General features: G+C 62.6%; 52 protein-coding genes and 1 riboswitch (2 of these 53 cut by a window edge). Of the genes, 31 read left to right on the top strand and 21 right to left on the bottom strand.

Going from position 1 to position 56468, the window contains the following annotated elements; all coding sequences use genetic code 11:
* A protein-coding gene (gene glcE, locus ACFIQF_RS06390) for a glycolate oxidase subunit GlcE (RefSeq protein WP_393941182.1) crosses the window boundary here: on the top strand, positions 1-978 show its 3' portion. Its footprint begins 210 nt before the window's first position; only the last 978 of its 1188 coding nucleotides appear in the window; its start codon lies beyond the left edge, outside the window; its stop codon occupies positions 976-978.
* 17 nt (positions 979-995) lie between these two features.
* Positions 996-2264, top strand: coding sequence for a glycolate oxidase subunit GlcF (gene glcF / locus ACFIQF_RS06385; RefSeq protein ID WP_393941180.1), 1269 nt, complete (start codon positions 996-998; stop codon positions 2262-2264).
* Between the two features lie 39 nt (positions 2265-2303).
* Here the strand turns inward: glcF and ACFIQF_RS06380 are convergent, their stop codons facing one another.
* Positions 2304-4205, bottom strand: a complete 1902-nt coding sequence (locus ACFIQF_RS06380) for an ABC transporter permease (RefSeq protein WP_393941179.1) — start codon at positions 4203-4205, stop codon at positions 2304-2306.
* 141 nt (positions 4206-4346) lie between these two features.
* Positions 4347-5501 (bottom strand): ABC transporter substrate-binding protein, encoded by a 1155-nt coding sequence (locus ACFIQF_RS06375; RefSeq protein WP_393941205.1) that lies wholly within the window; start codon positions 5499-5501, stop codon positions 4347-4349.
* Between the two features lie 367 nt (positions 5502-5868).
* Here ACFIQF_RS06375 and ACFIQF_RS06370 point away from each other — a divergent pair, with 367 nt between their 5' ends.
* Positions 5869-6642 (top strand): ferredoxin--NADP reductase, encoded by a 774-nt coding sequence (locus tag ACFIQF_RS06370; RefSeq protein ID WP_393941177.1) that lies wholly within the window; start codon positions 5869-5871, stop codon positions 6640-6642.
* A gap of 103 nt (positions 6643-6745) precedes the next feature.
* Here ACFIQF_RS06370 and ACFIQF_RS06365 read toward each other — a convergent pair whose 3' ends face one another.
* Positions 6746-7273: a flavin reductase family protein gene (locus tag ACFIQF_RS06365; protein WP_393941175.1), complete on the bottom strand. Its 528-nt coding sequence runs from the start codon at positions 7271-7273 to the stop codon at positions 6746-6748.
* Positions 7274-7443: 170 nt separating this feature from the next.
* On the opposite strand from ACFIQF_RS06365, the gene ACFIQF_RS06360 reads away from it, so the two are divergent.
* Both ACFIQF_RS06360 and ACFIQF_RS06355 read left to right on the top strand, forming a co-directional pair.
* Entirely contained in the window at positions 7444-8253 is an 810-nt protein-coding gene (locus tag ACFIQF_RS06360; RefSeq protein ID WP_393941173.1) for an alpha/beta fold hydrolase, read from the top strand.
* 228 nt (positions 8254-8481) lie between these two features.
* Positions 8482-9579 carry a branched-chain amino acid aminotransferase gene (locus ACFIQF_RS06355; RefSeq protein ID WP_393941172.1) on the top strand — a complete coding sequence of 366 codons (1098 nt, stop codon included), beginning with the start codon at positions 8482-8484 and terminating at the stop codon, positions 9577-9579.
* 140 nt (positions 9580-9719) lie between these two features.
* Here the strand turns inward: ACFIQF_RS06355 and ACFIQF_RS06350 are convergent, their stop codons facing one another.
* A complete protein-coding gene (locus tag ACFIQF_RS06350; protein WP_393941169.1) occupies positions 9720-11063 on the bottom strand; it encodes a D-amino acid dehydrogenase in 1344 nt (447 codons plus the stop codon).
* Between the two features lie 100 nt (positions 11064-11163).
* Between ACFIQF_RS06350 and ACFIQF_RS06345 the strand changes: the two genes are divergently transcribed.
* Positions 11164-12111 carry a LysR family transcriptional regulator ArgP gene (locus ACFIQF_RS06345; RefSeq protein ID WP_393941167.1) on the top strand — a complete coding sequence of 316 codons (948 nt, stop codon included), beginning with the start codon at positions 11164-11166 and terminating at the stop codon, positions 12109-12111.
* Positions 12112-12442: 331 nt separating this feature from the next.
* Here the strand turns inward: ACFIQF_RS06345 and ACFIQF_RS06340 are convergent, their stop codons facing one another.
* The 3 genes from ACFIQF_RS06340 to ACFIQF_RS06330 all read right to left on the bottom strand — a co-directional run bounded on the left by ACFIQF_RS06340 (position 12443) and on the right by ACFIQF_RS06330 (position 14930).
* A complete protein-coding gene (locus ACFIQF_RS06340) occupies positions 12443-12865 on the bottom strand; it encodes a universal stress protein (RefSeq protein WP_393941165.1) in 423 nt (140 codons plus the stop codon).
* Between the two features lie 196 nt (positions 12866-13061).
* Positions 13062-13907, bottom strand: coding sequence for a metallophosphoesterase (locus ACFIQF_RS06335; RefSeq protein WP_393941163.1), 846 nt, complete (start codon positions 13905-13907; stop codon positions 13062-13064).
* Positions 13908-13952: 45 nt separating this feature from the next.
* Positions 13953-14930: a LysR family transcriptional regulator gene (locus ACFIQF_RS06330; protein WP_393941161.1), complete on the bottom strand. Its 978-nt coding sequence runs from the start codon at positions 14928-14930 to the stop codon at positions 13953-13955.
* A 135-nt stretch (positions 14931-15065) separates the two neighbouring features.
* Between ACFIQF_RS06330 and ACFIQF_RS06325 the strand changes: the two genes are divergently transcribed.
* The 5 genes from ACFIQF_RS06325 to argE all read left to right on the top strand — a co-directional run bounded on the left by ACFIQF_RS06325 (position 15066) and on the right by argE (position 19399).
* Positions 15066-15503: a hypothetical protein gene (locus ACFIQF_RS06325; RefSeq protein ID WP_393941159.1), complete on the top strand. Its 438-nt coding sequence runs from the start codon at positions 15066-15068 to the stop codon at positions 15501-15503.
* 309 nt (positions 15504-15812) lie between these two features.
* On the top strand, positions 15813-17093 hold the full coding sequence (locus tag ACFIQF_RS06320; RefSeq protein WP_393941157.1) for a flavin-containing monooxygenase: 1281 nt from the start codon (positions 15813-15815) through the stop codon (positions 17091-17093).
* Positions 17094-17111: 18 nt separating this feature from the next.
* A complete protein-coding gene (locus ACFIQF_RS06315; RefSeq protein ID WP_393941155.1) occupies positions 17112-17537 on the top strand; it encodes a RidA family protein in 426 nt (141 codons plus the stop codon).
* 4 nt (positions 17538-17541) lie between these two features.
* Entirely contained in the window at positions 17542-18219 is a 678-nt protein-coding gene (locus ACFIQF_RS06310; protein WP_393941153.1) for a DUF1028 domain-containing protein, read from the top strand.
* Positions 18212-19399 (top strand): acetylornithine deacetylase, encoded by a 1188-nt coding sequence (gene argE / locus ACFIQF_RS06305; RefSeq protein ID WP_393941151.1) that lies wholly within the window; start codon positions 18212-18214, stop codon positions 19397-19399. The genes ACFIQF_RS06310 and argE overlap by 8 nt, the downstream gene beginning before the upstream one ends.
* Here the strand turns inward: argE and ACFIQF_RS06300 are convergent.
* Positions 19396-20340, bottom strand: coding sequence for a LysR family transcriptional regulator (locus tag ACFIQF_RS06300; RefSeq protein WP_393941149.1), 945 nt, complete (start codon positions 20338-20340; stop codon positions 19396-19398). The genes argE and ACFIQF_RS06300 overlap by 4 nt on opposite strands.
* A gap of 370 nt (positions 20341-20710) precedes the next feature.
* Between ACFIQF_RS06300 and ACFIQF_RS06295 the strand changes: the two genes are divergently transcribed.
* Complete coding sequence (locus ACFIQF_RS06295) at positions 20711-22120, top strand: purine-cytosine permease family protein (RefSeq protein WP_393941147.1); 1410 nt, start codon at positions 20711-20713, stop codon at positions 22118-22120.
* Between the two features lie 106 nt (positions 22121-22226).
* Here ACFIQF_RS06295 and ACFIQF_RS06290 read toward each other — a convergent pair whose 3' ends face one another.
* The 4 genes from ACFIQF_RS06290 to ACFIQF_RS06270 form a co-directional block, all read right to left on the bottom strand.
* Positions 22227-24101, bottom strand: coding sequence for a phosphoenolpyruvate carboxykinase (GTP) (locus tag ACFIQF_RS06290; RefSeq protein ID WP_393941145.1), 1875 nt, complete (start codon positions 24099-24101; stop codon positions 22227-22229).
* Between the two features lie 355 nt (positions 24102-24456).
* The gene (locus ACFIQF_RS06280; protein WP_393941144.1) at positions 24457-24600 is read right to left on the bottom strand and encodes a hypothetical protein; all 144 of its coding nucleotides are present in this window, start codon (positions 24598-24600) and stop codon (positions 24457-24459) included.
* Positions 24601-24741: 141 nt separating this feature from the next.
* Entirely contained in the window at positions 24742-25941 is a 1200-nt protein-coding gene (locus tag ACFIQF_RS06275) for a threonine ammonia-lyase (RefSeq protein WP_393941203.1), read from the bottom strand.
* Positions 25942-26062: 121 nt separating this feature from the next.
* Entirely contained in the window at positions 26063-26716 is a 654-nt protein-coding gene (locus ACFIQF_RS06270; protein ID WP_393941142.1) for a TenA family protein, read from the bottom strand.
* Positions 26717-26873: 157 nt separating this feature from the next.
* Here ACFIQF_RS06270 and ACFIQF_RS06265 point away from each other — a divergent pair, with 157 nt between their 5' ends.
* Complete coding sequence (locus tag ACFIQF_RS06265) at positions 26874-27236, top strand: RidA family protein (protein WP_393941140.1); 363 nt, start codon at positions 26874-26876, stop codon at positions 27234-27236.
* A 53-nt stretch (positions 27237-27289) separates the two neighbouring features.
* Here the strand turns inward: ACFIQF_RS06265 and ACFIQF_RS06260 are convergent, their stop codons facing one another.
* Positions 27290-27676 carry a nuclear transport factor 2 family protein gene (locus tag ACFIQF_RS06260; protein WP_393941138.1) on the bottom strand — a complete coding sequence of 129 codons (387 nt, stop codon included), beginning with the start codon at positions 27674-27676 and terminating at the stop codon, positions 27290-27292.
* A gap of 248 nt (positions 27677-27924) precedes the next feature.
* On the opposite strand from ACFIQF_RS06260, the gene ACFIQF_RS06255 reads away from it, so the two are divergent.
* Genes ACFIQF_RS06255 through ACFIQF_RS06245 form a run of 3 tightly spaced genes read left to right on the top strand, consistent with a single transcriptional unit; the run spans position 27925 to position 30284 of the window.
* The gene (locus ACFIQF_RS06255; RefSeq protein WP_393941137.1) at positions 27925-28887 is read left to right on the top strand and encodes a tripartite tricarboxylate transporter substrate binding protein; all 963 of its coding nucleotides are present in this window, start codon (positions 27925-27927) and stop codon (positions 28885-28887) included.
* 7 nt (positions 28888-28894) lie between these two features.
* Positions 28895-29665, top strand: coding sequence for an SDR family NAD(P)-dependent oxidoreductase (locus ACFIQF_RS06250; RefSeq protein ID WP_393941135.1), 771 nt, complete (start codon positions 28895-28897; stop codon positions 29663-29665).
* A 7-nt stretch (positions 29666-29672) separates the two neighbouring features.
* Complete coding sequence (locus tag ACFIQF_RS06245) at positions 29673-30284, top strand: pseudouridine synthase (RefSeq protein WP_393941132.1); 612 nt, start codon at positions 29673-29675, stop codon at positions 30282-30284.
* Between the two features lie 15 nt (positions 30285-30299).
* On the opposite strand, the gene ACFIQF_RS06240 is transcribed toward ACFIQF_RS06245, so the two are convergent.
* Positions 30300-31424, bottom strand: a complete 1125-nt coding sequence (locus ACFIQF_RS06240) for a hypothetical protein (RefSeq protein ID WP_393941130.1) — start codon at positions 31422-31424, stop codon at positions 30300-30302.
* A 383-nt stretch (positions 31425-31807) separates the two neighbouring features.
* On the opposite strand from ACFIQF_RS06240, the gene ACFIQF_RS06235 reads away from it, so the two are divergent.
* Positions 31808-32473 carry an ankyrin repeat domain-containing protein gene (locus tag ACFIQF_RS06235; RefSeq protein WP_393941128.1) on the top strand — a complete coding sequence of 222 codons (666 nt, stop codon included), beginning with the start codon at positions 31808-31810 and terminating at the stop codon, positions 32471-32473.
* Between the two features lie 29 nt (positions 32474-32502).
* Here ACFIQF_RS06235 and ACFIQF_RS06230 read toward each other — a convergent pair whose 3' ends face one another.
* Positions 32503-33414, bottom strand: a complete 912-nt coding sequence (locus ACFIQF_RS06230; protein WP_393941126.1) for a LysR family transcriptional regulator — start codon at positions 33412-33414, stop codon at positions 32503-32505.
* 120 nt (positions 33415-33534) lie between these two features.
* On the opposite strand from ACFIQF_RS06230, the gene ACFIQF_RS06225 reads away from it, so the two are divergent.
* The 5 genes from ACFIQF_RS06225 (at position 33535) to ACFIQF_RS06205 (ending at position 37779) form a co-directional block, all read left to right on the top strand.
* Entirely contained in the window at positions 33535-34311 is a 777-nt protein-coding gene (locus ACFIQF_RS06225; RefSeq protein WP_393941125.1) for an SDR family oxidoreductase, read from the top strand.
* Positions 34312-34658: 347 nt separating this feature from the next.
* Complete coding sequence (locus ACFIQF_RS06220; RefSeq protein WP_393941123.1) at positions 34659-34931, top strand: hypothetical protein; 273 nt, start codon at positions 34659-34661, stop codon at positions 34929-34931.
* Between the two features lie 128 nt (positions 34932-35059).
* Positions 35060-35485, top strand: a complete 426-nt coding sequence (locus ACFIQF_RS06215; RefSeq protein ID WP_393941122.1) for a hypothetical protein — start codon at positions 35060-35062, stop codon at positions 35483-35485.
* 106 nt (positions 35486-35591) lie between these two features.
* The gene (locus ACFIQF_RS06210; protein ID WP_393941120.1) at positions 35592-36956 is read left to right on the top strand and encodes a glycerophosphodiester phosphodiesterase family protein; all 1365 of its coding nucleotides are present in this window, start codon (positions 35592-35594) and stop codon (positions 36954-36956) included.
* Positions 36957-37125: 169 nt separating this feature from the next.
* Positions 37126-37779 (top strand): hypothetical protein, encoded by a 654-nt coding sequence (locus ACFIQF_RS06205; RefSeq protein WP_393941119.1) that lies wholly within the window; start codon positions 37126-37128, stop codon positions 37777-37779.
* Here ACFIQF_RS06205 and metH read toward each other — a convergent pair whose 3' ends face one another.
* The 3 genes from metH to ACFIQF_RS06190 all read right to left on the bottom strand — a co-directional run bounded on the left by metH (position 37780) and on the right by ACFIQF_RS06190 (position 42598).
* Entirely contained in the window at positions 37780-40533 is a 2754-nt protein-coding gene (metH, locus tag ACFIQF_RS06200; RefSeq protein WP_393941117.1) for a methionine synthase, read from the bottom strand.
* A gap of 38 nt (positions 40534-40571) precedes the next feature.
* Positions 40572-40690: riboswitch (S-adenosyl-L-homocysteine riboswitch) on the bottom strand.
* A gap of 46 nt (positions 40691-40736) precedes the next feature.
* The gene (locus ACFIQF_RS06195; protein WP_393941202.1) at positions 40737-41405 is read right to left on the bottom strand and encodes a VIT1/CCC1 transporter family protein; all 669 of its coding nucleotides are present in this window, start codon (positions 41403-41405) and stop codon (positions 40737-40739) included.
* 194 nt (positions 41406-41599) lie between these two features.
* The gene (locus ACFIQF_RS06190) at positions 41600-42598 is read right to left on the bottom strand and encodes a Bug family tripartite tricarboxylate transporter substrate binding protein (RefSeq protein ID WP_393941116.1); all 999 of its coding nucleotides are present in this window, start codon (positions 42596-42598) and stop codon (positions 41600-41602) included.
* A 200-nt stretch (positions 42599-42798) separates the two neighbouring features.
* Here ACFIQF_RS06190 and cynR point away from each other — a divergent pair, with 200 nt between their 5' ends.
* On the top strand, positions 42799-43731 hold the full coding sequence (gene cynR, locus ACFIQF_RS06185; RefSeq protein WP_393941114.1) for a transcriptional regulator CynR: 933 nt from the start codon (positions 42799-42801) through the stop codon (positions 43729-43731).
* A gap of 15 nt (positions 43732-43746) precedes the next feature.
* Here cynR and ACFIQF_RS06180 read toward each other — a convergent pair whose 3' ends face one another.
* Positions 43747-44655: a LysR family transcriptional regulator gene (locus tag ACFIQF_RS06180; RefSeq protein ID WP_393941113.1), complete on the bottom strand. Its 909-nt coding sequence runs from the start codon at positions 44653-44655 to the stop codon at positions 43747-43749.
* A gap of 176 nt (positions 44656-44831) precedes the next feature.
* Between ACFIQF_RS06180 and ACFIQF_RS06175 the strand changes: the two genes are divergently transcribed.
* From ACFIQF_RS06175 to ACFIQF_RS06145, 7 genes are read left to right on the top strand one after another with little or no spacing between them, the layout of a single operon-like run.
* Positions 44832-45767 carry a Bug family tripartite tricarboxylate transporter substrate binding protein gene (locus tag ACFIQF_RS06175; RefSeq protein WP_393941111.1) on the top strand — a complete coding sequence of 312 codons (936 nt, stop codon included), beginning with the start codon at positions 44832-44834 and terminating at the stop codon, positions 45765-45767.
* 56 nt (positions 45768-45823) lie between these two features.
* Positions 45824-47815: a flavin-containing monooxygenase gene (locus ACFIQF_RS06170; protein WP_393941110.1), complete on the top strand. Its 1992-nt coding sequence runs from the start codon at positions 45824-45826 to the stop codon at positions 47813-47815.
* A complete protein-coding gene (locus ACFIQF_RS06165) occupies positions 47812-49032 on the top strand; it encodes a CaiB/BaiF CoA transferase family protein (RefSeq protein WP_393941109.1) in 1221 nt (406 codons plus the stop codon). Before ACFIQF_RS06170 ends, ACFIQF_RS06165 begins: the two co-directional genes overlap by 4 nt.
* Positions 49033-49938 carry a patatin-like phospholipase family protein gene (locus tag ACFIQF_RS06160; RefSeq protein ID WP_393941107.1) on the top strand — a complete coding sequence of 302 codons (906 nt, stop codon included), beginning with the start codon at positions 49033-49035 and terminating at the stop codon, positions 49936-49938.
* Complete coding sequence (locus ACFIQF_RS06155) at positions 49935-50687, top strand: class II aldolase/adducin family protein (protein ID WP_393941105.1); 753 nt, start codon at positions 49935-49937, stop codon at positions 50685-50687. The genes ACFIQF_RS06160 and ACFIQF_RS06155 overlap by 4 nt, the downstream gene beginning before the upstream one ends.
* Positions 50688-50697: 10 nt before the next feature.
* Positions 50698-51687 carry a ketopantoate reductase family protein gene (locus ACFIQF_RS06150; protein ID WP_393941103.1) on the top strand — a complete coding sequence of 330 codons (990 nt, stop codon included), beginning with the start codon at positions 50698-50700 and terminating at the stop codon, positions 51685-51687.
* Entirely contained in the window at positions 51648-52757 is a 1110-nt protein-coding gene (locus ACFIQF_RS06145; RefSeq protein ID WP_393941101.1) for a tripartite tricarboxylate transporter substrate binding protein, read from the top strand. Before ACFIQF_RS06150 ends, ACFIQF_RS06145 begins: the two co-directional genes overlap by 40 nt.
* Positions 52758-52813: 56 nt before the next feature.
* Here ACFIQF_RS06145 and ACFIQF_RS06140 read toward each other — a convergent pair whose 3' ends face one another.
* The gene (locus ACFIQF_RS06140; RefSeq protein WP_393941100.1) at positions 52814-53269 is read right to left on the bottom strand and encodes a PACE efflux transporter; all 456 of its coding nucleotides are present in this window, start codon (positions 53267-53269) and stop codon (positions 52814-52816) included.
* Between the two features lie 76 nt (positions 53270-53345).
* On the opposite strand from ACFIQF_RS06140, the gene ACFIQF_RS06135 reads away from it, so the two are divergent.
* Entirely contained in the window at positions 53346-54305 is a 960-nt protein-coding gene (locus tag ACFIQF_RS06135) for a LysR family transcriptional regulator (RefSeq protein ID WP_393941098.1), read from the top strand.
* Here the strand turns inward: ACFIQF_RS06135 and ACFIQF_RS06130 are convergent, their stop codons facing one another.
* Positions 54306-56468, bottom strand: partial view of a DNA repair ATPase gene (locus ACFIQF_RS06130; protein ID WP_393941096.1) — the end only. The gene runs 3327 nt beyond the window's last position; the window shows 2163 of its 5490 coding nt (coding positions 3328-5490); its start codon lies off the right edge, out of view; the stop codon is at positions 54306-54308.

Raw genomic sequence — 56468 nt, 5'->3', positions numbered from 1 at the left:
GTGCGCAGCGGCACACCGCTGCTGCAGCTGGAGCAAATACTGGCCGAGCGCGGCCAATGCCTGGCGTTTGAGCCACCACACTTTGGCGCCAGCCAGGCCGACGCCACGGTGGGCGGCATGGTGGCGGCCGGTTTGTCGGGGCCGGCGCGGGTGTCGGCTGGCGCGGTGCGCGATTACATTCTGGGCCTGTCGCTGATCAACGGCGTGGGCGAGCACCTCACCTTTGGCGGCCAGGTGATGAAGAACGTGGCCGGCTACGACGTATCGCGCCTGATGGCCGGCTCCTGGGGCACGCTGGGCCTGCTCACCGACATCAGCATCAAAGTGCTGCCCATGCAGCGCGCCCAGGCCACGCTCTATTACGAATGCCAACAGCAGCAGGCGCTGGACATGCTGGCCAGCTGGCGCGCCCAGCCCTTGCCGATCAACGCCAGCCTGTGGCAGGCCGATGGCGGCGAAAACGGCAGCGGCCACCTGCTAGTGCGCCTGCGCGGCGCCATGGCTGCGGTAGAGGCGGCGCTGGAGCGCATGGGCGGCACCATGCTCGACCACGGCCTGGCCGAAGGCGCCTGGCTCGCCTGCCGCGAGCAGCAACTGCCCTGGTTCACACAGATGGAGCCCGACCACGCGCTGTGGCGCTTGTCGGTACCGGCCACCACGCCTGCGCTGCCCTGCACCGAACAACACATTCAGCCGCTCGTGGAATGGGGCGGCGCGCTGCGCTGGGTACAAGCGCCCATGCAGCATGCGGCGGCCCTGCACAGCCTGGCCGCCAGCGTGGGCGGCAGCGCGGTGTGCTTCCGGCCCGGCGCAGCCGTGGCCTGGACTTCGTCCGACGATTTTGGCTACACGCCTGCCTCGCCCGCGCTGCGCCAGGTGCAGCAGCGGCTCAAGCAGGCTTTTGATCCGAACGGCATCTTCAACCCCGGCCGCCTGGGCGACTGGGCCTTGCACGCCGCGCCGCCGGCTGCCCGCTGATCCAGGTACCCCTGCCCATGCAAACCCAATTAGCCCCCGAATTCCAGAACACCCCCGAAGGCCAGGAGGCCGAGGCGATTCTGCGCAAATGCGTGCACTGCGGTTTTTGCACCGCCACCTGCCCCACCTACCAGTTGCTGGGCGACGAGCTCGACGGCCCGCGCGGCCGCATCTACCTGATCAAGCAGGTGCTCGAAGGCCAAGAGCCCACGCGCTCCACGCAGCAGCACCTGGACAAGTGCCTGACCTGCCGCAACTGCGAATCCACCTGCCCAAGCGGCGTGCAATACGGCAAGCTGCTCGACATTGGCCGCCACATTGTTGACAGCAAGGTGGAGCGCCCGCTGGGCGAGCGCGCCGCCCGCTGGGCCTTGCGCAAAGGCATGACATCGAAAGCCTTTGGCGCTGCCCTGGCGCTGGGCCGCGTGGCGCGCCCGCTGCTGCCCGAGGCGCTCAAAGACAAGCTGCCCAAAGCCCGCAGCGCCGGCCGCTGGCCTTCGCGTGAACACGAGCGCAAGGTGATGATGCTGGCCGGCTGCGTGCAACCGGCCATGCTGCCCAACATCAACGCCGCCACCGCCCGCGTGCTGGACGCGGCTGGCATCCAAACCCTGGTAACGCCGGCGGCCAAGTGCTGCGGCGCAGTGCAGCAGCATTTGAGCGACCCGCAAGGCGCGCTGGCGCAGGCCCGCGCCAATATCGACGCCTGGTGGCCCTGGGTAGAGAAAAAGCAGATCGAGGCCATCATCAGCACCGCCTCGGGCTGCGGCGTGATGGTGAAAGACTACGGCCACCTGCTGCGCCACGACCCGGCCTATGCCGAGCGCGCCACCACCATCAGCGCCCTGGCCCGCGACCTGAGCGAGCTGCTGCCCGATTTGTTGCCCGAGCTGACCGAGCGCCTGCAAGGCCGCTTGCAAGTGCCCGAAGCACCGCTGGCCTACCACCCGCCCTGCACCTTGCAGCACGGCCAAAAGCTGCGCGGCAGCGTGGAAGCCAGCCTGCGCCAGCTGGGTTTTGACATCCGCGTCTCGCGCGTCGAATCGCATCTGTGCTGCGGCTCGGCCGGCACCTATTCGCTGCTGCAACCCGAGATTTCGCACCAGCTGCGCGAGCGCAAACTGGGCACCTTGCACGAGGCCTGCACCAAGGAGACGCCGCCTGCGGCCATTCTGTCGGCCAACATCGGCTGCATCAGCCACTTGCAAGCGGGCACCGATGTGCCGGTGCGCCACTGGATCGAGGTGATCGACGACGCCTTGCAGGCCGCCAACCAGGCAGCCTGAGCGCCGCTGGCGAGAGGCTTGTGCGGCCGCTTTGGTTTGTTATTTGGCTTGGCGGTTGCGCAGCCAGCTGAGCAGCTGCGCCCCATAGCCAGCCATGCCACGCGGGAAAAGCAGCACCAGCAGCAGCACGATGCCACCCAGCGCAGCACGCCAGTAATCGGTGTTGCGCGCCATGGCATCGTGCAGCCAGGTAAAGCTGAAAGCACCCACAATGGGGCCCACCAGGGTTTGCACGCCGCCGAGCAACACCATCACCAAACCATCGACCGATTTGGCCACCGACATGGTTTCTGGCGAAATACTGCCTTTGGAAAAAGCGAACAGCGCACCCGCCAAACCCGCCACCGCAGCGGCCAGCACAAAGCCCAGCCACTGCACCTTGGCCACGGGAATGCCAATGGCTTCGGCGCGCAAAGGCGAATCACGGCCCGCCCGCAGCGCATAGCCCAAAGGCGCTTGCAGCACGCGCCACAACCACAGAACGCCCAACACCACCAGCAGCAAAGTCAGCAGGTAGAACCAGCGCTTGTCTTCCAGCCAGGCGGCGGGCCACACGCCGGTCAGGCCATTGCTGCCGCCGGTGACCGAATCCCACTGAAAAGTGGTGGCCCAGGTGATTTGCGCAAAAGCCAGGGTGAGCATGGAGAAATACACGCCCGTCAGCCGCACCGCAAACCAGCCGAACAACAGGCCGCCAGCCGCTGCGAGCAGAGGCGCCAGCAGCAGAGCCAGCTCCATCGGCAAACGCAGCGCCGTCAGCAATAAGGCCGCGCCATAAGCGCCCAGGCCAAAGTAGGCCGCGTGGCCGAAAGAATGCAGGCCGGCCGGGCCCATCAAAAAATGCAGGCTGACGGCGAACAGCGCAGCAATCAGCAAATCGACCAAAAGCACCAGCGTGTAAGACTCCGCGCCCACCACCCAGGGCACGGCCAACAAGCCCAGCAAAACCACGCCCGCAGCGGCCCAGAAAGCCGGTTGCAATGGGCGCATGGGCTGCTCGCGCCAGCCATGGGAGCGGCTGGCCGCCTGCGGTTTGCCAAACAGCCCCCAGGGCCGCACCACCAGCACCACGGCCATCACCAGAAAATCGACCATCAAAGTGAGCTGCGGAAAAGCCACATCGACACCCGCGATATTGACCACGCCCAGCCACACGCACACGGCCTTGACCACCGACACCAGCAGCGCAGCCACAAAAGCCCCGGTCAGCGAACCCATGCCGCCCACCACCACCACGACAAAGGCCGAGCCGATAGTTTGCAGATCCAGCTCCAGCGTGGCCGGTTCGCGTGGCAACTGCAAAGCACCGCCCAAGCCCGCCAAGGCCGCGCCCAGCGCAAACACGGCCGTGAACAACCAGGCCTGGCGCACGCCCAGCGCGCCCACCATCTCGCGGTCTTGCGTGGCGGCACGCACCAGCATGCCAAAGCGGGTTTTGTGCAAGAGCAGCCAGGTAGCGCCCAGCACCAGTGGGCCGACTGCTATCAAAAAGAGATCGTAGCTGGGGAAGGAGCGGCCCAGAATATCGACCGCGCCCTCCAGGCCGGGCGCACGCGGGCCGAGCAGTTCGTCTGGCCCGCAGAGCCAGAGCACGGCGTCTTTGATCACCAGCACCAGCGCAAAAGTGGCGAGCAACTGAAACAGCTCGGGCGCTTTGTAGATGCGCCGCAGCAGCAGCACCTCGACCACCGCGCCCAGCAAGCCCACGCCCAGCGCCGCCAGCGGAATCGACAACCAGAACGCCCAACCGTCGCCCAGCGGCAGCAGCGCCTCGGCCAGCGCATAGGCCGCATACAGCCCGACCATGTAAAACGAGCCGTGCGCAAAATTGACGATACGGCACACGCCAAAGATCAGCGACAGCCCCGCCGCCACCAAAAACAGCGACGAGGCCCCCGCCAAGCCATTGAGCAGCTGCACCAGCAGACCGGAAAAACTCATAGCAAGTGATCTTTTTGCACGATGTCAAACACAGGCTTCAACGCCACCAACAGCGCTATCGCCAGGGGCACCCAGCAAGGGCCGCCCCGCAGCGGAGGTGCCGTCCCCCTGGGGGGAAGCCGCGCAGCGGCTCAGGGGGGATCATGTCCCAGGGCGGAGTTTCTTTACTTCTTCGTCGGTTGGGAGGTAATCCTTGCCGTCTCGGTAGCTGTAATCGACCAGCGCCCCCTTGCCTTTCACCTTTTTCAGCTTGCCCACATACGCACCCATCGTCGATTGGTGGTCTTGCGCGCGCCAGGTCACCTTGCCAAACGGCGACATCACCTCCAGGCCCTCAAAGGCTTTCACCAGCGCTTCGGTCTCGGTGGTGCCGGCTTTTTTCATGCCTTCGGCCAACGACTTGATACCGGCATAACCGACCACCGAGCCTTGGCGCGGATAGTCTTTGTACTTGGCCTTGTAGGCGTCAAAGAAAGCCTTGTGCTCGGGCGTTTTGAGCGTGTGCACGGGGTAGCCGGTGACGATCCAGCCATCGGGCGTTTCGTTTTTCAGCGCGTCCAGGTACTCGGGCTCGCCGCTGAGCACGCTCACCACCGGGCGGTCTTTGAACAGACCGCGCGTATTGCCCTCGCGCACAAACTTGGTCAGGTCGGTGGCGAACAGCACGTTGAAGATGGCGTCGGGCTTGGCGTCGGCCAGCGCCTGCACCACCGAGCCGGCATCCACCTTGCCTTGCACGGTGGCCTGCTCGGTGACAAATTCAATATCGGGCTGCGCCGCCTTCATCTTGGCCTTGAAGGTGGCGACCGACGACTGGCCATATTCGTAGTTGGGGTAGACGATGGCCCAGCGCTTTTTCTTCAGCTTGATGGCCTCTTCCACCAGCATCGACACCTGCATGTAGGTGGAAGGGCGCAGGCGGAAGGTATAGGCGTTGCCATTGCTCCAGACCATTTTGTCTGTCAGCGGCTCGGTGGCCAGGTAGAAGAACTTCTTTTGCTTGGCAAAGTCGGTCAGCGCCATGCCGGTGTTCGACAAAAAACCGCCCGCCAGCACATCGACCTTCTCACGCGCAATCAGCTCTTCGGCCACGCGCACCGTGTCGCCCGGGTTGGCGTTGTCGTCGCGGGTGATCAGCTCCAACTTCTTGCCGTTCACGCCACCAGCCTTGTTCACCTCGTCCACCGCCAGCTCCATGCCGCGCTTGTACGGCTCCAGGAACGCCGGCTGGTTCTTGTAGCTGTTGATCTCGCCGATCTTGATGGTGTCGGCAGCGTGGGCATTCCAAGCCGCCATCCCAGCCACAGCACAGGCCGTAGCGCGCAGTTTCCAACGGTAGTTCATACATGTCTCCGGAACAATCAATCGGGCCAGCCACGAAAACGTGCCTGCTATTGGCGAGCTATTCTCGCTGCTGATCCGTGCCGCAGCACGCTTGGCGGCTATTTGCAACAGTCGCGGCGGCATGCGACGCGCAGGTGTACGCTGCCCTCCTCTGGCCACCGAGCCAGATACCCATGTTAAGAACGCGCAGATATGCCCATATGACGTTTAAGTTGTATGAATAGTGAACAATAGCGTTTATAGATATACACAAGACCAACCCGCGCTGCGGTTTTGGGGCTCTGCCCCGCTGCAGCAGCACTTTTTGACCTGTATTGCCATGAGCGCCTTTCTTGAAGAACGTGTTCTTTCCGTCCACCACTGGACCGATCGTCTGTTTTCCTTCACCACCACGCGCGACCCTGCGCTGCGCTTTTCCAGCGGCCATTTCACGATGATCGGCCTGAAGGTGGACGGCAAAAACCTGCTGCGCGCCTATTCCATCGCCAGCCCCAACTACGAAGACCATCTGGAGTTTTTGTCGATCAAGGTCGACAACGGCCCGCTGACCAGCAAGCTGCAGCACATTCAGGTGGGCGACACCATCATCGTCGGCAAAAAGCCCACCGGCACGCTGCTGGTGGATTACCTGCTGCCGGGCAAGAACCTGTACCTGATCGGCACCGGCACGGGCTTGGCGCCCTGGCTGTCGGTGGCACGCGACCCCGAGACGTATGAGAAGTACGAGAAGGTGGTAGTGGTGCACGGCGTGCGCCAGGTGGAAGAGCTGGCCTACCAGCACCTGCTGGAAGAAGAGCTGCCCAACCACGAGTTTCTGGGCGAGATCGTCAAGGACAAGCTGATCTACTACCCCACGGTGACGCGCGAGCCTTTCCGCAACCAGGGCCGCATCTCGAACCAGATCACGGCCGGCACCTTCCCGCAGAACATCGGTCTGCCCGAGCTGAACCCCGATACCGACCGCGTGATGCTGTGCGGCAGCCCGGCGATGCTGGCCGAGCTGAAGGAGCTGCTGGAGCAGCGCGGCTTCAAGGAAGGCAATACGACAACGCCAGGCGACTTTGTGGTGGAACGCGCCTTCGTCGAGAAGTAAGCCCAGCGCCAGCAGCTACCCAACAGCCACAAAAAACCCGCCTGCCGGAAACCGGAGGCGGGTTTTGTTTTGTCTGTTCAGCGCATTGGCGCTGGTGCGCCCGTCAAAGCAACTGCTCAGTGTAGAAATTGCCGCCGTGGTAGAGCAAAGGCGCTATGCCGGCTTGGTACTGGCAATGCTCCACCTCGCCCACCAGAATGACGTGGTCGCCTTCGTCATAGCGGCTGCGGTTGCGGCATTCAAAGCTGGCAATGGCGCCGTCGAGCAAAGGTGCGCCGGTAACGCCCGGTTGGTAGCCCACGCCGGCCCAGCGGTCCACGCCTTTGCGGCTGAACTGCAGCGCCAGCTCTTTTTGCGGCGCGCCCAGCACGTTGACGGCGTAGTGGCTGATGCGCTCGAACACCGGCATGGAGGCGGCGGTTTTCATCAGGCTCCAGAGCACCAGCGGCGGCGTGAGCGAGGCCGAGTTGAAGGAGCTGATCGTCAGCCCGAGCTTGCTGCCGTCTGGCGCCAGCGCCGTCACCACCGCCACGCCCGTGGCAAAACGGCCCAGCGCGTTGCGGAAATCGCGCTCGGAAAAAGGCGGGACAGATGCGGGGGACAGGTGATCGGGCGGCAAGAGACGGTTCACAGCACAGAGCATTGGCAGCGGCGCAGGCCGTGCCACAAAAGGAATTGACTCCGGGCATTATCGGCCAGGCACCGAGGCCCCTGCCCTCGTAGGTTCTTGAAAAGATGGCTATCGCCAGCATGTAGGGGGATAACTCCACGCCTGCGCTGCGGGCAGAAAAGCGATTTGCCATGTCCCTGATCCCCAATTTCGCCATGCTCGGCAGCGGCCCTACCGTGCTGATGCTGCACGACGCCGACACCGACCACCTGGGCTTTGCGCCCCAGGTGGAGCTGCTGGCCAGCCAGGGCTACCGCGCCATCGCCTGGGACATGCCCGGCTACCACAACAACCCGCCGCCCTATGCGGGCTACAGCCTGTCCGCGCTGGCCAACACGGCCGACGCGCTGCTCGAAGCCATGAAGATCGGCCGCGCCCACATCGTGGGCCACGGCCTGGGCGCCATGGTGGCGGCCGAGCTGGCACTGCGCCACCCCACGCGTGTGCGCAGCCTGAGCCTGGTGGCCGGCGGCCCGGCGCTGGATGCCGCCGCCCAGAAGCACTGGGTGGGCACGCGCCAGCGCCTGCTGGCCGAAACCCAAGCCCAAGCCTGTACCGAAGCCGTGCAACTGCAGCGCTTTGCCGAGCAGCTGGTGCAATTGCAATCGGGGCAAAAGGCGCTGCCCGAGGGCTTGCAGCTGGCGCGCCACGCCATCACCCAGATCCAGCCGCTGGCCTATGGCCGGGTGCTGGAGATGCTGGCCGGCCCCAACAGCCTGGCCGAGCGCCTGCCCCATATCAGCCAGCGCACCCTGCTGGTGAGCGGCGCGCAAGACGTGTGCATGCCGCCCGCCCGCATGCAAGCGCTGGCCGAGCAGTTGCCGCAGGCCCAGCACCACAGCCTCGAAGGCGTGGGCCACTGGCCGCAGCTGGAGAACCCGGACACTTTTGAAGGCCTGCTGCTCGATTTTCTGGCCCAGCAACGCGCCACGCTGCACTGAGCCGCCCAGCTCACGGTTGGGGGACTGGTCAAAAGCTGCCAAGCGGGTCGCTGGCTACGGCAGTGTTCTAGTCCGCGATGGGCGTATTGCTGCTTTTCGGGCACAGCAGGCCAAAAAAATGGCATGCTACGGGGGCTGGCTTGCCGCGCAGCTGCGCGCGCAGGCCTAAAACATATTACCGGCGCTGGAGCAGCGCCGCCCCCGTTGCCACCTTGAAGGAATTGTCCCGTGTCCTCCTCCCTGAGCTTTGCCGTCACCCCGTCGAGCCACCCACGCAGCGCCCAAGAGCGCGCCAAGATTCTCGAAAAGCCGGGTTTCGGCCTGCATTTCACCGACCACATGGTGGCCGTGAAGTGGGACAAGGAAACCGGCTGGCACGACGCCGCTGTGCACGCCTACGGCCCGATCTCGCTCGACCCGGCCGCCGCCGTGCTGCACTACGGCCAAGAGATTTTTGAAGGCATCAAGGCCTACCGCCACGCCGACGGCTCGGTCTGGACCTTCCGCCCCACCGCCAACGCCCAGCGCCTGCAGCGCTCGGCCCGCCGCCTGGCCCTGCCCGAGCTGCCGGTGGAGGTGTTTGTCGAATCGCTCAAGCAGCTGATCGCTGTGGACAAGGCCTGGGTGCCCGGCGAGAACGAGGAAAGCCTGTACCTGCGCCCCTTCATCATTGGTGACGAAGTTTTCCTGGGCGTGCGCAGCGCCCACAAGGCCAGCTACTACGTGATCGCCAGCCCGGCCGGCCCTTACTTTGCCAAGGGCGTGGCGCCCGTGGCGATCTGGCTGTCGACCGACTACGCCCGCGCAGCCAAGGGCGGCACGGGCGCGGCCAAGTGCGGCGGCAACTACGCCGCTTCGCTGCTGCCCCAAGAACAAGCCTATGCCAACGGCTGCTCGCAAGTGCTGTTCCTGGACCCTGCCGAAGGCAAGTACCTCGAAGAGCTGGGCGGCATGAACGTCTTCCTGGTCTACGGCAAGCAAAACAAGCTGGTGACGCCCGAGCTGTCGGGCAGCATCCTGGAAGGCATCACCCGCGATTCGATTCTGCAACTGGCACGCGACCGCGGCATGACCGTGGAAGAGCGCAAGGTGTCGGCCGAAGAATGGAAGCAAGGCGTGGCCTCGGGCGACATCACCGAAGTGTTCGCCTGCGGCACCGCTGCCGTGGTAACCCCCATCGGCCAGCTCAAGGGCGACGGCTTCTCGGTGGGCGACATCAACGCACCGGCCGGTGAGATCACCATGGCGCTGCGCAAAGAGCTGACCGACATCCAATACGGCCGCGCCCCCGACCGCCACGGCTGGCTGGTGCGTTTGGACGCCTGAGCGTTCGGCGCCTGCTGTAAAAACACCAAACCCCGCCACAGCGCAAGCCGTGGCGGGGTTTTTCATGGGCGCCCAAAGCTCTATCAAGCCGACAAAAAGGCTGCCCACAGGCAGCCTGGTGGGGAGCCATAAAGCGCTGTTTACGCCAGCACGGCCTGTTTACGCTCAGCCCCGTCAAAACCGTAAAAGCCAAACTGCATCTCGGGCATGCGGCCGCTGATCAGCTCGGCCATGGCCTTGCCACTGCCGGCGCCGTGCGTCCAGCCCAGGGTGCCGTGGCCGGCGTTGATCCACAGCTTGCCCAGCTTGGTGCGGCCGATGAATGGAATATTCGTGGGCGTGGCGGGGCGCAGGCCGGTCCAGAACTGCGGGTTGCCGCCTTGCTCGGGCAGGCGCGTGTCGCAAACGCCGGGCATCAGCTCTTCGATGCGGCGCGCCAGCATATGGCATCGGGCCTTGGCCAAGGGGGTGTCGAGCGAGGTGTCGAAGCCATTGAGCTCGATGGTGCCGGCCACGCGCAACTGGTTGCCCAGGCGGCTCATCGCCAGCTTGTTGCCGTCGTCAATGCAGCTGACAAAAGGCGCAGCCTCGGGCTTCAAGATCGGCAAAGTGGCGCTGTAGCCCTTGCCTGGGTAGATGGGCACGTTCAGGCCGACAGTGCGCAGCAGCGGCGCGGTGTAGCTGCCGCAGGCCACCACCACCGCGTCGCCCTTGAGAATCTGCACTTGGCTATCCACGCCGGCATTGGGACCTGAAGCCAATGGGCGGACAGCTACCGATTCAATAGCACCACCAGCCACGTTCAGGCGTTCTACGCTGTGCTTGTACAAGAACTTGACGCCGCCTTGCTCGCACAGCTGCGCCAGCTTTTGCGTGAAGACGCGGGCATCACCGCTCTCATCGCTTTCGGTGAAGGTGCCGCCCTTGATGTGCGCGGCATAAGGCTTGAAGGCGGGCTCAATCTGCAGAAACTCTTCGGTGCTGACCATACGGCGGTCCACACCGTATTGGCGCATCAAGGCCACGGCCTGGTGGGCGTCTTCCACTGCGGCATCGCTGGTGAAGAAGTGGGCAATGCCGCGCTCCAGGCGGTTGAACTGGATGCCGGTCTGCGCCACCACCTCTTTGAGAGCGGTGTGGCTGTATGCGCCCAGCGCCACGATTTGCTGCACGTTGCGGGCAAACGAGCGGTCATTGCACTCGGCCAAAAACTTGGTCAGCCAGCTCCACTGCTGCGGATCGACGTGGGGGCGCAGCAGGAGCGAGGCTTCCTTGTCGAACATCCACTTGAGCGCTTTCATCGGCGCGTGCTTGTTGGCCCAGGGCTCGCAGTAGCTGACCGAGATCTGCGCCGCATTGGCGTAGCTGGTTTCCAGCGCCGCGTCGGGTTGGCGGTCGACCACGGTGACGTCGTGACCGAGTTGCAGCAGATGCCAGGCTGTGCTGGTGCCGATGATGCCGGCGCCGAGGATGATGACTTTCATGGCTGCCAGTGTCGGCCAGTTTGGCGCTTCCATAAAGAGAGATTACACTTCTTCGAGTTGCATTAGCACACCTAATAATTCATCCGTAGCAACCCTGACCATGAGCCAGTTTGACCCGATTGCCCTGGAGTGCCTCGCCGCCGTGATCGAAGAAGGCGGTTTTGAGAAAGCCGCTGCCCGGCTGAACGTGACGCAATCGGCCGTGTCGCAACGCCTGCGCAGCCTGGAAGCGCAAGCCGGCTCGGTGCTGGTGGTGCGCAGCCGGCCGCTGCGAGCCACTGCTGCCGGCCAGGTGTTGCTGAAACACGCGCAGCAGTTGCGCTTGCTGCGCGCCGATCTGGAGCAAGAGCTGCAGCAGCTGATGCCACACGCCATGCGCCGCAGCGGCCAGGACGAGGCGATTTCGATCGCCATCAACGCCGACAGCATTGCCACCTGGGCCATCGATGCGCTGCAAGACATTGCGCTGCAGCAGCTGCCGCTGGAGATCATCGCCGACGACCAGGACCACACCTTGGAGCTGCTGCGCACCGGCGACGTGCTCGGCTGCGTGACCACCATGCCGCAGCCCTTGCGCGGCTGCCGCGTGCTGCCGCTGGGCGCCATGCACTACATCGCGGTGGCCGCACCCGGTTTTGCCGCACAACACCTGCCCGGCGGGCTGAGCCGGCGCAACTTCAAAGACCTGCCGTTTCTCAGCTACAACCGCAAGGACGATATGCAGCGCGTGTTCGTGGCCCGCGCCATGGGCCTGAAAACCGTGGGCCTGCGCCAGCTGTTCGTGCCCAACTCCGAAGCCCAGGTACGCGCCGTGGCCGCCGGCTGGGGCGTGGGCGTGGTGCCCGAGCTGCTGGCCCGCCCGTTTCTGGCCGACGGCCGCCTGGTGAACGTGGCCGAATCGCAGGTGCTGCGCGTCGATCTGTACTGGCACTGTTGGAACCTGCAATCCGCCTTGCTGAGCCAACTGAGCAGCGCCATGCTGAGCAGCGCCAAAGCGCAACTGGCGCCACCCACTGCAGCCGCTCGCGCTACGACCAAGGCAGGCTGAATACCAGGCTGCCGGGTATTCAAGCAACTCCGCTTAGCAGTGCAGTGGGCGCTTGAATAATTCACCACCTCAAAACGAAGACTCCCAAAACAGACAGTGCCACTGCCTTCGTCACAACACTTGCGCACCCTTGGAAGACCGGTGATTCCCCATAAAAAAACTGCTTGCATCCCACACGGAATGCAAGCAGTTTCTGGGTGACCGCTGACGTACTTTGCGCCAGCCGGTTCTCCCCTCCCTCAACTTGTTCTTGTGTGCTGGCGCGGCCTGTGCAACACAGTCAAAAGCAACGGCCACCGGGGTGGCCGTTGTTGGCACCAGATGCTGACGCTCAGCGGATCAGCAGCACCGGCAATTTGCACTGGGCCAGCACTTGCGTGGCCACCGAGCCCATCACCAGCTTGGCCAGCGCGCCGTGGCCACGTGTGCCCATGACCAGCAGGTCAAAACCGCAGGTGTCGGCCATCTCCGCAATGGTTTCGGCGATATGGCCTACCTTGCTTTCGCACTGGCCATCGAGGTGGTGGGTTTCCAGAAACTTGTGCACCGGGGCCAGCACTTTTTGTGCTTCTTCAGCGTAGTAGTCGCCTACCAGTTCCTTGCCCAGAGCCTTGGCGGCACGCGGAGGCAGGGGTGGCTGCACGGTGAGCGCGGTGTAACTATGGGTATCACCCAGCCATTCGGCGTGCGCGGCCAGGTAGTCCAACATTTTCTGGGTGTAAGGGCTGCCGTCAACGGCCAGCAAGATGCGCATGGATAAGCTCCCAATGGTTGAAGTGCGCCTGTCGCCGCCGTGTGCTACGGCATCATTCAGGCACCGACATAAGCTTATAGATTCCGCCAACGCTCGCATTGACTTGCATCATGCTTTGCTGTTTGCAAGCAAATATTTCAATTTCGGGCCACTTGGCGTCCTCTGCAGCCGCATGAGTTCCTGGGTTGGTCAGGCCTCAGACCGCTACCAGACAGTGCGGCTCGAAGCTCTCTTGCTCGCCCTTGCGCGCATAGCCCAGCGGGTTGGCCACCACACGGCACTGCCACGAGCGCCCATCGGCAAACGTGCCCTTGGCGCGGTAGTCACTGGGCGAGTGCAGGTGGCCGTGGATCCAGAGGTCGGCAAAGGGCAGTAGGTCATCGAGCGCATTGCAAAAGCCGGCCGTACCGGGCGTCAGGCCGTAGCGCGGGTCGGCGCTGCGCAGGCTGGGTGCAAAGTGGGTGATGACGACGGTCTTGCCATCAAAGGGCTCGGCCAACGCAGCACGCAGCCACTGCTGGCAGCGCAGCGCTTCTTCGCGCATTTCGGCCGCCAGAAAGGGCTGGCCGTAGCGCTGCATCTGGGCCTTGGTGAGATAGAAATTGGCCGCCTTGTAGGCTTTTTCGCGCTGCTTCATCAGCGCGCCCAGCTCGGTAACGCCGTTGTTGAGCGCAATCGCGTCGTAATCGGTCCACAGGGGCGTGCCGATAAAGCGCACGCCATCGATCACGGTGCTGGCGTTGTCGAGCAGCACGATGCCCAGGCGCTCACACAGCGCACGCAGGCGCTCCCGCACAGCATCAAAATCCTGGGCGTCGAACTCGTGGTTGCCTGGCACCAGCACCACGGGCACCGGCCAGTGGCCGCCGGCTTGCTGCGGGCTGAACTGTGACAGGCCGTAATCGTCGTCCGCCAGCTGAGAGCCGTTCTGGTACGAGCCTATGTCTCCCGCCAGCACCAGCAGATTGGCCCCCGGCGCAGGCGTGGCGCGGAAATGGGGGTGGGTCTCCAGGTGCAGGTCAGAGAGGATTTGCAGGTGCATGGTTTGAGCCTACCACGGCTGGCACGCGTGTTACCGTCCGCCACACTACAGCGGCAGCTCCTGCTCGGGGAAGGCCGCACGCGCCGAGCGCTCCAGCGCCTGCAGCAGCCATTGCAGCGCACCCTGCGGAATATGGCCAGCGCGGCTGCGCCACAGCGCGTCCACATGCACCGATTCCACACGCAGCGGCAAGGGCTGAAAAGCCAGCAAATGCTCGATGCCGGTAGCAGGCACAAAGTGGCGCGGCAGCACGGTGAGCAGATCGGTGCTGGCCACCACGCGCGCGGCCGTGAAGTACTGGTTGACGGTAAGCACCACCCGGCGCTTGCGGCCGATGGAGGCGAGCGCCTCGTCCAAAAAACCAAATGGCTGGCCGGAAAAGCTCACCAGCATGTGGCGGGCTTCGCAGTATTTATCCAATGTAAGCAAGCTCTCACTTAATGGATGACCTTTGCGCATCACGCACAGGTATTCGCCGTCGTACAAACGGCGGCTTTCAAAATCGACCAAGGCGCCCGATTGCGCGCGCGCTGTCATCTCGGCCACCACAAAGGGGAAATAGCCCACGGCGAGGTCGGCGGTTTCGTCATCGAGCACCACGCGCGGATCGCGCGTAGTGAGCGGTTGCACATGTACAGATACGCCTGGCGCCTCGGTTTCCAAAATATGCATCAGCCCCGGCAGCAAGGTGGATGCGGTGGCATCGGCCATGGCAATGACAAAGGCTTGCGTGGCGTTGGCCGCGTCAAAGCCCTCGGGCGCCAGCGTCTCTTGCAGGCGCGCCAGCGATTCGCGCACCACCGGCCACAAGGCATTGGCCAGCGGCGTGGGCTCCACGCCCTGGCCGCTGCGCACCAGCAGCTCGTCGCCCAGTGCGTCGCGCAGACGGCGTATGGCATTGCTCACCGCCGGCTGGGTGATCGACAGCTTGTCGGCCGCCCGCGTGAGGCTGCGCTCATTCATGACCTCGTCGAACACGCGCAGCAGGTTCAGGTCCAAATGGCGAAAGTGGTGCGCTTGCATGCTGTTTCCTCGGTGGGCCAATTCATCACCAACATGAATGATACAGATTCAAAATATAAATTTGAATGCATCTAGGGTAAACCCTATACTTCTCCCATCGCTTCAAAGAAGCATTGAAAACCAAGCACATACATCATGACCAACAGTTTTGTACACACTGACATGGCAACCGAGCACACGGGCGTTTTGCGTGTGGAACGCGCTGCTGCTAATCTGAAATCCACCTTTGCCGGCAAGGGCACGGCATCGACCCTGGTGCTGGCTGCCATCGTGGCTGCCGTGCTGGTGGTGGCCAACCGCCTGGTCGACTCGGTCGCCGGTGGCAACCACTGGATCGCTGGCTGGGCCCTGCTGTGGGCTGTGGCCTTTGTCGCTATCGCCTTGCTGGCCGCTCCGGCCCGCAACCTGACCGGCAGCCTGCGCAACGCCCGCAACACCTGGGCTGAAGAGCACCACCGCGCCGTGCAAGACGACAAGACCTGGGAGCTGGCCCTGCGCGACAGCCGCGTGATGGCCGATCTGAACCGCGCCATGAGCGACGCTGCCGTGTCGTTCTACCACAAGAACTACTAACAAAAAACGGCTGTGGCGCTTGCACCGCAAGCACCGATAGCCAGCCAAGAATAACAATTAGCCACGGCCTGCCGTGGCTTTTTTGCGTCTGTGCGCCAGGCCGCTCTTCACAGGGCCGAGTTTGCGCAGCGCTCGCCCAGCTTTTTACTCTCCAGCAACGACAAAAAACCTCGTTTCGCAAAAACCACTGCCTGCCCACAATCGGCTCCATATCTGGCGCTGCAGCTCGGTCTGCGCTGCCAGCCCACAGCAAAGCGGCACGGTGAGCAAGCCATCACTGGCGCCCTGAAAACACCCAAGGAGACAGTGATGAGCGAGAAATCCACCCCCGTCGACACCCTGGTGGTCGGCGCCGGCCAGGCCGGCATTGCCATGAGCGAGCACCTGAGCCGGCACGGCGTGCAGCATGTGGTGCTGGAACGCAACGGTATTGCACAAAACTGGCGCACGGCGCGCTGGGATTCGCTGGTCACCAACGGGCCGGCCTGGCACGATCGCTTTCCCGGCCTGGAGTTCAGCAGCGCTGCCGACGGCTTTCCGGCCAAAGACGAGGTGGCCGATTACCTGCAAAGCTACGCGCAAAAGATCAAGGCGCCCATCCATACCGGTGTGGAAGTGCAGCGCGTCACACGCAACAAAGGCCGCAGCGGCTTCCAGGTGCAAACGAGCGAGGGCCTCTACGAGGCCCAGCGCATCGTGGTCGCCACCGGCGCTTTCCAGGTGCCGGTGATTCCGGCCATCGCGCCCCAAAACCCGGAAGTGCTGCAAATGCATTCCAGCCACTACCGCAACCCGGCGCAATTGCCCGACGGTGCCGTGCTGGTGGTGGGCGCAGGCTCGTCGGGCGTGCAGATTGCCGACGAGCTGCAGCAAGCGGGCAAACAGGTCTACCTGTCGGTAGGCGCGCATGACCGGCCGCCGCGCGCTTACCGCGGGCGCGATTTCTGCTGGTGGTTTGGCGTGCTGGGCGAGTGGGACCTGGAGGCCGCACGCCCGGGCACCGAGCACGTGACCATCGCCGTCAGCGGCGCCCAGGGCGGGCACACCATTGATTTCCGCGAACTGGCGCAAAAAGGGGTTCAGCTGGTGGGGCTGACCCAGTCGTTCCACGACGGCAAGGTGCAATTTGCTGGCGATCTGGTGGAGAACATTGCCAAGGGCGACGCCTATTACCAGAGCCTGCTCGACGCAGCCGATGCCTATGTTGAACGCAACGGCCTGAACCTGCCTCAGGAGCCCAGCGCCCGCCGCCGCTTGCCAGACCCGGCCTGCATGACCCAACCGATCCGCGAGCTGGATCTGGCGCAGGCCGGCATTCGCACCATCATCTGGGCCACCGGTTTTGCCCGCGATTACCGCTGGCTGCAGGTGAACGCCTTCAATGCCCAAGGCGCGCCCCAGCACCAGCGCGGCGTCTCCAGCGAGCCGGGGGTTTATTTCCTCGGTTTGCCCTGGCAGTCGCGCCGTGGCTCCACCTTTATCTGGGGCGTGTGGCACGACGCCAAGCATATTGGCGACCACATCGCCACCCGCCGCAAGTACGAGCTCTACCGCGCGCCCGCCCAGAGCGCCAGCACCACCGCCGCCTGAGCCCGAAAGGAGAACACCATGCCCACGCATACCCGCATCCGCATGTTCAACACCCGGGCCACCTACCCCAACCAGACGCTCGACAACGACCTGTGCCAGGCAGTCCGCGCAGGCAACACCGTCTACGTGCGCGGCCAGGTGGGAACCGATTTTGAAGGCCGCCTGGTCGGCCTGGGTGACCCGCAGAAACAGGCCGAGCAGGCCATGAAAAACGTCAAACAGCTGTTGGAAGAGGCGGGCAGCGATCTCTCGCATATCGTCAAAACCACTACCTACATCACCGACCCGCGCTACCGCGAGCCGGTGTACCGCGAAGTGGGCAAATGGCTGCGCGGCGTGTTTCCCATCTCTACCGGGCTGTGCGTATCGGCTCTGGCCCAGCCCGAGTGGCTGATGGAGATCGACGTCATCGCGGTGGTGCCAGAAACCGAGGCCAAGGAGTGAGGGCATGACTTTTTCGATTGTGGGCCGCTGCGCCGACACGGGCCAGCTGGGCATCGCCATCAGCTCGTCGAGCATTTGCGTGGGCGCGCGCTGCCCCTGGGTACGCGCCGGCGTAGGCGCCGTGTCCACACAGAACGTGACGCTGCCCGCGCTTGGGCCGCAGATTCTGGACATGCTGGAGCACACCCTGCTGGACCCGCAGGCCGCGCTGCAGCAAGCCTTGCAGGCTTACAGCTGGAGCGAGTACCGCCAGGTGACCGTGGTCGATGCCAAAGGCCGGGTTGCGCATTTCAGCGGGCAACAAGCACTGGGAACCTATGCCGCCGTTGCGGGTGAGCAGTGCGTAGCGGCCGGCAACATGTTGGCCAGCCCGCAGGTGGTGGAGCGCATGGTGCAGCAGTTCGAGGCCACGTCCGGCGCGCTGGCCGACCGCCTGCTGGCGGCCATGCACGCGGGCATCGCCGCGGGTGGCGAAGAGGGCCCGGTGCATTCCGCCGCCTTGAAGGTGGCGGGCGAGCAGGTCTGGCCCATCGTCGATCTGCGCGTGGACTGGGCCGAGAGCCAACCCATCGAGGCACTCGACCAACTGTGGCGCGCCTACCAGCCGCAAATGCAGGCCTACCTGACCCGCGCGCTCAACCCCACAGCCGCCCCCAGCTACGGCGTCCCCGGCAATGTCTGACACCACGGCACACCGTCTCTCCAGCCGGGAGCTATTGGCGAAGCTGGTGGCTTTCCCTACCGTAAGCAGCGCTCCCAATCAGGCCTTGATCGAATTCATTCGCGACTACCTCGCGGCCTGGGGCGTGGAGAGCGAGCTGTTCTGGAACGCCGACAAAACCAAAGCCAGCCTGTACGCCAGCATAGGCCCGGCCGGGCAAGGTGGCATTGCTTTGTCGGGCCATACCGATGTGGTGCCGGTAGACGGGCAACACTGGACGGTGGAGCCGTTCACGCTCAGCGAGAAAAACGGCAAGCTCTACGGGCGCGGCACGGCCGACATGAAAGCCTTTATCGCCTGCGTGCTGGCCGCCGTGCCCACCTTGCTGGCCAAGCCGCTGCAGCTGCCGGTGCACCTGGCTTTTTCGTACGACGAAGAGATTGGCTGCCAAGGCGTGCGCCCCATGCTGGCCGAGCTGGCCCGGCGCCCCAACAAGCCGCGCCTGTGCTGGATTGGTGAGCCCACTTTGCTGCAGCCGGTGCTGGGCCACAAAGGCAAGTTGGCCATGCGCTGCGAGGTACGCGGCGCCGCCTGCCATTCGGCCTATGCGCCCTACGGCGTGAACGCCATCGAATACGCCGCGCAGCTGATCAACAAGCTGGGCGACATAGGCCGCCAGCTGACCAGCAAGCACTTGCGCGACGAACGCTTTGACCCGCCCTACTCCACGCTGCAAACCGGCCTCATCCACGGCGGGCGGGCACTGAACATCGTGCCGCAAGAATGCGATTTTGATTTTGAAGTGCGCGCCCTGCCGGGCTTTGAAGCGCAAGAGGTGGCCGACCAGCTGGAAGCCTATGCGCAGCAGATTCTTTTGCCCCAGATGCGCGCTGTTCACACAGCCTCTGACATCCGGCTCCAGCCGCTGAGCGCCTACCCGGGCCTGGCCACCGCACCGGACAGCGAAGCAGCCGCCTTGCTGGCCCAAATCTGTGGCTCGCAAGATTTTGGCACCGTCGCCTTTGGCACCGAAGGCGGTCTGTTCGCCCAAGCTGGCATTCCCACCGTGGTTTGCGGCCCGGGCAGCATGGACCAAGGCCACAAGCCCGACGAGTTTGTCAGCACCGAGCAACTGCAGCTGTGCGATGCCATGCTGCAACGGTTGGCGGCGCATTTGCAAAGCCCCAAAACCACGCTCTAAGCAAGATCAGATGCGCTGGCTGCCAGCTCTGCCTCACTCCAACTGGACAACTGCTGGCGGCAAAAGTCGACAAACAACTGGGCCGGTTTGGTGAGCTGGTTGCGTTTGAGGCGCGCACTCACCAAACCCGATGGCGCCACGCTGTCCGATATCTCCACCATCGCCACTTGGCGCCCGCCGTAAGTCCAGGCCGAAAAAGGCCGCGTCACCAAGACCGAGTAGCCAAAGCCTTCGCCCACCATGCCGCGCACCATCTCGATCGAGGGCGAGCCGAACTCGATGTTCGGCACCAGCCCCAGCTCATGGAACAAACTCACAAAATAGGTGCGGCTCGGCTGCACATCCAGCAAGATCATCGGCTCCAGATACAACTCGTGCAATGACACTTGCTGCCTCGCGGCCAGCGGGTGCGCCATGGGCAGCAAGACATAGGGTTGCTGGGCGGGCATCAGGGGCTGAACCTCGAGGGTGCTGTCCAGCTCATGGTCATAGAGAAAAGCCACGTCGAAGGTGCCGGCCGTGAGGCCCTGCACCAGCTCTTGCTGCTCACCGTCGCGGATATGGATGCCCACCCCCGGGTAGAGCGCACGAAAGCTGGCGATCAAGCGAGGCAGCAACAGGGGCGCCACCGTCTCGAAGCAACCGATATCCACGTGCCCGGTGACCACATCGTTGTCGGCCAGCGCGTTTTGCTCAAACTCATGGGCCATGCGCAGCAAGGTCTGCGCCTTGCCATAAAAGCGTTTGCCCACCGAGGTCAGCGACACCCCTTGCGCATGGTGACGGATGAACAACTGCACACCAAAGCTGTCTTCCAGCGCTTTGATGGCGCTGGAGACCGAGGGTTGGGCGATATAGAGCTGGCGCGAGGCCTGTGCCACGCTGCCTGCCTCTACCGTCGCCACAAAGTATTTGAGTTGACGCAAGGTGTAGTGGGCCATAGAACCTCTGAGTTTGCGCACCAGCCGCAAGCCACAAACCATAGCGCAGGAGTGGCGCCCTGTGCCTCCGGCCCTGGCTCGCTTTTTCCTATGGATTGAGCAGCTATTTGCTGGCCTGTGCGGCAGCGGCATGAGGGGCTGGCGCCCGCCACACCGGTGCGCATGTGGATATAGAAAAAAGCTCGGCAAGACCGCCGAAAAATGTCATTTTCACCCGCCGCCAGCCTCGCTAAATTTGCCTCAAAGCAAGCATTGATGCTGGCGCAGTGGGGCAGTTGGCAATAGCCAGTGGTTGCTCCTCTCTCCGGCTCAAGCAACAGCCCAGGTATTCAACCTGGCATATAGGCACCAGCCAAAAGGAGACAACACCATGAGCAGCCAGCCCGACAACGCGGCCCCGATGATCGAAAAGCACACCATTGGCGCCGTGCCTCGCCAGGAGCGGCACGGCAAGGTGCGCGACCTTTTCACGCTGTGGTTCGGCGGCAATATTGCGCCGCTGCCGATCGTGACCGGTGCGCTGGGCGTGCAGATTTACGGGCTGAGCTTTTTCTGGGCCATCAGCGCCATCATCGTCGGCCAGGCCATCGGCGGCGTTTTCATGGCACTGCATTCGGCCCAAGGGCCGCAGATGGGCATTCCGCAAATGATCCAGAGCCGCGCGCAGTTTGGCTCCTGGGGGGCGCTGCTGGTGACGGTGATTGCCGGGGTGATGTATGTCGGTTTTTTTGCCTCCAACATCGTGCTGGCGGGGAAATCGCTGCACGGCATTGTGGAAGTCGTTGCGTTGCCCACGGGCATCATCATCGGCGCGCTCGGCTCCTGCGTGATCGGCATCATCGGCTACCGCTTCATCCACATCCTCAACCGCATAGGCACCTGGGTGCTGGGCATTGGTATCGTCGTGGGCTTTGCCTACATTTTCAGCAACATCAGCAGCGCCGATTTCTTTACGCGCGGCGGCTTCCATTTCGCCGGCTGGCTGGCCACGGTGTCGCTCTCAGCCTTGTGGCAGATTGCGTTTGCTCCCTATGTGTCAGACTATTCGCGCTACCTGCCGGTTGACGTCAAGGTATCAGCCACTTTCTGGACCACCTACCTGGGCTCAACGATTGGCTCGGCGCTGTCCTTCATCTTTGGCGTGTCGGCAGCACTGTCGGTGCCCGAGGGCATGGACACGATGGACGCCGTCAAACAAGCCACTGGCCCGCTGGGCATCGTCATGCTGGTCTTGTTTCTGCTCTCGGTGGTGAGCCACAACGCACTCAACCTGTATGGCGCCGTGCTGGCCGTCATCACCTCGGCGCAAACCTTTATTCCGCGCTGGATTCCCACCGCCAAGGCGCGCGCGGTCACCTCGGTGGTGTTGCTGGTGGCCTGCATCTACATGGCCATTGGCGCGTCGAGCGATTTTGTCAGCCACTTTGTCGATCTGGTGCTGGCCTTGCTGGTGGTGCTGGTGCCCTGGACCGCCATCAACCTGATCGATTTCTACCTGATCCACAAAGGCTCGTACGACATTCCGTCGATCTTCCGCAAGGACGGCGGCGTGTACGGTCTGGTCAATCCGCACGCGCTGACCGCCTATGTGGTGGGCATTGCGGTGCAGATTCCCTTCATGAACACGCCCATGTACACCGGCCCGATTCCCGGCTACCTGGCAGGCGCCGATCTGTCGTGGATTCTGGGCCTGGCCGTTACCTCACCGCTCTACTACTGGCTGGCAACGCGCGATTCGGCATACCGCCGCCGTACGCAGATGGCAGGCAACCCGCATTGAGCGAGTGATGGCGGGCTGCTAGCAAGCAGCCAACGAAAAAGCCCTGCAATGGCTATTGCAGGGCTTTGTTGCACTGGCCGCGAAGCCAGCCATGCGCAGAGGCTGATTACACAGCGGCCAGACGCTTTTCCAGATCGGCCTTGATGTCCAGCATTTCTTGCGGCAGCTTGTAGGCCAGCTTGTCGAAGTGCTCGGTGTGCAGCTTCATCTCTTCGGCCCAGGCGCTCTGGTCGATGCTGGTGACGCTGTCGAACTGAGCGGGCGTGAACTCCACACCGGTCCAGTTGATTTCTGCGTAGGTGGGCGCCACGCCAAAAGCGGTTTGCTGGCCTTCGGCCTTGCCATCAAGGCGGTCGAGCATCCACTTGAGAACGCGCATATTCTCACCGTAGCCGGGCCAGACGAACTTGCCTGCCTCGTTCTTGCGGAACCAGTTGGTGGTGTAGATCTTGGGCAGGGCTGCGCCGCCGATCTTCTCGATCTTGGCACCCATATCCAGCCAGTGCTGGAAGTACTCGGCCATGTTGTAGCCCATGAAAGGCAGCATGGCGAACGGATCGCGGCGCACCACGCCTTGCGCGCCAAAAGCCGCAGCGGTGGTTTCCGAGCCCATGGTGGCTGCCATGTAGACGCCTTCGTTCCAGTTGCGAGCTTCGGTGACCAGAGGCACGGTGGTGGAACGGCGGCCGCCGAAGATGAAGGCGTCGATCTTCACGCCCTTGGGATCGTCCCAGGCCTCGTCCAGCGCAGGGTTGTTGGTGGCAGCCACGGTGAAGCGGGCATTGGGGTGGGCAGCCTTGGCGCCGGTTTCCTTGGCGATCTGGGGCGTCCAGTCCTTGCCTTGCCAGTCGATCAGGTGATCGGGCAGCTTGCCGTCGTGGTCTTTTTCCATGCCTTCCCACCACACGTCGCCGTCATCGGTCAGCGCGACGTTCGTGAAGATCACGTCCTTGTCGAGGCTGGCCATGCAGTTGGGGTTGGTGTGGTAGTTGGTGCCGGGGGCCACGCCAAAGTAGCCGGCCTCGGGGTTGATGGCGCGCAGGCTGCCGTCGGCTTGGGGCTTGATCCAGGCGATGTCGTCACCGATGGTGGTGACCTTCCAGCCGTCAAAGCCGGCAGGCGGCACCAGCATGGAGAAGTTGGTCTTGCCGCAGGCCGAGGGGAAGGCCGCTGCCACGTGCGACTTTTTGCCTTCGGGGTTGGTCACGCCCAGGATCAGCATGTGCTCGGCCAGCCAGCCTTGCTCGCGGCCCATGACCGATGCCATGCGCAGGGCCAGGCACTTCTTGCCCAGCAGCGCGTTGCCGCCGTAGCCCGAACCGTAAGACCAGATTTCGCGCGTCTCGGGGTAGTGCACGATGTACTTGGTCTTGTTGCAAGGCCAGCTGGTGGTGTCCTTTTCGCCAGCTTGCAGCGGTGCGCCGATGGTGTGCACGCAAGGCACAAACTCGCCTTCGGTGCCGATCACGTCGTACACGGCCTTGCCCATGCGGGTCATGATCTTCATGTTGACGGCCACGTAAGCGCTGTCAGACAGTTCGATACCGATGTGGGCAATGGGCGAGCCCAGCGGGCCCATGCTGAAAGGCACCACATACATGGTGCGGCCCTTCATACAACCGTCAAACAGCGGCTGTAGAGTGGAGCGCATCTCGGCGGGCTCCATCCAGTTGTTGGTCGGGCCGGCGTCTTCTTTCTTGGCCGAGCAGATATAGGTGCGGTCTTCCACGCGGGCCACGTCTGACGGGTCGGACCAGGCCAGGAAGCTACCGGGGCGCTTGGCGGGGTTGAGCTTTTTGAAGGTGCCGGCGTCTACCAGTTGCTGGCACAGACGCTCGTACTCTTCCTGGCTGCCGTCGCACCAGTAGACGCGATCGGGCTTGCACAGTGCAGCCATATCGGCCACCCAGGCGATGAGCTTGGGGTTCTTGACGTAGTCGGGGGCCTGAATGGCCACGCCCGCATTGACGCTTGCGTTCATGGGAAGCTTTCTAAAGTTGTAAACGGTTCATCAAAAACCGCTGCGGCCCCAGCACCCGCAACCCGCTTTTGAAAAACCGTCTTGTCTCCCACAGCGCATTTTTGGGCAACCTCGGCCGCTCGCGCACTGCATGGAACGGGCAATTTTAGCAGTCGGCCCCCAAAACGGCGATTCCCGACCTCAATATCTATGCATTTGATGCATCACTATATGCATAAGAAATTTGATACCGGTTTCTTTTCTGCAGCATCTGTCGCCAACGGCTGCAGACCACCCTGGTAACGACGCTTTGCTTTGACGCCAGGCAAGAAAAAACCCGCCTGACGGCGGGTTGCGTGCTGGAGTGAGCGGTGTCTCAAGCCATGTGGACGGCGATGAAGGCCAGCAGGAACATCATCAGCGCGCCCACCACGGGCAGCACCACGGGCATGAGCGGGAGAATGGCTTCCACCGCGTCATTGGGCGGGGGCGTGGTGTCGTCATGGTGGTGGCTGGACATGGGGCTTTCTCCGATCAACTCAAACAAGAAGGAAATCAGGGCGCGCTATTGGGCTTAGCGCAAGTTGGCATTGTAGCCAGCAGTTTTTGCGCCCGGCTTGGGCACAAACCCCAAGCCAGGCGGCGCTGGGCCCAAGCATGCTCAAGCCAGCTCTACTTGCATGCCAGCGGCGCGCAACTTGTCCATCACTTCCTGAATGTGGTTGTTGCTGCGGGTTTGCAGCACGATGTCGATCTCGGTGTTCTGCGCGGCCAGCTTGGTGAAGGCGCGCTGGTGGTGCACTTCTTCAATATTGGCGCCCGCCTCGGCCACGATGGCGGTGATGCGCGCCAGCATGCCGGGAACATCGCGCGAGCTGATGCGCAAACGCGCCAGCCGGCCCGAGCGCACCATGCCGCGCTGAATGATGGAGGCCAGCAGCAGCGGATCGATGTTGCCGCCCGACAAAATCAGCCCCACCTTCTTGCCCTTGAAGCGCTCCGGGTAGCGCAGCAATGCCGCCAGGCCGACCGAGCCCGCACCTTCGACCAGCGTCTTTTCAATCTCCAGCAGCATCAGCACGGCCTGCTCGATATCGCCCTCTTCCACCAGCACCAGGTCGTCGACCGTGGCGCTGACGATTTCGCGCGTGATCATGCCGGCCGTCGCCACCGCAATGCCTTCGGCCATGGTGGAGACACCTACCGGCAACTCCTTGTGCTGCACGGCGTTGAGCATGCTGGGAAAGCGCGAGGTCTGCACGCCCACCACTTCGATGCCCGGCTTCACCGCCTTGGCTGCGGTGGCAATGCCGGCGATGAAACCGCCGCCGCCTACGGCCACGAGCAGGCTGTCTAGATCGGGGTGGTCTTCGAGCATTTCCAGCGCCAAGGTGCCCTGGCCGGCGGCAATGTCTTCGTCGTCAAACGGGTGCACAAACACCAGTTGCTGCGCATCGGCCATTTCGTAGGCGTGGATGCGGGCTTCTTCCAAGGTGTCGCCATGCAACACCACCTCAGCCCCGAAGCTGCGTGTGCGCTCCACTTTGACGCCGGGCGTGAAGCGCGGCATCACGATCACGGCGCGGATGCCCAGTTGCTGCGCGTGGTAAGCCACGCCTTGCGCGTGGTTGCCGGCGCTCATCGCGATAACGCCCCGAGCGCGCTGCTCGGCCGTCAGCTGCATGAGCTTGTTGCAGGCACCGCGCTCTTTGAATGCGGCGGTGAACTGCAGGTTCTCGAACTTCAGATAGACCTTGGCGCCGACGATGTGCGACAAGGTGTGCGAGTACAGGCAAGGCGTGCGTTCGACCTTGCCTTCGATGCGCTGCGCGGCAGCGCGGATGTCTTGAATGCTGAGCATGGTGCGGTGCATTTTGGGGAGTTTCCAGTCTGCAGGCAAGTGCTTTTTTCGCATTCAAAGCAGCGGCACAGGCCCGCACAGCGCTATGGTTTTTTCAGGCCATGGCTGCTGCCGCTGCGGATCAGCCCTGGTAGACGTGGTCAAAAAACGCGCGCTCCAAAGCCACGGCGCGGCCAAAGAAATCGGCGGCCTCGGCGCGACCCTCGGGATCGAGCTTTTCGCCCACGCGGTCGAGCTCGCCACGCAGCCAGCCAACAAAGCCGCGGAAGAAATCGTTGGCATGCAGGTGAATCCACTCGGCATGCTCAAAGCGCGGCGGCATGGCAGCCAGCGGCTTGTCAAAACCGTCCAGGTACAAACCTTCGGCCACGCAGAGCACGGCCAGGCAGTTGGCGTATTTCTGGCTGCGGGCGGCTTCGGCCATCAGCGCCTGAAAACCCACGGTCGGCAAAGTCAGCTGCGGCTCCAGGCGCTCAGGCTCGGGCACGCCCAGCGCGTCGAAACTGCGGATGAAATAGGTGTTCTCGTCGCTGGTAATCATGGCCGCGAACTGCGACAGCGTGACACGCGGCGCAAACACGTCGGCGCTCGCAATGGCGGCACCCAGCAAGGCGACAAAACGGTTGATGAACTGGTAATCCTGCACCAGATAGCGGCGCAGCACGGCGTCGTCCAGCGTCCCGGCCATCATCTCGGCGATAAAGCGGTGCTGGGTGCAGGCGTCCCAGTCGGCCTGGTTCTGGGTGAGAAGGAGTTGGGAGAATCGGTGGTGCATGGCGTGCCATTGTGCAGCAAGCGGCCGCAAAAACCGGGCCGGGCAGATACGCCGCGCATGCCATGCGCTATGATTTTTGCTTCTGCGGGCCAGGCCTATTGAGCGCTGCCGCCCGGAGCCACTGATTTTTCGCGACCCCATTCACAGAAAGACGAACATGACCTCTGCCATCGACCGCCGCCATGTGGGCGCCCGCCTGTCCGAAACCGCCATCTTCAACGGCACCGTCTACCTGGCCGGCCAGATCCCCGAGAACAGCCCCGGCGCCGACATCAAGACGCAGACGCAAGAAGTGCTGGGCCACATCGACCGCCTGCTGGCCGAAGCCGGCTCCAGCAAGCAAAACATTCTGCAGTGCCAGATCTACCTGACCGACATCAGCGAGATCGGCCAGATGAACGAAGTCTGGGACGCCTGGGTGCCCGCCGGCCACACACCACCCCGCGCCACCGTGCAAGCCCAGCTGGCCAACCCTGCCTACAAGATTGAAGTGGTAGTGGTGGCTGCTGTAGCGCGCTGAGCGTTGATGCAGCCTGCCGGTTCGCCAGACTGGCGCGCCGGCTTGGGCCCAGCCTAGGTTTGCGGCAGCGGCGTGCCCTGGTGCGCAACCAGGCGCAGTGCGCCGTCGCTCTCTATGCACCACACGGCCAAGTAGCGGCTGAGCACGCGCTGCTCGCGGCCATCCAGCACCACCTGCGCATCCACCACGCCAGAGACCATGGCGCTTTGCTCGCCGGGCAGAATTTGCACGCGCAGATCGGTAAAGCGCACGGCCAGGCAACGCAGCGCGCCGTGGGCCATTTTGTTGAGCAATTGCGAACGGCTGTCTTCCACGCCCGACGAGTGCACAAACACCATGCGGCTCGACAGCAAAGGCGCCAGCGCCTCGGCACTGTTGTCCACCAGCGCCTGGCAGCGCTTGGCCTCTTCGTTCAATACCCAGGTTTCTATGCTTTGCACCGCTCACCGCCTCTCGTGGGGAGCAGCTTGCCACTCCGATTTTTTGCTTTTAACAAAAGAAGCCAAAGATTTTAAACAAGTGAGCGCTCGCAAGTTTTGATTTTTCGCAACTATCCGCTGGCGGCAATAGGCCAGCCCAGCAGCCCAGGGCCAAGCGCAGCCGCTGTCTGCCGAGCGACAGCTTGCCCGCTGCCGCTGCGGGCCGCATCCATAATGCGCGCTTTGCCCACATTCCAGGAGACAAGCCCATGCAACGCCGCCATTTTCTGCAAGCCACTGCCGCCGCTGCCGTGGCCCCAGCCGCCTTTGCCAAGGGCAAGCCGATCCGCATCATCGTGCCATACGCGGCGGGTGGCGCCATCGACTTGAGCGTGCGCAAGATGGCCACCGTGCTGGAGCCAACGCTCGGCACCATCATTGTGGACAACCGCCCCGGTGGCGGCGGTGGCATTGGCATGACAGCCGTTGCGCGTGCGCCGGCCGACGGGCTCACCATCGGCATTGCCGCCGTGGCCACCAATGCCATCAACCCCTGGCTGTTCCAGTCGCTGCCTTATGAGCCGATCGACGATTTCGCGCCGATCACGCAGATGACGCGCATTCCCAACGTACTGGTGGTGAACGCCGAGATGGCAGCCAAGCGCGGCATCGAGAGCTTTGCCGACTTTGTGGCCTTCGCCAAAAAGGAATCGGGCAAGCTCACCTACGCCAGTGGCGGCAACGGCAGCGCCGGGCATCTGGCTGGCGAGCTGTTCAAGCGTGCGTTGGGGCTGGACATTGTGCATGTGCCCTACAACGGCGGCGCGCCTTCGCAACTGGCCCTGCTCTCGGGCCAGGTGGATTTCTCCTTCGACAACCTGGCCAGCGCTGCCAGCAACATGCGCGCCGGCAAGCTCAAGGCGCTGGCGGTGACCACGGCCGAGCGCAGCGCCTTGCTGCCGCAGCTGCCGGCGGTGGCAGAAAGCTTCAAGGGCTTCTCCATCGACACCTGGTGGGGCCTGGTCGCACCCAAGAACACGCCGGCCGAGACCGTGCAGGCCTACAACCAGGCCATGGTCAAGGCGCTCAACAGCCCCGAGGTGAGCCAGCTCTACCGCGACATGATGATGGAAACCGTCACCAACACGCCGGCCCAGTTTGGCGCTTTCATGCGCAAGGAACTGGCGCACTACCAGGAGGTGGTGAAGCTCAGCGGCGCCACCGTGGGCTGATCCGATGATGACAAGCGAACAAGCACTGCCCGCCGACTTGCTGCGCGAGCACAGCGTCTTCATCACCGGCGCCGGCCAAGGCATTGGCCGCGCCGTGGCACTGGGCCTGCACGCCATGGGCGCGCAGGTGCTGGTGAGCGATGTGAACGCCGCAGCAGCCGCTGAGACCGCCGCGCTGATCGGCAATGCGCCAGCACTGCCGCTGGATGTGTCTGATGCGCAGGCCTGCGCGCAGGTAGCCGCCCAAGTGGCCGCCGCCATGCAGCCCGGCCGCAAACTCTTGCTGGTGAACAACGCTGGCGTGCGCCCCAAGCATGCCTTCGACAGCGCCGACCGCGACGAGCAATGGCAGCGCACGCTGGACATCAACCTGGGCGGTACGCGCAATACCATCCACGCTTTTCAAAACCTGCTGGCGGCCACACAAGGCTCGGTGGTGAATGTGGGCTCCATCGCCGCGTCGCGTGCGGCTGCGCAGTCCATTGCGTATTCCACCTCGAAAGCGGCGGTGGAAATGCTCACCAAGGTGATGGCCTTGGAGCTGGCGCCGCAGGGCATTCGCGTCAACGCAGTGGCGCCCGGCGTCATGCTCACTGCGATGACCGAAAAAACCCGCCAGGACCCGCAGCACGTGGCCTACATGCTGCGCCGCATTCCGCTCAAGCGCTACGGCGAACCAGCCGAGATTGCCGGGCCGATCGCCTTTCTGGCATCACCCCTGGCGAGCTACGTCACCGGCGTGGTGCTGCCTGTCGACGGGGGCTATCTGATCTCATAATGCGCGCATGCGCTCCCGCTCCAGCTCCGTTTCACCCTACCGCCCGCGCCGCCCCGAGCCGCAGGCGCCCACCGCGCCTGCGCGCCTGCTGCGCTTTCACAAGCCCTACGGCGTGCTCAGCCAGTTCACGCCCGAAGGGCGCTGGACGGGGCTGAAAGACTGGATCGACGTACCCGGCGTGTACGTGGCCGGCCGTCTGGACGCCGACAGCGAAGGCCTGCTGCTGCTCACCAACGACGGTCAGCTGCAGGCTCGCATCGCCGACCCGCGCCACAAAATGGCTAAGACTTATTGGGTGCAGGTGGAAGGCGTGCCCAGCGAGGCCGCGCTGCAGCAGCTGCGCGATGGCGTGCTGCTTAACGACGGCAAAACCCTGCCCGCACAGGCCCGCCTGCTGGAGCCGCAACCCGAGATGTGGCCGCGCAACCCGCCGATCCGCGTGCGCCAGTCCATCCCCGATTGCTGGATCGAGCTGGTCATCCGCGAAGGCAAAAACCGCCAGGTACGGCGCATGACGGCCGCCGTCGGCCACCCCACTTTGCGCCTGGTGCGCATGGCCATCGGGCCTTATTCGCTGGAAGGTTTGCAGCCCGGCGAGTGGGCAGATCTGCCGCTGTAAAGCGGCACGGCGCCACTACTGCGCCAGCATCGACAGCGCTTCCAAAGCATCACCTTCGGGCAGCGCCACCGCCTGCCATTCGCGCTGCCACGGCCAAGGGCGGAAGTACTCTACCGGCCACACTTCCACCTGCTGAATTTGCCCTTGCAAGCGCGGCGCCAGAGCGTTGAGCAGCGGCCTGCGCTGTTGCTCGCAAGCCTGTTTTTGCGCCAATTGCTCGCGCCGGTGCGAAAGGCTCAATGCCGCCATGGCGCTGGGCTTGGGCAGGCATTGCACCGCCGCCAGCCAACGCACGGCGGCAGCATCGCCTTCGCCCAGGCTTTGCAAGACTTGCGCATACACCTCCATGGCGCTGGAGTTGAGCCGGCCGGCGAGGCGAATGTCCAGCGTATCGCCCTGCAAGCGGTAACGCGCAGGCACAGCCGCCGTCCACGAGGTAGTGCCATGGCGGCTGTGCATGCTGGCGGTGATGCGGCGGCTGCCCTGCACCAGCAAGGGTTCTACCAATTGCAGCAAAGCGGCATTGCGAGCGCTGGCCTCTTCGGCGCTGCTGGCTGGCGCCAGGGTAATGTGCACCGGCATGCTGTCGTAACCGCGCAATTGCACGCCCCAAGCCTTGAGCCCGGCCTGGTTGGGCGCCAGCAGAGCAATCGCCAGCATGGCGGGCACAAAAGCAACCGCACCCCAAATCCACCAGATCGGCGACATGCGGCTGGCGTTCCAATCCTGGCCCTGGCGCAGCAAGCTGAAGCCGGTTACCAACTGGCCCAACAGCCAAACCAGCACCAGCACGACCACTGCGCCAGCCAAGCCGGTGCCCATTGGCATCATCTGTTCGGGGTGCAGGCTGTCGGGCAGAACAAACAGCGTCAACCAGCCGGCTGCGGCAGCAGACAGCGCTGCCAGCATGGCGTAAAACGGCATCCAGATTGGCGTGCGCAAGCGGCCGTTTTCTATCAGACGCGCAGGGTCCTGGCGCGCACGACGGCCCTCAAAAACCCAGCCTATGCGCACGGGCTGCACCAGCACCAAGAACACCACAAACCCTGCCAGCGCTGCAATCAGCAAAGGCAGCCAAAACCACAGCAGGAAAACGCTGAGCAGCGCGATAACGATAAATGCCAGCACCAGCAAGGCCACATTGCCGCTTTGCTTTTTGCGACGACTCTGCCAGCCTGTGCATAAGGGCCGGTGGGCGGTTGGAACAGGCGAGGCCTTTTCAGGCTGCAATGGCCGCTGCGAGCGCCCGCAGACAAAGCGCATGGCGCTTACACACAGCAAACACAGGGCTGCCAGAATGGCAATGTAACTCTCAGCAGCCTTCATACTCTGGAATGGATAGCGCTAAATGGTGGACAGGCGGGCACCGCGCCCGCTTATCCACCGATTCTGGCATGCTGTTGCCGCGTTATTGGTGCTGCATTGCCATTGTGGATAAACAGCATGCTTACCCACAAGCCCAGCGCAACCCTAGGCAACCCTGCCTGCTTGTGGATAAAAAAACCAACCCGGGAGCCGACCTTATGCGCCGTTTCACTTCCTTCTTGCTGGCCGCTGCCTTGGGTTTGCCGCTGGCGCCTGCCTGGGCCCAAACCATGACCACTTCTGCCTTGCACCAAGCCGCTGCCGCCAATGACAGCGCCAGCATCCGCCAACTGCTCCAAGACGGCAAAGCCCTGGACGCACGCGATGCCCAGGGCCGCACCGCTTTGCTGGTGGCCACACACGGCAACCACACCGAAGCGGCCAAAGCGCTGATCGATGCCGGCGCCAACGTCAACGCCAAAGACGATATTCAGGACAGCCCTTACCTGTACGCCGGCGCACGCGGCCACCAGCAGATTCTGCTGATGACGCTGGCCCACGGTGCCGACTTGCGCAGCACCAACCGCTACGGCGGCACGGCGCTGATCCCGGCTGCCGAGCGCGGCCATGTCGAGACCGTGCGCACGCTGATCGGGGCCGGTGTCGATGTGAACCACGTCAACCGCCTGGGCTGGACGGCGCTGCTCGAAGCCATCATCTTGAGCGACGGCGGACCGTGCCACCAGCAGATCGTGCAGTTGCTGATAGACGCCAAGGCCGATGTCAACCTGGCCGACAAAGACGGCGTGAGCCCGCTCGCCCACGCCAAGCAGCGCGGCTACAGCGCCATGGTGGCCATGCTCAGCAAGGCCGGCGCGCGCTGAACTGCGTCAGCACCAACTGATCTTCGGCTCTATGCCGGCTCAATAGCGCCGGCCTGCGCCAGCAGCAGCTCCACCCAATCGATGAACACGCGCACGCGGCGCGACAAATGCGTGCGGTGCAGGTAGATCACATGCACCGGCATGGCGGGCGGCACAAACGCCGGCAGCACCTCGACCAGCTCGCCCGCCTGCAAATGCGCTTGCACGTCGTAGCGCGGAATCTGAATCAGCCCCAGGCCGGCCAACGCGCAGGCGATATAGCTCTCCACATGGTTGGCACCCACCGCGCCCGGCATGGCCAGACTGTGCAGTTGGCCCGCCTCCAACCACTCCCAGGGCGCAGCGCGGCCGGTGCTGGGCGAGTTGTAGTGCACCGCCTGGTGTTGCGGCAAATCTGCCGGGGTTTGCGGCGTGCCGTAACGCGCCAGGTAAGCCGGGCTGGCGCAGTTGATCAAATGCATGGCGCCCAGCGGTTTGGCCACCAGGCTGCTGTCGGCCAGCGGGCCTACGCGCAGTGCGCAATCCACATGCTCCAGCACCAAATCAACAGCGCGGTCGCTGGAGCCCAAGTCCAACTCCAGGCCTGGGTGCTGCGCCAGCCAGGCGGGCAAAGCCGGCGCCAGCAACAAACGCGCCACGCGGCTAGGTACATCCACGCGCAGCCGCCCGGCCACCGACTGGCCGCTGGGGCGAAAGCGCTGCTCCAAATCTTGCATCTCGTCGACCAGGCTGCCAGCGCGCTCTACCAGAGCCTGGCCGTCCAGTGTCAGCGCCACTTTGCGCGTGGTTCGGTGCAGCAAGCGCGTGCCCAGACGCGCTTCCAGCTGCTGCACGGCCAACGACACCGTGGGCCGTGGCATGGCCAGTTGGTCGGCTGCTTGCGAAAAGCTGCCAGTGGCAGCTACGCGCAAAAAGATCTTCAGCAGGTCGATGCGGTCCATGGCACAAACTGGGCAAACATTGTTAGTAAATTCTGAATAAACATGGAATAAATTCTATATTTATCTTTGAATAGCAACCAATTACGCTGCAAGCCTCTGCTTATCCACAGGAGTTTGTGCATGTCTTCCCCTCACAGCCTGCAAGGCAAAACCGTTTTGATCGCCGGCGGCGCCAAGAACCTGGGCGGCCTGATCGCCACCGATTTCGCTCGCCATGGCGCTAAAGCCATCGCCATTCACTACAACAGTGCAGCCAGCAAAGCCGATGCTGAGCAGACGGTGGCCGCCGTGCAAAAGCTGGGCGCCCAGGCCGTGGCTTTGCAAGGCGATCTGAGCACCGCCGCCGCAGTGGAAAAACTGTTCGCCGACACCATTGCCGCCGTGGGCCGCCCCGATATCGCCATCAACACCGTCGGCAAGGTGCTGAAAAAGCCCATGGCCGAAATCAGCGAGGCTGAGTTTGACGAGATGGATGCGGTCAACAACAAGGCAGCGTTTTTCTTTTTGAAGGAAGCTGGCCTGCACCTGAACGACGGCGGCAAGATCTGCACGCTGGTGACCTCGCTGCTGGGCGCTTTCACGCCGTTCTACGCCTCGTACGCCGGCACCAAAGCCCCTGTGGAACACTACACCCGCGCAGCGGCCAAAGAGTTTGGCGCCCGCGGCATCTCGGTCACCGCCGTCGGCCCCGGCCCCATGGACACGCCCTTCTTCTACGGCCAGGAAAGCGCCGAAGCGCAGGCTTACCACAAGAGCGCCGCCGCCCTGTCGCCAAGCAGCAAAACCGGGCTGACCGATATTGAAGACGTGGTGCCCTTTGTGCGCCACCTGGTGAGCGATGGCTGGTGGATCACCGGGCAAACCATCTTGATCAACGGCGGCTACACGACAAAATAAGCTTGATCAAGGATTTCCGGGAGGGCAAGTGTGGTGGCGAACCTGGCTGCAGTGCTTGCGCGGAAAGTCTTCGTTTTGAGGTGGCGATATGAACCCGTATGCGTTGTTGCTGGGGCTTGCCGTACAGATGTACTGCCTGCACCCGGATGGCCGGCCCCGCCAGACGCCTAGCCTACGGATTCATCTCGCCATTGGAGCGAGTGATTCCAGTGCCCGCATCGCTGCTAAGTGATGCTGTTTAAATACCAGCCCATCAAGCGTTTGTCTTTCCCGGAAATCTGTAGTGAATCCACAATAAGCGCAGCGCCTGCCTACCGGCAGGCTTGCGCCAACCACAAGGAGACGCCATGCATATGCTGCTGGTGATGGTTACCGGTGTTCTGCAGCTTGCCGTATGCGTGCTGCTGGGCAAGCTCTGGGGCGCAGATGCAGCCAGCATGGCAGCAGCGGCCAAGCTCTTTATTCCGCTGTGGCTGGCGATCACGCTCGTCAACATGTGGATAGGCGTGAGCAAAGCCGGCTACACGGTGGCGCAAGAGCTGCCGATTCTGCTGCTGAACTTTGCCGTGCCCGCAGCGCTGGCGCTGGCCGTGGTGTGGTTTATGAGCCGCAGCAGCTAAGGCACTCACCAGAGAGCGGCATGCACAAATGCCGCGCTGCAACATCGAAATTGCTGGGCGAAGCGGGCCACTTCGCCTACGCTGCTGCTCGTGTCCATGCAAGCGTGGGGTGCGATGTGGCGGTCAAGATGAACATCCTGAAAAGCAGTACCTGGCAGCGCCGAAAAATCGGCACCGCCGTGTTCAACGAGCAGCACAACTTCAGCCTCGCACCCACGGGCGAGGCCACAAAAACCTACACGCTGCAAGAGCTGCAATCGGTGCAGTGGGAGCCCAATGGTTTTACCGACCATGTGCTGCGCAACCCGTTTGGCACCTTTGTCGCGGCTTTTCTCATCTTTTTGCTGCTCGACATCGTGCTCTTTGCCGTGGCCCGCCGGGGCTTCTCGCTGGGCTTTCTGTTGGGCTTTGCGGCCATGTATGCCGCGGGCTCGGCCTTCGGCAAATCGCACCGCGCACGTTTTCAGTTTGCTGATGGCAACTCGGCGCTGCTGGGCATCTCCACCGGCTTTGCCAGAAAACTGCGATCTCTCAAGCCTGGCATTGGCCCGTGAGCGCAGCTGTTGCAAGCCCGGCACGGCCCGCTGCGCTGTCACACCACAGTCATACCGGGACCGCAGCATCCATCCACACTTTTTCCTCAACCCTTGGCGGATACTTATGACAACACCGACTACCAAGTTTCGTTTGACTGCGCTGGGCACCGCCCTGCTGGGCGCCACATTGCTGAGCGCCTGCGGCGGGGGCGATGACGACGATGTGAAATTTCTCACGCTCGACGGCAAGCAGCCCCAGGTGATCGCACACCGCGGTTACTCGGGCCTGTACCCCGAGCAAACCAAGATGGCTTACGAGAAAGCGATCGATGCCGGTGCCGACATGATCGAGTTGGACATGCACCTGACACGCGACTGCCAGCTGGTGGCGCGCCACAATGCTTGGCTCAGCGACAGCACCAATATCGCCGATGTGGCCAAGGCCAACGCCGAGGTAGCCGCCCGCAAGCGCACCACCAAGGGCGTGCTGGTCAACGTGAAATACCCCGCCATTGCCGCCAATGGCCCTACGCAGTATCTGAGCGACCTGATCGACCCGAGCAACCAGAAATCCGTGCTCAAGCCGCTGGTGGTGGACGGCGAGGACCATACCAACGACTGGTCCATTACCGACTTCACGATGCAGGAGCTGCGCACCTGGATTGGCGGCACCACGCTGGACAACCGCGCCGACCGCCCTACTGAATGGAACGGCAAGCTGCCGCTGATCAGCGCGCAAGAGGTGATCGACATTGCCGCGGCCAAAGGCAAAGCTTTGGGCCGCAGCATCCCCGTCTACGCCGAAACCAAGAACCCGTACTGGAACAACCAGCAGGCCATTGCCAACGGTTGCGGCAAAGGCAGCAACCCGTTTGAAGACGCGGTGATGGCGCTGCTGGAGAAGAACAAGCTCAACAGCAAAGACTCGGCCATCTACATCCAGAGCTTTGACCCGGCCAGCCTCAAGTACCTGCGCAAAGCCGGCATGAAAGCCAAGGGCGTGCAGCTGATCGACGGCAACGACTACAACTTCCAAGACGGCTCGGTCGGCTACATCACCAGCGACGAGTGGACCTTCATCAGCGGCCGCCCCTACAGCTGGACGCTCGCCGGCGACGCCCGCACCTTTGCTGTGATGCAAACCCCGGCCGGCCTGGCCGAGATCAAAACCTATGCCGACGGCATCGGTCCCTGGAAACCCCAGGTGCTGGCCCACTCGGTAGTGCCCTACAAAACCGGCGCGGGCCTGAAAGATGTGAACACCTTGAAGGACACCGGCCTGATCGCCAACGCGCACAAGGCCGGCCTGGTGGTGCACAGCTTCACCTTCCGCAACGAAGCCGGGCGCCTGGCCGGCATCTTCAAGGGCGACCCGGTGCAAGAGTTCCTGGCCTACTACCGCCTGGGTATCGACGGCGTTTTCACCGACTTCACCCCCACCGGCGTGAAGGCGCGTGATGCGTATATTGAAGAGCTGAAAAAGCAATAAGCCCGCAGCGCGCCAACGCCAAATGGCTGCACCGCAAAGGACGCTTCGGCGTCCTTTTTTCATGGCTGCGCCCAGCGCGATTGCACAGCGGAGAAACCCGCACTTTTGCGTGCTGGCCAGCCCTGCAGCCCATGCCACAATAGTTACAAAACAACGCAAAGGAGCGGGCGTGCAGCAATACCAGGCACTCAAAGACCAACACCGAAATACGCGCGACGGCATGCCAGAGGCATTGAACCTGCGCATCCACCGCGCCCTCAGCTGGCTCAACCGGGCCGAGCAATGCGAAGACACCGATGGCCGCTTTGTGTTTTTGTGGATTGCCTTCAATGCGGCCTATGCGCAAGAGATTCCGCACAATGTGCGCCTGTCGGAGCAGGAGAGCTTTCGCAGCTTTTTGCACAAGCTGCACCAGCTCGACCGCAGCAAAAGGCTCGACGCCCTGGTGTGGAAAGAGTTCAGCGGCCCGATCCGCGTGCTGCTCGACAACCCCTATGTCTTTGAATCGTTCTGGGAATACCAGCGCGGCAATATCACCGAAAACCAGTGGAAAGAGCGCCTGGCCAGCGGCAAGAAATCCGCCACCATCTCGCTGGCCCGGGGCAATACGCCCGAGCTGCTGGGTTTGGTACTGCAACGCATCTACACGCTGCGCAACCAGCTGGTGCACGGCGGCGCCACCTGGAACGGCAGCGTCAACCGCGTCCAGCTGCAGGACTGCGTGAACCTGATGGGCAAGCTGGTGCCCGTGCTGATCGCCATCATGCTGGAGAGCGCCGACAGCTTGTGGGGCGACGCTTGCTATCCGGTTATCAAGAGCTGATTAGCCCAAATTCGGCGCCAGCGCGCGGCGCATCTCTTCCAGATCGATGCCACGGCGCTCGGCCATGTCCTTGAGCTGGTCTTCACCGATCTGACCGACGTTGAAGTACACCGCATCAGGGTGGCCCAGGTAGAAGCCGCTGACGCTCGACGCCGGGAACATGGCCAGGCTTTCGGTCAGGTGCATGCCGATCTCGTCGGCTGCCAGCACCTTGAACAGATCGGCCTTGGCCGTGTGGTCGGGGCAGGCGGGGTAGCCGGGCGCGGGGCGAATGCCTTTGTATTCTTCCTTGATCAGTTGCTGGTTGCTCAGCTGTTCGTCAGCCGCGTAACCCCACAGGTCCTTGCGTACGCGCTCGTGCAGGCATTCGGCAAAGGCTTCGGCCAAGCGGTCGGCCAAGGCCTTGAACATGATGCCGCTGTAGTCGTCGAGCGCGGCTTCAAATTCCTTGTCCTTCTTCTCGGCGCCAATGCCGGCGGTGACGGCAAACATGCCGGCGTAGTCGGCAATGCCACTGTCCTTGGTTGCCACAAAATCAGCCAGGCAGCGGCTCGGACGCATCGCACCTTCAATTTCCTGCTTTTCGGTTTGCTGGCGCATGCCGTACCAGGTGCTCAGCACTTGCGTGCGCGATTCATCGGTGTAAAAAACGATGTCGTCGCCCACACGGTTGGCAGGGAACAGGCCCATCACGCCATTGGCTTGCAACCAGCGGCCTTCGATGATCTTTTTGAGCATGGCCTTGGCGTCTTCAAACACCTTGCGTGCCTGCTCGCCCACGATTTCGTCGTCCAAAATTGCGGGGTACGGGCCAGCCAGATCCCAGGTCTGGAAGAACGGGCCCCAGTCGATGTATTGCGCAATCTCGGCCAGGTCAAAGTTCTTGAATACCTTGCGGCCCAGCGCACGTGGCACCACTGGTTTGTGCTGCGCAAAATCCACCACCGTGGCGTTGGCGCGGGCTTTGTCCAACGGCCACAACGGCGTGGTCTTGCGGTTGGCGTGCTGGGTGCGGGCCTTGTTGTAATCGGCCGTCACCTCGGCCACATAAGCGTCCTTGTTGTCGCCCAGCAGGCTTTGCGCCACGCTGACGGAGCGCGAAGCATCGGGCACGTAAACAACCGGGCCTTCGTACTTGGGCGCAATCTTCACAGCCGTGTGCACGCGCGAGCAAGTGGCGCCACCAATCAGCAGCGGGATCTTCTTGATGCGGAAGTACTCGTCCTTCTCCATCTCGCCGGCCACGTACTGCATCTCTTCCAAGCTGGGCGTGATCAGGCCGGACAGGCCGATGATGTCCGCCCCTTCGGCCTTGGCGCGCGCCAGAATCTCGTGGCAGGGCACCATCACGCCCATGTTGATGACTTCGAAGTTATTGCACTGAAGCACCACGGTGACGATGTTCTTGCCGATGTCGTGCACGTCGCCTTTGACGGTGGCAATGACGATCTTGCCCTTGCTGGAAACGTCCATGCCCGCCGCTTCTTGCTGGCGCTTTTCTTCTTCGATGTAAGGCACCAGGTGGGCCACGGCCTGCTTCATCACGCGGGCGGATTTCACCACCTGGGGCAGGAACATTTTGCCCGCGCCAAACAGGTCGCCAACCACGTTCATGCCGTCCATCAGCGGGCCTTCGATCACGTGCAGCGGACGGCCGCCGTTCTTGACCACGATCTCCTGGTAGGCCTCTTCCGTGTCTTCGACGATGAAGTCGGTGATGCCATGCACCAGCGCGTGCGACAGGCGCTCGCCCACGGTCTTGGGGTTCTCGGCCGTGCCGCGCCATTCCAGCTTTTTGCTGTCGTCCTTGGCCGCGCCCTTGGCCTGGTCGGCAATCTCCAGCAGGCGCTCGGCCGCGTCGGGGCGGCGGTTCAGCACCACGTCTTCCACGCGCTCGCGCAACGTGGGCTCCAAGTCGTCGTACACGCCGATCATGCCGGCGTTGACAATGCCCATGTCCATACCGGCCTTGATGGCGTGGTACAGGAACACGGTGTGAATCGCCTCACGCACCGGGTCATTGCCACGGAACGAGAACGACACGTTCGAAACGCCGCCCGACACCTTGGCGCCTGGCAGGTTCTGCTTGATCCAGCGCGTGGCTTCGATGAAATCCACGCCGTAGTTGTTGTGCTCTTCAATGCCGGTGGCCACCGCGAAGATGTTCGGGTCGAAGATGATGTCCTCGGGCGGGAAGCCAACTTCATCGACCAGGATGCGGTAAGCGCGCTCGCAAATCTCGGTCTTGCGGGCAAACGTGTCGGCCTGGCCCTTCTCGTCAAAAGCCATCACCACGGCCGCTGCGCCGTAGCGCTTGACTAGTTTGGCGTGCTTCTTGAACTCCTCAACGCCTTCCTTCATAGAGATGGAATTGACGATGCCCTTGCCCTGCAGGCAACGCAGGCCGGCTTCGATCACCTCCCACTTGGAGCTGTCCACCATCACCGGCACCTTGGCAATGTCGGGCTCGGAAGCGATCAGGTTCAGAAAGCGCACCATGGCGGCCTTGCTGTCCAGCATGGCCTCGTCCATGTTCACGTCGATCACCTGCGCGCCGTTTTCCACCTGCTGGCGGGCCACGGCGAGAGCCTCTTCGTACTGCTCGTTCAGGATCAGGCGCGCAAAAGCCTTGGAGCCGGTGACGTTGGTGCGCTCGCCCACGTTGACGAACAGCGTGTCCTCGCCAATGAAGACGGGCTCCAGGCCCGACAGGCGCATGGGGGAAATCGCAGTGGAAGGGGTAGCAGCAGACATCAAACTCACCTGTGAAGAAAACCAGCAACAGAATCGAAAACAGGTGAGCGCCGTTGTGCAAGCGCTGTGGCCGGGGCCAGCAGCGGGCCCCAAGCCTGACGGGCCGATGCTACGAAAACGTAGCTTCAAACGGCCAGCTGCAGCGCTCCTTGGGGCGAAGCCGCCGATTTTAAACGCTCTGCGGGCTTTTCGCAGCGCCAGGGTTAGAGCTGCGTGCCTACCAGCTTGCCAATGCCATAAGTGACGGCCATGGCAAGCACGCCACCGGCTACATTGCGCAGCGCTGCACGCGCCTTGGGCGCACCGCCCAAATGGGCGGAGCTGACGCCGGTTACCAACAGAGCAATCAGCACGGCACAAGCAGTGACAGGCACGATCCACGCCTGCGGCGCCAGCAAAACCGCCAGCAACGGCACCAAGGCGCCCACCGCAAAAGACAGCGCCGAGGCGCCAGCAGCTTGCCAAGGGTTGGTGTATTGGCCAGGCTTGATGCCCAGCTCCATCTCGGTATGCGCGCTCAGCGCATCGTGCGCCGTCATCTCGCGCGCCGCCTGCAGCGCGGTCTCGGCGCTCATGCCTTTTTGCCGCAGCAGCATGGCCAGCTCACGCAGTTCGGCCTGCGGCAGTTGCTGCAACTCTTGCTTTTCCAAGCGCACTGCGGCTTTTTCGGTATCGCGCTGGGTGCTGACCGAGACATACTCGCCCGCCGCCATCGACAAAGCGCCCGACACCAGACCGGCAATCCCGGCCGTCAGCAAAGCCGTAAACGAGGGGTTGGCGCCGGCCACGCCCAAAACCAAGCCAGCGGTGGACACCACCCCATCGTTGGCGCCCAATACGGCTGCGCGCAGCCAGTTGAGACGATCGGACATGGCACCCGAAGCGGCATCGAACCGGGCATGCTGAGCAGCCTCGGCAGTGGCATCGGGCAAGGGAGTGGAAGGCAGGTTCACACAGCGCTCCTGGCGGCAAATATGCTGCGATGGTAAGCCAGTGGGGAGCGCTTGCGCAGGCCGTGGCGCTCATGCCTCAACGCGGCAATCACAGGCCGCGCGGGCCTTGGCCCTCAATCCAGGCGAATATTGCGCTCCTTGATCAGCTTGCCCCAACGGTCCAGCTCCTTGTTCAGGTGCGTGGCCAGCTCTTGCGGGGTGCTGCCGATAGGCTCGGCCCCCACCGATTCGAGCTTCTTGAGCGTCTCCGGGTCCTTCATCAGGCCATTGAGCACCTTGTTGAGCCGAGCGACCACTTCGGGCGGCGTACCGGCAGGCGCAAAGGTGGCGAACCAAGGCGAAACTTCGTAGCCGGGCACGCCGGCTTCGGCGATGGTGGGCACATCAGGCAAGGCGGACGAGCGCTTGGCTGTGGTCAGCCCCAGCGCACGCAGCTTGCCCGATTGGATGTGCGGGCGCGCCGAGGTGATGCTGTCAAACATCAGGTCCACCTGGCCGCCGAGCATGTCGGTAATCGCCGGGCCGCTGCCCTTGTAGGGCACATGCAAAATGTCCACGCCCGCCATCGAGGCAAACACTTCACCCGCCAGATGGATCGAAGTGCCGTTGCCGGCCGATGCGTAGGTGAGCTTGCCCGGCTGCTTCTTGGCATGGGCGATCACGTCTTTGACCGATTTGTCGGCGCTCTTCTCGGCATTCACCACCAGCACGTTCGGCACCACCGCCAACAGGCTGATGGGCGCAAAATCCTTCACCGGGTCGTAGCTCAGCTTGGCGTACAAGGCCTTGTTGGTGGCCATGCCGATGGAGGTGATCATGATGGTGTACCCGTCGGCCGGCTGCTTGGCCACGTAATCCGCACCGATATTGCCGCCCGCGCCTGGGCGGTTCTCAATCACAAAAGGCTGGCCCAGCTCACGCGCCGCCTTGTCGCCCAGCGTGCGGGCAATCACGTCCATGGCGCCGCCTGGCGGGAAAGGCACCACCCATTTGATCGGCTTGTTCGGCCAATCAGCGCCCTGCTGGGCGCTGGCCAACGAAGGCAGCACGCCCGTGCCGGCCACCAGAGCCAAGGCCGAAATCCAGGAAAGCGTGCGACGCTTGTTTTGCATGTTTTGTCTCCAGAGAAAAGGGATGCGCGCTGACCCACGGAGGCTTCCACCCACCACCGCTTGCAGCGCGTTTGCGCTACACCATAGCCCGCCTGGATACCTAAAATCCAATGGTATATATTGCACATTTCATTCGATAACATCGATGAATTGCTCAACCCAGGGATTACCCTAATCCCCCTGTCCACCCACCTCTCCCCATGGAACTCCGGCAGATTCGTTACTTCTTGAGCGTGGCCGAGACCGAGCACCTCACCCAGTCGGCCGAGGCACTGTGCATCACCCAATCCACGCTCTCCCACGGCTTGCGCCAGCTGGAGAGCGAGCTGGGCAGCCCGTTGTTCGACCGCATCGGGCGCGGGCTCAAACTCTCGCAAGCCGGGCTGGCCTTTCGCGCCTATGCCGCCCGCGCTTTGCAAGAGCTGGAGGCCGGGCGCATGGCGCTGACAGACATGGCCGGCCTGCAAGCGGGCACGCTCACCATCGGCGTCATTCCCACCTTTCTCACCCAGCTCGTGCCCGATGTGGTGGCCGCCTTCAACCGCGCCTACCCGGGTGTGCGCGTGGTAGTGCGCGATCTGCGCAGCGGCCAGATCGAAGACCAGCTGATCGCCGGCCAGCTGGACATGGGCATAGCCTTCCACCCCGCCACACGCGAAGAGATCGAAGTAGAGCCTTTGTTTGACGAGCGCCTGCACCTGGTGGTGCACCACAGCCACGCTCTGGCCCAGCGCCGCACCTTGCGCATGGACGCGCTGGCCGGCGTGCCACTGGCCTTGTTGCCCGCCAGCTTTGCCACGCGCCGCCTCATCGACGAGGCCTTTGCCCAGGCCCGCACCAAGCCCCTGGTGCCGGTAGAGATGGAATCGGTCGACGCCCTGCTGCTGGCCTGCAAAGACGGCGCCTTGGCCACCATCGCCGCCGAGCGCGCCGCCCAAAGCACCGGCGACGACATGCGCGCCATCTTGCTCACCGCCCCCAGCAGCACGCGCCGCGCAGGCATTCTGTGGCGCAAACAAGCCTCACGCAGCGCCGCCGCCCGCGAGTTTGCCGCCATGCTGCACCCGGCTGCAGCGCCAGCTGCTGGCCGCCCCCGAAACGGCATACGCACTAAAGCGTCAGAAGAAAAATGAAGTCGACAACTACCGTCAGCTACCAATCGGGCATGTTCTCGACAGTTGCACAAGTTCTGCGACTAAACGTGCAACTGCGTGTTGCGACTGGTGACGATGTACCGCCACCTCAAATTCCAATGTCTGCGGGGGAAGGTTGCCAGGGAGCATCGCCATCCGACCCGCTTTGAGCTGATCAAGCACCATCACCTTTGGTAGCAATGCAATTCCACCGCCAGAAGCGACAATTTGAATCAAGCCCATCAGCTTATTACAAGTACACAACTTGGACATATCTGCGCCAGCGCTACGCAAGACGCTATAGGCTGGCGCAAAAAAATCTGAGGGCTTTGAAACGCACCATAGAGTCTCGTTGCGCAACAGGTCATCCAGCGTGCGATTGCGTCCATCCTGGGTAAAAAGCAAGTGTGCCGCACATATCCAAATCATCGGCACACTACCAAGCGGCGTGTAGATCAACTCCGCATTGCGCCGACTGTTCGCCACAATCGCCACATCCAAGGTGCCAGCAATTAATTGCTCTTGCAATTTGATGCCTAGATCCAGCTCCACGTCATAAGTCACGCGCGGCAATGCTTTGCGTAGCGCTGGCATCAATTGGCCCAACCAAGTCATGGACACTTCGCCTAGTCCCAGGCGCACCGTGCCTGCAGGGTTCGCCGAAGCGTCCGCGTCATTAAACGCATCTTCAACACTGCGCAACAACGGCTCAACCCGATCCACGAACTGACGCGCCTGCAAAGTCAGCTCCATTCTTCGCCCTCGCTTTTCAAAAAGAGCGTAGCCCAGCGACACCTCCAACTCCCTCATTCGAGCAGATATCGCAGGCTGCGTGGTGTACATGCGCTCAGCAGCGGCTCTGAAGGTTCCCAGCTTGGCAATCCAGCAAAGCGTCTCGGCGTGCGTCAGGTTCGGACGACTCATGGACGTCTTTATACATCAATATCTTTTATCAAAAAACATCAGTAAGTTTCGTTGGATTTATTAGTTAAAGAACTTGAGAATTTGACCGGTATCAAAAAGCAACGGAGACAACTGGAATGCAAAGTCGCCAACGATGGATTGAAAAGCTTCGCCGGACAGCTCAAAAATCTTGCCTGATGGCCATCACCATTTGGGGAAGCAGCACATGGGCTGGCGAGTTTCCAGACAAGCCACTACGCCTGGTTGTTCCATTCGCCGCTGGCGGCTCCACCGACGTCACGGCTCGGGTAATCGGTAACGCGATGGCACAGTCGCTCGGACAGCCTGTCATCGTCGAAAACCGCACCGGTGCGGCAGGCGCGATCGGCGCTGCGGCAGTCAGCAAATCGGCCGCCGACGGCTACACGATTCTGGTGGGCGGCGTCGGCCCGATTCTGGTGATTCCAGAACTGGACGCCAAGCTGCCCTACTCACCCGAGAAAGACCTGGAGCCGATCGCGCAGGTCTCCAACAACGACTACGGCCTGATCGTGCGCGCCGAAAGCCCCGTGCGTTCGGTGAAGGATTACGTGAGCCAAGCGAGGACCGCGCCCGGCCAACTCTCCTACACCACCACAGGCGTGGGTGGGCCGCTGCACGTGGGCATGGAATATTTTGCGCTCTCCAACGGGCTCAGGCTCAACCATGTTCCGTATCAAGGCGAAAGCCAGATCGTGCCCGATCTTCTGGCAGGTCGTGTCGATCTCGCCGTGATGTCGCTCACCGTGGCCGGCCCGCTCATGAAGAGCGGCAAGGTGCGCATGTTGGCACTGCTCAACAAGCAACGCTCCAAGCTCGAACCCGATGTGCCGACGATTGCCGAAGCGGGCTTTGCCGGGCACGAAATCCCCGTCTGGCTGGGCTTCTTCGTCCCCAAGGGCACGCCGGACGCCGTGGTGCAGAAGCTTACGCAAGCTACCAGCCGCGCGATCACCGAGCCCGAAGTGCAGAAACGCATGCTCGACCAAGGCGCTGAACCCACGCCGATCACACGCACGCAATACGTGCAGTTTCTCGACTCCGAGCGCAACCGCTGGAAAAAGCAGATTGCCGAAACCGGCATCCGCCGCTGAGGTTTCCCTGCTTTCTTCGCACCTTCTGATCACCTTTTCTCTACCGCCTCAAGACAATGACTGATCTCGCCGCCAAAACACAATCCAACGTCTCGTGGTCCAGCACGCTGAAGACTGCGCTCGCCGATGCCAACATCCCCACACTGCTGATGGTGCTGGTGCACCTCACCGCCAGCAACGAATGGCTGTCGCCGCGCTACCAATGCACCAAGGTGCGCGGTATTGACGACCACGACACAGGGGGGCTCGATCCCGCAATCCAGCAAGAAGTACGTGACGCTGCGCACACAGCACTGCTCGCTTGGAAACAAGGCCATGCACCAAAACTTCAACCAGCCAGCGCGCAACTTGTGCAGGACATGCTCAGCATCAGCATCGGCGAAGCGTTTCCCAGCAGCTACAGCGACATGGCTGCGGCAGGCCTAGGGTTGGATCCCGAATTCGCACTAGATCAGAAAGACCAGTTCAACGTGCCTGCGGGCTTTCAGGTGGTGGTGATTGGCGCGGGCGTAGCGGGCATCTGCTCGGCCATTCGTTTGAAGCAGTCGGGCATTCCATTCATCGTGATCGAAAAAAACGATGAAGTGGGCGGCACCTGGCACGAAAACCGTTATCCCGGCTGCGGCGTGGATACGCCCAACCATATCTATTCGTTCTCGTTCGCAAAGCACGACTGGACGCGCTACTTCGCGCTGCAGGATGAAATCCAGCGCTACTTCGAGCAAGTGGCGACCGACTTCGGCATCCGTGAATTCATCCGCTTCAACACACGTGTGCTGTCGGCACGCTTTGACGAACAGCGCTCGCTCTGGAATGTGGAAATCGAACCAGGCGGCGGCAACAACAAGGAGATGCTGCACGCCAACCTGCTGCTCAGCGCCGTCGGCCTACTCAACGTGCCCAAGATGCCGGACATCGAAGGACTCTCCACATTCAAAGGCCCCTGCGTTCACACCGCGCGCTGGCCCGCTGATCTGGATGTGACGGGAAAGCGCGTGGCCGTCATTGGCAATGGCGCGTCAGCCATGCAGGTGGTGCCCGCCATCGTCGATCGCGTGGAGCATCTCACCATCTTCCAGCGCTCCAAGCAATGGGCTGCACCGTTCGCCAAGTTCAAGAAGCAGGTACCAGACAGCGTGCGTTTTCTACTGCGCGAAGTACCGTTCTATCAGGAGTGGTACCGCCAGCGCCTGAGCTGGATTTTCAACGACCGCATCCACCACAGCCTGCAGAAAGACCCCGAGTGGCCGCACCCCGAGCGCTCCATTAACAAGTACAACGAGCGCCAACGCATCCACTTCACCGACTACATCGTTGAGCAACTCGGCACGCGCCAGGATCTGCTGAACGACGTGCTTCCCGACTACCCCCCCTTCGGCAAACGCATGCTGATGGACAACGGCTGGTTCCGCACCGTGGCGCGTGATGATGTGACGCTGGTGACCGGCGGCATCCGCTGCATCACCGAGCGCGGCATCGTCACCGACAAGGGCGTGGAGCATGAGGTGGACATCATCATCATCGCCACCGGCTTTGATGCGGTGAACATGCTCAGCTCATTCAACCTGCAGGGCCGCGGTGGTCAATCGATCCGCGAAGCATGGGCCGAGAACGGCGCGCAGGCCTTCTACGGCGTTGCCATGCCGGGCTTTCCCAACTTCTTCGCATTCGCCGGCCCCAACACAGCGCTCGGCCACGGCGGCAGCGTGGTCGCATTGCTGGAAGCACAGGTGCGTTATGTGATGGGCTTGATGAAGAAAGCGCTCAGCGAGTGCAACGGCGCTTTCGATCTGGAAGTCAAACGCGAAGTGCACGACGAATACAACCAGCGCATTCAAGCCGCGCACGATCGCATGATCTGGACGCACCAAGGCATGAGCAACTGGTACCGCACCACCAAGGGCCGCGTGGTCGCCACCACACCGTTCCGCAACGACGACTACTGGTCGTGGCTGCGCGCAACCGATCTCGCGCATTACCAACTCAAGCCTGCCGCCATGAAGCAGACTCGCACCGGCTCGGATTACAACGCAGAGGTCACCGCATGAGTGCACAACAGCAGCAACCACAGCAAAAGCACCTGCTCAGCGGCCTGCGCATTCTCGACATCGGCACGATGATCGCAGGCCCTGTCGCCTGCACCTTGTTTGCTGATTTCGGCGCGGAAGTCATCAAGGTGGAAGTGCCGGAGCGCGGCGACACCGTGCGCGACATCGGTCCGTTCGTGGACGGCGAATGTCTGTACTGGCACGTGGAGGCGCGCAACAAGAAATCCGTCACGCTCAACCTGCGCGATCCCGAAGGTCAGGCCATGCTCTGCGAGATGGTCAAACATGCCGACGCCATCGTCGAGAACTTCCGTCCCGGCACGCTTGAAAAATGGAACCTGGGCTTTGACGAACTGAAGAAGCACAACCCCAAACTCATCATGCTGCGCATCTCGGGTTTCGGGCAATCGGGGCCGTACCGCGAGCGCGCGGGTTATGACCGCATCGGGTTGGCGTTTGGTGGGCTCATGGGCATCACCGGCTATCCCGATCGCCCGCCCGTGCGCAGCGGCACGTCCACAGCGGACTACCAGACCGCGCTGATGGGTGCGTTTTCTTTGATGGCCGCCATTCACCACCGCGACAAGACCGGCGCTGAAGGCCAGGAGATCGATCTGTCGATGTACGAATCGATCATCCGCTTCACCGAAGTGCTGGTGCCCGAATACGACCGCCTTGGCGTCGTGCGCGAGCGGCGCGGCAACAAGCATTTCGCGGCGGCCCCGGGCGAGCATTTCCAGACCAACGACGGGCGTTATCTGATACTTACCGTGTCTGCAGATGCGGGCTTTCAGCGCCTGTGCCGCGCGATGGATCGCACCGATCTGCTGGCCGATCCGCGCAACGCCACGCACAGCTCGCGCTGGGAACATGTGGATGAACTCAACCGCATCCTCGGCGAGTGGATCGCCACCACGCCGGTCAATGAACTGTGCGCCAAGCTCGACGACGCCAAGCTCGCGTATTCGTTCATCTACAGCATCGATGACATCATGAAAGACCCGCACTACGCGGAACGCGGCAGCATCGTCGCAGTCGATCATCCGCGCATCGGACCGGTGAAGATGGCAGGCGTGTTTCCGCGCTTCTCGCATGTCGAGCACAAGCCCATCGAGCCCGCACCCGACCTTGGTCAGCACAACGCCGAGTACTATGGACAGGTGCTGGGCATCAACGCCGATCAACTGCAGGCGCTCGCGCAACGGGGAGTGATCTGAATGCGCGCGCCAACCGACATGCAACCGGAGCGCGCGGTCGTCATCGGCTGCGGCGGCGTGCTGGGCATTGCGTGGTGCATCGGACTGATTGCGGGACTCGTGCGCGAAGGTGCCAACGTGGATGCGACCGATCTGTGGATAGGCGCATCTGCAGGCTCCGTTGTCGCCGCCAAGCTTGCGTGCGGCTTTGCGATCGATGAACTGTTTGAAGAACAGATTGACGGCACCGCAGCGGCGAAAGAGGTGTTCCAACCCTACTCGCAGTCCGATGTGGACGCCAAGAATCAGGTGCTGTTCGCCAAGGTGCGCGGCGATCTGACGCAAGCGCGGCAACGCATTGGAGCGTGGGCGCTGCGCCAGAACACGCCGTCGCCCGAAGCGCGTCGCGCCATCATTGCAGCGCGCTTGAAGAACGCCGATTGGCCACAACCGCAGCTTCGCATCGTCAGCGTGAATGCAGTCGATGGCAGCACGCAGGTCTGGGATCGACAAAGCGGTGTCTCGCTGATCGATGCTGTGGCTGCAAGCTGCGCCGTGCCAGGTGTATGGCCGCCCGTTCCTTTGCTGGGCGAGCACTTCATCGACGGCGGTCTTCGCTCCATGACCAACGCCGATCTGGCCGTGGGCGCGAAGCGCGTGCTGGTGATCAGCCCGCAAGGCTACAGCGACGGCAATCCCGTCAGCGGCCACCTGCGCAGCGAGCTGCAGACGCTGCAGAAAAGCGGCGCTCAGGTGCATTTGATCGCGCCCGATGCGGCCAGCATTGAAGCCATCGGCAGAAACATCCTCGATCCGTCACGCTGCGCGCAAACAGCCGTAGCTGCTCTGCGACAAGGGCACGCTGAGTGCAGCGCTGTATCGCAGTTCTGGACAAATCCACACGAAGACACCATCGCAGCCTCATGAACGCCAAAGAACACATCATGACCGACGCCGAATGGCAGGTCCGCCAGGACCTCGCCGCCGCCTACCAACTGGCTGCGCTGCACCGCATGACGGACCACATCTACACGCACATCTCCGCGCGCGTGCCGGGTGAGAATGGACACTTTCTGCTCAACGCCTACGGCCTCACATTCGATGAAGTCACTGCATCGAATCTAGTGAAGGTGGATCTCGCGGGCAACGTGCTGAGCGACATCACAGGCCTTGGCATCAACCTTGCAGGATTCATCATCCACGGCGCCATCCACGAGCATCGCCACGATGCGTTCTGCGTGATGCACACGCACACGCAGGCGGGCATCGCAGTGTCGGCGCAGAAGCGCGGCCTGCGCATGCTCTCACAGCACGCCATGCGCTTTCACAAAAAGATCGCGTACCACGACTATGAGGGTGTGGTGCTCGACATGGACGAGCGCGACACCATCCTGCAGAACATGGGCGCGCTGAACGTGATGATTCTGCGCAACCACGGTCTGCTGGTGTGCGGTGACAGCGTGGCCGACGCGTTCGACCAGATGTATTACCTGGAGCGCGCATGCCAGATCCAGATCGCCGCGCAATCCAGCGGCGAGGAACTCATTGAAAGCAGCGACGCCGTGGCAGCACGCGTGGCAGCGCAGTTCGACCGCCCGGGGCGTCCTTCCAAGGACAAGCACTGGCCACCGCTGCTGCGCATGCTCGATCGTGTGAAGCCCGAGTACAAGCTCTGAGGACAAGCGCGTGAAAGAGCATCAGCAACCACTGAACATCCTCATCATCGGTGCAGGTGCCATTGGCTGCACGCTGGCGTGGCACCTGAGCGCAACCGATGCCAACGTCACCCTGCTGGCGCGCGGTGCAGCGCTGCGCGCCATCGAACAACGTGGACTCACGCTGTTCAAAGCTGGCCAAGCGGTGAGCACGCGCGCCATCCGCACGACAGCCCATCTGCACACGGACGACGGCTGGGACGTCATATTCATGTGCGTGAAGCAATACGATCTGGCGAAGTCACTTGAATCGCTGCAGCACATTAAATGCCGAACCGCAGTCATCATTCCGCTCGTCAACGGCATTCCGTGGTGGCTTCTGCAAACCCATGAACAGCTGCGCAGAGAGCCTCCGCACACCTGGGGGAAAGCTTACGCAAACTATCCGCAGATTCATCTGCAACGCGTGATCGGCGGAGTGATCCATATCCCTGCGCAGATGCGCGATGCCTGCACCGTGGAGCAGGGCAGCCGCAATACGTTGTCGCTCGGTGAACTCGACGGCAGCATGAGTGAGCGACTGCACCGCCTCACCGGGACCATTCAGCAGAGCGAGCTGCAATGCACGCCCAGTCGCAACATCCAGCAGGATCTGTGGAACAAGTTGCTTGGCAATGCTGTCTTCAACCCCATCAGCGCTCTAGCCAACGCCACCATGCACCAGATGCTGCACGAGCCCGGCTTGCACGATCTTTGCTGTCATGTGATGAGCGAAGTGATGGCCGTGGGCGATGCGCTGGGCCTTGCGCAAACCACCACCGTCGAGCAACGCATGCAGCAAGCCGAATCAGCTGGCAATGCGCGCACATCCATGTTGCAGGACACGCTTGCCGGCAGACGCACTGAAGGCGACACGCTGGTGGGCGTTATCGTACGCATGGCGCGCAACGTAGGCCTCCACACCCCCACGCTGAACGGCGTATGGGCGATGCTGGAGAGCCGCTTCATGCGATCGATCTGACTTTGCTTCCTAATCTTTTTCCATTTCACCCCGCCCCAGCCAACCACTACCAACGACAAAGGAGACAAGCCATCATAACAACCGACACCAACAACACCCTCTCGCTGAAGTTCAAGCTCATCGCCGCAGCGGCACTCGCACTCGCAGCCGTAGGCGCGCACGCTGAAAAGTACCCATCCAAACCCATCAACATCATTGTTCCGTTCTCGCCCGGCGGCGTGACAGATGTGATGGCGCGCCTCGTCGCCACCAAGCTGCAGGAGGATCTGGGCGAAGCCGTTATTGTGGTGAACAAAGCAGGCGCGGGTACCACCATCGCCACCAACTACGTCGCCAAATCTCCAGCAGATGGCTACAACATCCTGATGGCGGCATCGTCATTCACCATCGGCCCAAGCCTCTACAAGGAAAAGGCCGGCTACGATCCGGAGAAAAATTTCAAACCTGTATCACTGCTTGCCACCATTCCACACCTGCTGGTAGTAAACCCCAAGCTGCCGGTAAGCGATGTCACCACGCTCATCAAGAACATGAAAGTGGACAGCGCGCAGGCCAACTATGGCTCATCCGGCGCGGGTACCTCCAACCATCTGGAGGGTGAACTCTTCGCCACGCTGGCGGGCATCAAGCCCAATCACATCCCGTTCAAAGGAAGCGTTCCGGCACTGACTGCTATCGCTGGCAATGACGTGAGCTTCATGTTCGTTGATATAGCGGCTGCCAAGCCCTATCTTGAAGGTGGAAAAGTCAAAGCACTGGCCGTGACCACCGCAAAACGATCTTCTTTGCTGCCCGAGTTGCCTACGGTAGAAGAATCCGGTCTAAATAACTTCAACGCAACTCCCTGGCTGGGCTTTGTTGTCCCTTTGGGAACGCCAGATGCGGTGATCGCCACCTTGAACAAGTCGCTCGCAAAAATGCAAAACGATCCTCTGGTCAAAGAGCGATTTGCATCCATGGGGATTGAACCGGTATTTAACAACGCCCCTGAGTTTCAGAGCTTCATGCAAAAGGACCGCATGAAATGGGAGGACGTTATTACACGCGCTCAAATTTCGGCCACCGAATAGGTGCCAGCCATGGAGTCCAAGCTGTTTGATCTAAGCAGTCGTTCTGAATCGGGACATCACTGCGCCGAGCGCGGAAGGCCGAAGATGCGGTCAAAACTCCAGTTGAACACGAAGGTGTAGCACAGGAAAAACAGCAGCAGGCCGATGTCCATCACCAGTGCCTGCCACAGGCTCACCTCGAACCACCAGGCGAACAGCGGCACCAGCATGAACACCAGGCCGCCTTCCATGCCCAGCGCGTGCGCAATGCGGCGGCCAATGCCGCGGCCGCGCGTGGTCTGGCGCGCTTCCCACATCTCGAACAGGTGGTTCCACACCACGTTCCAGCAGATGGCGATGGCCGACGAGGCCACGGCCACGACGCCTGAATGCGCAGCGCCCTGGCCCGACAGGGCCGACAAACCCGCAGTCGCCGCCACGATGGCGATCGCCTCGTACAAACCCACGTACACCACGCGGCGCAGCGGCCCTTGCAGCGACCAGGGGCTGCTTTGCAATTTTTGAACTGACATAAGGGCAGCGATCATATATCCCCTGGGCTGATAACATAAGTCAGAATCTTTCAGAAAAATTGATAGATAAACACCTATGCTTGCCGCCCCCGCCAGCACCACCCGCAGCTTTGCGCCCTTTGATTCCGACAGCATCCTCACCCTGCTGGCGGTGCTCGACCACGGCAGTTTTTCTGCGGCAGCGCGGGCACTGGGCAAGGTGCCCTCGGCCGTCAGCATGCAGATTGCACAGCTGGAGGCGGCCCTGAACTTGCCTCTGTTTGCCCGCCAAGGGCGCGAGCCCACGCCTTTGCCTGCCGCACGGGCGCTGGAGCCGCAAGCGCGCATGCTGGCCGCGCAATTGCAGCAGCTCAATGCCCATGCGCTGGCCCTGGAGCAAGGGCTGGAAACCCGGCTGACCTTGGCCATTGCGCCAGAGCTGCTGGGCACGCCCTGGGCCACGCCGCTGGCCACCTTGGCGCAGGAATACCCGCAACTGGCAGTCGAGGTGCTGACCGCGCCGCAAGCCGATGCGCTGGCCATGCTGCACACCGGCCGCGCCCAGCTGGCCCTGGTGTTTGAGCGCCCCAGCCTCGACGGGCGCGAAGGCTTTCAGGAAGTGGCCACCGAAACGCTGTTGGCGGTGATTGCACCCACGCACCCGGTGATGCAGGCCGCCCGCGCCGGTCAGAAGAAAGCCAACAAAACGCCGCAGCTGCGCGAGCACCACCTCACCAATACGCGCCAGATCGTGGTGGCCAGCCGCGACTGGACGCTGACCGACGAGCGCCTGGTGTACGCCCGCGATGTTTGGCGTACCGACAACCACGCGGCTGCGCTGCGCATGATCAGCGCCGGCATTGGCTGGGGCTGGTTGCCGCAAAAAATCGTGGCCGCGCAGCTGCAGGCCGGTAGTTTGGTGGCCATGGAATTTGCCAACCTGAGCAACGGCGCGCAGCTGTATGTGGATGTGGTGTGGTCCAAAGCGCACCCGCTGGGCCTGGCCGCACAGCGCTTTGTGGCGCTGGTGCAGGCTGCCGCCCAGAACGAGGTTTGATTACTCCGCCTTGGGTGGCTGGCTTTGCATGCGGTCAAAAGCCTTGTCAATCTCTTCAGCGTGCAAGGTGGCCGCCGTTGGCGGGCGGCGGCCATCGGCACGCTGCTGGTCGATCTGCTCTTGCATGCGCGCCGCCACCTGCATCAGCACGCGGTGCAAGCCAAGTTGCTGGCTGCGGCTTTGCTCCAGGTGCGCCACCACCGGCTGCAGGCTTTGCGCCACCAGCTGGCTGAGCAATTGCACGGCGCCGTCTACCGTACTGCCCAGCGCTTGCTGCACAGCTTGGTCGGTGTCTGCGGGCTTGCTGGCAGCGGCTTGCAACCTGGCCGTTTGCAACATGGTTTGGCGAATGCCTTGCAGCGATTGACCGGTCTCGGTTTGCGCTTGCTGCAACTGCGCTAACAAGGCTTGCCAATCCGCGTGCACACCGACTTCTGCCGCGTGTTGTTGCTGTTGCGCTTGCGCCATGGCACGGGTCGCCGCCACCAGATCCACCAGTTGTGACGCCACGCGTGTGCCGGCGTCTGCACCGGCTCCGCCCATGGCTTTTTGGCGTAGGAACTCGGCCTTGATGTCATTCCAGCGGGTGGTCTGCTCTGCCGTCAGTGCACCGCGCAATTCGCGCAGCTTGAGCAGGTTTTCCTCGGCGCCGGTGGTGAGCATCTGCGCTTCGCCTTGGTAGTGGTCGTCCAGCATCTGCTGCATCTCTGCATCGTTCATCACCGAGGTGATCTTCTCCGAGAGCTTGTTCATGTTGCGATAACTGCCTTGCAGCTTGAACGGCGGCTCCTGGCGGTAGTTGTCGTCCTGTGCGGCGCTGTGGATGTATTGCTGGTTCACGCGGTACACCACCTCGCGCACTTTGAGCATGCGTTGCAGTGTGGCGTCGATCTCGCGCAGCTCGGCGTTGGAGTAGTCGTAGCTCAGCGCGTTGCTCGATACGTCCTTGCCCTGGGCCTTGTCGATCAGCAGATACAGGTCCTGCAAGCTGCGCGTGGCCATGGGGGCGAGCACGGCGTTGGAGGTCATGCTGTTTTCGATGTAGCTGAGCTTGAAGACCTCTTCCATGCCGCCCAGCACGTCGCCGAGGTTGTAGATGTCTGCGCGGTTGGCGAGCATGTCCGGGATCTTGAACACTTCGCCCGATTCGGTGTACGGGTTGCCCGCCATCACCACGCAGAAGCGCTTGCCCCGCAGATCATGCGTGCGCGTCTGGCCGCGCCACACGCCTTCAATGCGGCGCGTGCCGTCTGACAGCGAGATGAACTTCTGCAAGAACTCGGGATGCGTGTGCTGAATATCGTCGATGTACAGCATCACGTTATTGGCCATCTCAAGCGCAAGGTTGAGCTTTTCCAGCTCCTTGGCCGCCGTCGCATCTGGCGCCTGTGCAGGGTCGAGCGAGCGCACGGAATGGCCGAGTGCCGGACCGTTGATCTTCATGAAAATCAGGCCAAGGCGGCTTGCCACGTATTCCATCAACGTGGTCTTGCCGTAGCCCGGTGGCGAGATCATCATCAGCAAGCCCATCTGGTCGGTGCGGCGGGTCTCGCCCACTGCGCCAATCTGCTTGGCGAGGTTGTCACCGATCACCGGCAGATAACTCTCGTTGATGAGCTTGTTGCGCACAAACGAGGTCAGCGGCTTGGCCCTGAATTCCTCCACGCGGATGCGCTCGCGAGATGCCTTGAGCACTTGTTGGCGCAGTTGCTGATAGCGCTCGAACTGCGGCACAAAGATGCGGAAGTGGTGCGCGGCACGCATGCCCAGATCGTCGATCTGCAAGGTCATGCCGCCGTTGTCGATGCGCGGGTGCTGGCCCAGCAATCCCTGCACGGGCGTGCGCAGATCTACATTGCTGACGGTGTGCGGCACATGGCTGGCGCAAGTCAGCCATGATGCTGCTTCACTGCAATAAGCAAGCAGCGCGTCGCCTTCCGGCGTCTTCAGCGCCTTGCACGCGGTCTGCAGCCAATGCAGCGCACTACGCCAGCGCTCGCCCAAGGGCGCGGCTTGATTGCGGTGTTGGCGATCATCACCGCGCCAATACGCCTGCATGTCATCCCACTGTTTCGGGTTGTGCGCAGCGCTCTTGAGCGCGGTCTGCAAGGCCGTCACCGCCGACTGCGCGTAGCTGGAGAAATGAAAGCGCAATGCCTTCTG

Origin of the sequence: Comamonas trifloxystrobinivorans, assembly GCF_043359985.1 — a bacterium.
Lineage (GTDB): Bacteria > Pseudomonadota > Gammaproteobacteria > Burkholderiales > Burkholderiaceae_C > Comamonas > Comamonas trifloxystrobinivorans.
Note: the sequence above shows the minus strand (reverse complement) of the source record. Positions and strands in the feature narration are given on the sequence as shown.

Coding starts and splice junctions, on each gene's coding strand:
- argE (WP_393941151.1), top strand. CDS start 18,212: ATGTCTGACACCACGGCACACCGTCTCTCCAGCCGGGAGCTATTGGCG.
- ACFIQF_RS06360 (WP_393941173.1), top strand. CDS start 7,444: ATGTCCCTGATCCCCAATTTCGCCATGCTCGGCAGCGGCCCTACCGTG.
- ACFIQF_RS06300 (WP_393941149.1), bottom strand. CDS start 20,340: ATGGCCCACTACACCTTGCGTCAACTCAAATACTTTGTGGCGACGGTA.
- ACFIQF_RS06325 (WP_393941159.1), top strand. CDS start 15,066: ATGACCAACAGTTTTGTACACACTGACATGGCAACCGAGCACACGGGC.
- metH (WP_393941117.1), bottom strand. CDS start 40,533: ATGTCTGCTGCTACCCCTTCCACTGCGATTTCCCCCATGCGCCTGTCG.
- ACFIQF_RS06160 (WP_393941107.1), top strand. CDS start 49,033: ATGCGCGCGCCAACCGACATGCAACCGGAGCGCGCGGTCGTCATCGGC.
- ACFIQF_RS06230 (WP_393941126.1), bottom strand. CDS start 33,414: ATGGACCGCATCGACCTGCTGAAGATCTTTTTGCGCGTAGCTGCCACT.
- ACFIQF_RS06190 (WP_393941116.1), bottom strand. CDS start 42,598: ATGCAAAACAAGCGTCGCACGCTTTCCTGGATTTCGGCCTTGGCTCTG.
- ACFIQF_RS06170 (WP_393941110.1), top strand. CDS start 45,824: ATGACTGATCTCGCCGCCAAAACACAATCCAACGTCTCGTGGTCCAGC.
- ACFIQF_RS06370 (WP_393941177.1), top strand. CDS start 5,869: ATGAGCGCCTTTCTTGAAGAACGTGTTCTTTCCGTCCACCACTGGACC.
- ACFIQF_RS06135 (WP_393941098.1), top strand. CDS start 53,346: ATGCTTGCCGCCCCCGCCAGCACCACCCGCAGCTTTGCGCCCTTTGAT.
- ACFIQF_RS06235 (WP_393941128.1), top strand. CDS start 31,808: ATGCGCCGTTTCACTTCCTTCTTGCTGGCCGCTGCCTTGGGTTTGCCG.
- ACFIQF_RS06375 (WP_393941205.1), bottom strand. CDS start 5,501: ATGGCGGCTTGGAATGCCCACGCTGCCGACACCATCAAGATCGGCGAG.
- ACFIQF_RS06280 (WP_393941144.1), bottom strand. CDS start 24,600: ATGTCCAGCCACCACCATGACGACACCACGCCCCCGCCCAATGACGCG.
- ACFIQF_RS06180 (WP_393941113.1), bottom strand. CDS start 44,655: ATGAGTCGTCCGAACCTGACGCACGCCGAGACGCTTTGCTGGATTGCC.
- ACFIQF_RS06320 (WP_393941157.1), top strand. CDS start 15,813: ATGAGCGAGAAATCCACCCCCGTCGACACCCTGGTGGTCGGCGCCGGC.
- glcF (WP_393941180.1), top strand. CDS start 996: ATGCAAACCCAATTAGCCCCCGAATTCCAGAACACCCCCGAAGGCCAG.
- ACFIQF_RS06215 (WP_393941122.1), top strand. CDS start 35,060: ATGAACATCCTGAAAAGCAGTACCTGGCAGCGCCGAAAAATCGGCACC.
- ACFIQF_RS06210 (WP_393941120.1), top strand. CDS start 35,592: ATGACAACACCGACTACCAAGTTTCGTTTGACTGCGCTGGGCACCGCC.
- ACFIQF_RS06220 (WP_393941123.1), top strand. CDS start 34,659: ATGCATATGCTGCTGGTGATGGTTACCGGTGTTCTGCAGCTTGCCGTA.
- ACFIQF_RS06195 (WP_393941202.1), bottom strand. CDS start 41,405: ATGTCCGATCGTCTCAACTGGCTGCGCGCAGCCGTATTGGGCGCCAAC.
- ACFIQF_RS06255 (WP_393941137.1), top strand. CDS start 27,925: ATGCAACGCCGCCATTTTCTGCAAGCCACTGCCGCCGCTGCCGTGGCC.
- ACFIQF_RS06245 (WP_393941132.1), top strand. CDS start 29,673: ATGCGCTCCCGCTCCAGCTCCGTTTCACCCTACCGCCCGCGCCGCCCC.
- ACFIQF_RS06315 (WP_393941155.1), top strand. CDS start 17,112: ATGCCCACGCATACCCGCATCCGCATGTTCAACACCCGGGCCACCTAC.
- ACFIQF_RS06165 (WP_393941109.1), top strand. CDS start 47,812: ATGAGTGCACAACAGCAGCAACCACAGCAAAAGCACCTGCTCAGCGGC.
- ACFIQF_RS06310 (WP_393941153.1), top strand. CDS start 17,542: ATGACTTTTTCGATTGTGGGCCGCTGCGCCGACACGGGCCAGCTGGGC.
- ACFIQF_RS06340 (WP_393941165.1), bottom strand. CDS start 12,865: ATGCGCATCTTGCTGGCCGTTGACGGCAGCCCTTACACCCAGAAAATG.
- ACFIQF_RS06295 (WP_393941147.1), top strand. CDS start 20,711: ATGAGCAGCCAGCCCGACAACGCGGCCCCGATGATCGAAAAGCACACC.
- cynR (WP_393941114.1), top strand. CDS start 42,799: ATGGAACTCCGGCAGATTCGTTACTTCTTGAGCGTGGCCGAGACCGAG.
- ACFIQF_RS06175 (WP_393941111.1), top strand. CDS start 44,832: ATGGCCATCACCATTTGGGGAAGCAGCACATGGGCTGGCGAGTTTCCA.
- ACFIQF_RS06290 (WP_393941145.1), bottom strand. CDS start 24,101: ATGAACGCAAGCGTCAATGCGGGCGTGGCCATTCAGGCCCCCGACTAC.
- ACFIQF_RS06145 (WP_393941101.1), top strand. CDS start 51,648: ATGGGCGATGCTGGAGAGCCGCTTCATGCGATCGATCTGACTTTGCTT.
- ACFIQF_RS06225 (WP_393941125.1), top strand. CDS start 33,535: ATGTCTTCCCCTCACAGCCTGCAAGGCAAAACCGTTTTGATCGCCGGC.
- ACFIQF_RS06350 (WP_393941169.1), bottom strand. CDS start 11,063: ATGAAAGTCATCATCCTCGGCGCCGGCATCATCGGCACCAGCACAGCC.
- ACFIQF_RS06265 (WP_393941140.1), top strand. CDS start 26,874: ATGACCTCTGCCATCGACCGCCGCCATGTGGGCGCCCGCCTGTCCGAA.
- ACFIQF_RS06140 (WP_393941100.1), bottom strand. CDS start 53,269: ATGTCAGTTCAAAAATTGCAAAGCAGCCCCTGGTCGCTGCAAGGGCCG.
- ACFIQF_RS06345 (WP_393941167.1), top strand. CDS start 11,164: ATGAGCCAGTTTGACCCGATTGCCCTGGAGTGCCTCGCCGCCGTGATC.
- ACFIQF_RS06330 (WP_393941161.1), bottom strand. CDS start 14,930: ATGCAAGCGCACCACTTTCGCCATTTGGACCTGAACCTGCTGCGCGTG.
- ACFIQF_RS06270 (WP_393941142.1), bottom strand. CDS start 26,716: ATGCACCACCGATTCTCCCAACTCCTTCTCACCCAGAACCAGGCCGAC.
- ACFIQF_RS06250 (WP_393941135.1), top strand. CDS start 28,895: ATGACAAGCGAACAAGCACTGCCCGCCGACTTGCTGCGCGAGCACAGC.
- ACFIQF_RS06275 (WP_393941203.1), bottom strand. CDS start 25,941: ATGCTCAGCATTCAAGACATCCGCGCTGCCGCGCAGCGCATCGAAGGC.
- ACFIQF_RS06155 (WP_393941105.1), top strand. CDS start 49,935: ATGAACGCCAAAGAACACATCATGACCGACGCCGAATGGCAGGTCCGC.
- ACFIQF_RS06335 (WP_393941163.1), bottom strand. CDS start 13,907: ATGCACCTGCAAATCCTCTCTGACCTGCACCTGGAGACCCACCCCCAT.
- ACFIQF_RS06380 (WP_393941179.1), bottom strand. CDS start 4,205: ATGAGTTTTTCCGGTCTGCTGGTGCAGCTGCTCAATGGCTTGGCGGGG.